This is a genomic window from Corynebacterium sp. NML140438, from assembly GCF_001875725.1.
Lineage (GTDB): Bacteria > Actinomycetota > Actinomycetes > Mycobacteriales > Mycobacteriaceae > Corynebacterium.
Genome location: NZ_MLCQ01000006.1, coordinates 1 through 41749 on the forward strand (window position 1 = coordinate 1; position 41749 = coordinate 41749).

Annotated in this window: 34 protein-coding genes, 2 tRNA genes and 3 pseudogenes; 24 read left to right on the forward strand and 15 right to left on the reverse strand. The window is 54.3% G+C overall.

Going from position 1 to position 41749, the window contains the following annotated elements; genetic code table 11:
• Nucleotides 1–251, forward strand: a 251-nt coding sequence (locus BJP08_RS01030; protein ID WP_143109966.1) for an IS3 family transposase, incomplete at its 5' end; no start/stop codon positions are given.
• Nucleotides 252–429: 178 nt separating this feature from the next.
• On the opposite strand, the gene BJP08_RS01035 is transcribed toward BJP08_RS01030, so the two are convergent.
• Nucleotides 430–858, reverse strand: a complete 429-nt coding sequence (locus BJP08_RS01035) for a hypothetical protein (protein ID WP_071567844.1) — start codon at nucleotides 856–858, stop codon at nucleotides 430–432.
• 120 nt (nucleotides 859–978) lie between these two features.
• Here BJP08_RS01035 and BJP08_RS01040 point away from each other — a divergent pair, with 120 nt between their 5' ends.
• The 7 genes from BJP08_RS01040 (at nucleotide 979) to BJP08_RS01070 (ending at nucleotide 8541) form a co-directional block, all read left to right on the forward strand.
• Nucleotides 979–1791: a lytic transglycosylase domain-containing protein gene (locus BJP08_RS01040; RefSeq protein WP_071567846.1), complete on the forward strand. Its 813-nt coding sequence runs from the start codon at nucleotides 979–981 to the stop codon at nucleotides 1789–1791.
• Nucleotides 1792–2028: 237 nt separating this feature from the next.
• The gene (eno, locus tag BJP08_RS01045; RefSeq protein ID WP_071567848.1) at nucleotides 2029–3303 is read left to right on the forward strand and encodes a phosphopyruvate hydratase; all 1275 of its coding nucleotides are present in this window, start codon (nucleotides 2029–2031) and stop codon (nucleotides 3301–3303) included.
• Nucleotides 3304–3393: 90 nt separating this feature from the next.
• Nucleotides 3394–4011, forward strand: coding sequence for a septum formation initiator family protein (locus BJP08_RS01050; protein ID WP_071567849.1), 618 nt, complete (start codon nucleotides 3394–3396; stop codon nucleotides 4009–4011).
• Between the two features lie 754 nt (nucleotides 4012–4765).
• Nucleotides 4766–5674: an ImmA/IrrE family metallo-endopeptidase gene (locus BJP08_RS11145; RefSeq protein WP_255364713.1), complete on the forward strand. Its 909-nt coding sequence runs from the start codon at nucleotides 4766–4768 to the stop codon at nucleotides 5672–5674.
• A 96-nt stretch (nucleotides 5675–5770) separates the two neighbouring features.
• On the forward strand, nucleotides 5771–6787 hold the full coding sequence (locus BJP08_RS01060; protein WP_070362111.1) for a DUF3644 domain-containing protein: 1017 nt from the start codon (nucleotides 5771–5773) through the stop codon (nucleotides 6785–6787).
• 252 nt (nucleotides 6788–7039) lie between these two features.
• Nucleotides 7040–7585 (forward strand): DUF501 domain-containing protein, encoded by a 546-nt coding sequence (locus tag BJP08_RS01065; protein WP_071567892.1) that lies wholly within the window; start codon nucleotides 7040–7042, stop codon nucleotides 7583–7585.
• Nucleotides 7582–8541, forward strand: a complete 960-nt coding sequence (locus tag BJP08_RS01070) for a Ppx/GppA phosphatase family protein (protein WP_071567852.1) — start codon at nucleotides 7582–7584, stop codon at nucleotides 8539–8541. The genes BJP08_RS01065 and BJP08_RS01070 overlap by 4 nt, the downstream gene beginning before the upstream one ends.
• Here the strand turns inward: BJP08_RS01070 and BJP08_RS01075 are convergent.
• Complete coding sequence (locus tag BJP08_RS01075; RefSeq protein WP_071567854.1) at nucleotides 8538–8786, reverse strand: hypothetical protein; 249 nt, start codon at nucleotides 8784–8786, stop codon at nucleotides 8538–8540. The genes BJP08_RS01070 and BJP08_RS01075 overlap by 4 nt on opposite strands.
• 145 nt (nucleotides 8787–8931) lie before the next feature.
• On the opposite strand from BJP08_RS01075, the gene wecB reads away from it, so the two are divergent.
• Nucleotides 8932–10065 (forward strand): non-hydrolyzing UDP-N-acetylglucosamine 2-epimerase, encoded by a 1134-nt coding sequence (gene wecB, locus BJP08_RS01080; RefSeq protein ID WP_071567856.1) that lies wholly within the window; start codon nucleotides 8932–8934, stop codon nucleotides 10063–10065.
• Between the two features lie 7 nt (nucleotides 10066–10072).
• Here wecB and BJP08_RS11290 read toward each other — a convergent pair whose 3' ends face one another.
• Nucleotides 10073–10831 (reverse strand): hypothetical protein, encoded by a 759-nt coding sequence (locus tag BJP08_RS11290; RefSeq protein WP_143109967.1) that lies wholly within the window; start codon nucleotides 10829–10831, stop codon nucleotides 10073–10075.
• A gap of 231 nt (nucleotides 10832–11062) precedes the next feature.
• Between BJP08_RS11290 and BJP08_RS01090 the strand changes: the two genes are divergently transcribed.
• From BJP08_RS01090 to BJP08_RS01135, 10 genes are all read left to right on the forward strand, one after another.
• Nucleotides 11063–12490, forward strand: a complete 1428-nt coding sequence (locus tag BJP08_RS01090; protein ID WP_083428329.1) for a glycosyltransferase — start codon at nucleotides 11063–11065, stop codon at nucleotides 12488–12490.
• A gap of 92 nt (nucleotides 12491–12582) precedes the next feature.
• Nucleotides 12583–13878 (forward strand): glycosyltransferase family 4 protein, encoded by a 1296-nt coding sequence (locus BJP08_RS01095; RefSeq protein ID WP_071567862.1) that lies wholly within the window; start codon nucleotides 12583–12585, stop codon nucleotides 13876–13878.
• 124 nt (nucleotides 13879–14002) lie between these two features.
• Complete coding sequence (locus BJP08_RS01100) at nucleotides 14003–14482, forward strand: hypothetical protein (RefSeq protein WP_143109968.1); 480 nt, start codon at nucleotides 14003–14005, stop codon at nucleotides 14480–14482.
• A complete protein-coding gene (locus tag BJP08_RS01105; RefSeq protein ID WP_071567866.1) occupies nucleotides 14479–15186 on the forward strand; it encodes a glycosyltransferase in 708 nt (235 codons plus the stop codon). The genes BJP08_RS01100 and BJP08_RS01105 overlap by 4 nt, the downstream gene beginning before the upstream one ends.
• A 41-nt stretch (nucleotides 15187–15227) precedes the next feature.
• The gene (locus BJP08_RS11295; protein ID WP_143109969.1) at nucleotides 15228–16568 is read left to right on the forward strand and encodes a glycosyltransferase family 4 protein; all 1341 of its coding nucleotides are present in this window, start codon (nucleotides 15228–15230) and stop codon (nucleotides 16566–16568) included.
• Nucleotides 16558–17445 carry an ABC transporter permease gene (locus BJP08_RS01115; protein WP_071567870.1) on the forward strand — a complete coding sequence of 296 codons (888 nt, stop codon included), beginning with the start codon at nucleotides 16558–16560 and terminating at the stop codon, nucleotides 17443–17445. Before BJP08_RS11295 ends, BJP08_RS01115 begins: the two co-directional genes overlap by 11 nt.
• Nucleotides 17429–18316: an ABC transporter ATP-binding protein gene (locus BJP08_RS01120; protein ID WP_083428330.1), complete on the forward strand. Its 888-nt coding sequence runs from the start codon at nucleotides 17429–17431 to the stop codon at nucleotides 18314–18316. The genes BJP08_RS01115 and BJP08_RS01120 overlap by 17 nt, the downstream gene beginning before the upstream one ends.
• Before the next feature lie 89 nt (nucleotides 18317–18405).
• Nucleotides 18406–20766: a glycosyltransferase gene (locus BJP08_RS01125; RefSeq protein WP_071567874.1), complete on the forward strand. Its 2361-nt coding sequence runs from the start codon at nucleotides 18406–18408 to the stop codon at nucleotides 20764–20766.
• Nucleotides 20767–20777: 11 nt separating this feature from the next.
• Complete coding sequence (locus BJP08_RS01130; RefSeq protein ID WP_071567875.1) at nucleotides 20778–22727, forward strand: glycosyltransferase; 1950 nt, start codon at nucleotides 20778–20780, stop codon at nucleotides 22725–22727.
• Between the two features lie 681 nt (nucleotides 22728–23408).
• Nucleotides 23409–24605 (forward strand): glycosyltransferase, encoded by a 1197-nt coding sequence (locus BJP08_RS01135; RefSeq protein WP_071567876.1) that lies wholly within the window; start codon nucleotides 23409–23411, stop codon nucleotides 24603–24605.
• Between the two features lie 230 nt (nucleotides 24606–24835).
• On the opposite strand, the pseudogene BJP08_RS11300 reads toward BJP08_RS01135, so the two are convergent.
• Nucleotides 24836–25394, reverse strand: a pseudogene (locus BJP08_RS11300) (IS3 family transposase); the annotation flags it as partial.
• A gap of 36 nt (nucleotides 25395–25430) precedes the next feature.
• Between BJP08_RS11300 and BJP08_RS11305 the strand changes: the two are divergent.
• Nucleotides 25431–25716: pseudogene (locus BJP08_RS11305) on the forward strand (transposase); the annotation flags it as partial.
• A gap of 300 nt (nucleotides 25717–26016) precedes the next feature.
• On the opposite strand, the gene wecC reads toward BJP08_RS11305, so the two are convergent.
• Entirely contained in the window at nucleotides 26017–27273 is a 1257-nt protein-coding gene (gene wecC / locus BJP08_RS01150) for a UDP-N-acetyl-D-mannosamine dehydrogenase (RefSeq protein WP_071567877.1), read from the reverse strand.
• 156 nt (nucleotides 27274–27429) lie between these two features.
• Between wecC and BJP08_RS01155 the strand changes: the two genes are divergently transcribed.
• Both BJP08_RS01155 and BJP08_RS01160 read left to right on the forward strand, forming a co-directional pair.
• A tRNA-Ile gene (locus tag BJP08_RS01155) sits at nucleotides 27430–27503 on the forward strand.
• 590 nt (nucleotides 27504–28093) lie between these two features.
• Complete coding sequence (locus tag BJP08_RS01160) at nucleotides 28094–28909, forward strand: TIGR02391 family protein (RefSeq protein ID WP_071567878.1); 816 nt, start codon at nucleotides 28094–28096, stop codon at nucleotides 28907–28909.
• Between the two features lie 164 nt (nucleotides 28910–29073).
• On the opposite strand, the gene BJP08_RS01165 is transcribed toward BJP08_RS01160, so the two are convergent.
• The 5 genes from BJP08_RS01165 to BJP08_RS01190 all read right to left on the reverse strand — a co-directional run bounded on the left by BJP08_RS01165 (nucleotide 29074) and on the right by BJP08_RS01190 (nucleotide 34609).
• On the reverse strand, nucleotides 29074–31356 hold the full coding sequence (locus BJP08_RS01165; RefSeq protein WP_071567879.1) for a DEAD/DEAH box helicase: 2283 nt from the start codon (nucleotides 31354–31356) through the stop codon (nucleotides 29074–29076).
• Between the two features lie 428 nt (nucleotides 31357–31784).
• Nucleotides 31785–32639, reverse strand: a complete 855-nt coding sequence (locus BJP08_RS01175) for a DUF3037 domain-containing protein (RefSeq protein WP_071567881.1) — start codon at nucleotides 32637–32639, stop codon at nucleotides 31785–31787.
• Between the two features lies 1 nt (nucleotide 32640).
• Nucleotides 32641–33447 carry a HipA family kinase gene (locus BJP08_RS01180; RefSeq protein WP_071567882.1) on the reverse strand — a complete coding sequence of 269 codons (807 nt, stop codon included), beginning with the start codon at nucleotides 33445–33447 and terminating at the stop codon, nucleotides 32641–32643.
• 220 nt (nucleotides 33448–33667) lie between these two features.
• The gene (locus tag BJP08_RS11810; protein WP_255364714.1) at nucleotides 33668–34390 is read right to left on the reverse strand and encodes an excalibur calcium-binding domain-containing protein; all 723 of its coding nucleotides are present in this window, start codon (nucleotides 34388–34390) and stop codon (nucleotides 33668–33670) included.
• Nucleotides 34391–34536: 146 nt separating this feature from the next.
• A tRNA-Asn gene (locus tag BJP08_RS01190) sits at nucleotides 34537–34609 on the reverse strand.
• 135 nt (nucleotides 34610–34744) lie between these two features.
• On the opposite strand from BJP08_RS01190, the gene BJP08_RS01195 reads away from it, so the two are divergent.
• A complete protein-coding gene (locus tag BJP08_RS01195) occupies nucleotides 34745–36118 on the forward strand; it encodes an NAD-dependent succinate-semialdehyde dehydrogenase (protein WP_071567883.1) in 1374 nt (457 codons plus the stop codon).
• Nucleotides 36119–36208: 90 nt separating this feature from the next.
• Here the strand turns inward: BJP08_RS01195 and BJP08_RS01200 are convergent, their stop codons facing one another.
• From BJP08_RS01200 to BJP08_RS01215, 4 genes are all read right to left on the reverse strand, one after another.
• The gene (locus tag BJP08_RS01200) at nucleotides 36209–37636 is read right to left on the reverse strand and encodes a glycoside hydrolase family 32 protein (protein WP_071567884.1); all 1428 of its coding nucleotides are present in this window, start codon (nucleotides 37634–37636) and stop codon (nucleotides 36209–36211) included.
• Between the two features lie 28 nt (nucleotides 37637–37664).
• Entirely contained in the window at nucleotides 37665–38933 is a 1269-nt protein-coding gene (locus tag BJP08_RS01205; protein WP_071567886.1) for an MFS transporter, read from the reverse strand.
• 179 nt (nucleotides 38934–39112) lie between these two features.
• Nucleotides 39113–40144, reverse strand: coding sequence for a LacI family DNA-binding transcriptional regulator (locus BJP08_RS01210; protein WP_071567889.1), 1032 nt, complete (start codon nucleotides 40142–40144; stop codon nucleotides 39113–39115).
• Between the two features lie 129 nt (nucleotides 40145–40273).
• The gene (locus tag BJP08_RS01215; RefSeq protein ID WP_071567890.1) at nucleotides 40274–40774 is read right to left on the reverse strand and encodes an excalibur calcium-binding domain-containing protein; all 501 of its coding nucleotides are present in this window, start codon (nucleotides 40772–40774) and stop codon (nucleotides 40274–40276) included.
• 268 nt (nucleotides 40775–41042) lie between these two features.
• On the opposite strand from BJP08_RS01215, the pseudogene BJP08_RS11815 reads away from it, so the two are divergent.
• Nucleotides 41043–41201: pseudogene (locus tag BJP08_RS11815) on the forward strand (IS256 family transposase); the annotation flags it as partial.
• 198 nt (nucleotides 41202–41399) lie between these two features.
• On the opposite strand, the gene BJP08_RS11750 reads toward BJP08_RS11815, so the two are convergent.
• On the reverse strand, nucleotides 41400–41749 hold a 350-nt coding region (locus BJP08_RS11750; protein WP_218160219.1), incomplete at its 5' end, for a hypothetical protein.

Here is a 41749-nt window from a genome sequence, read left to right on the forward strand (position 1 = left end):
TCGACAACAATGGTGGTATCCAATCAATGTCCAGGAGAGGTAATTGTTATGACAATGCCGTGATGGAAAACTTCTTTGGCCATTTGAAAGCCGAGATGTATCACGGCGAGAAGTTCGGGTCTGTCAAGGAATTTACCGCTGCGGTAGACGCGTACATCGACTGGTACAACGCGGAAAGACTCCAGCTGGGACTTGATGGTTGCACCCCGATGAAATACCGGGATAAGGCCTTTAAGGCGTTAGCCGGGTAGGATTACCCCTAGTCTAACTTTCGGGGGCAAGTTCATTCCCAACGCGGGGAACTATTTTAAACCACGACCCCGGCCACCAGCGGAAACACCGCCGACCCACCCCGGAATCGGCGGGAACCCCCAAATAGTTCCCCGAAGACCGCCGTTGCGATGCTGGCGCGAGCCGACGGCCTAAAAACTAGCGTGGCAGGAACTGTCCCAAGTTGAAGTTGGAGGACATCTGCTGCAGCTGTGGCGGAATGGAGACCTGGGAGCTGCCGAAGAGCTTGGACCAGTCCTGGACCGGATCCGGCTTCACGATGCCGCACTCCAGCGCGCGGTCCGCAACTGCCTGGACGGTGCTGCCGGACATGACGCGGAGGGCGATAGAGTCGCCGATCTTGCCGTTGAGGTTGTTGACCAGCTGCTGGCGGGTGGTGTCCTTGCCTGCGACACCGGTGCCGTTGAGGGTGACACGCAGGGTGCTGCAGTTCATGGTTTTGACATTGCCGTTGACCAGCTGCAGGAGCGAAGTCGCATCCTGTGCTTGTGCTGCTGGTGCGACAAGGCCTGCCAGGCCGGTCAGAGCTGCGATGCCTACGGTTGCGATGCGGGTGGAAAGATGCATGGGGTGCTCACTTTCAGGTTGTGAATAGTAATTGAGTATGGAACGGATTACACCATACCTGTTACTGGTGTGACGCAAGTGAAAATTGGGGATTACGGGGGTAGTGTAGGATCTTCTGCCATGACGTTTTCTGGCCGTCCCGGCAGGCGTGCGCGCGGGTGTGGGTGTGTGGCGCTGCTTGTCGTTGTCGGCGCGGTGGTGATGGTTGTCGCGTTGGTGGCCTTCCTGCTCAGCGTGCTCGGCGGCCCGGAGCAGTTCGCGCAGCGCGAACCAGTCCCGGAAGACGTACCCCCGGCGGCAGCCGCAGCCCCACCGGAAATTAATGTCCACGCGCCCGGCCGAACCGCCAACGAACTCCACGCCTGGGCTGCCCCCATCGCGGAGGAAATCGGGGTGGACCCGCAGGCGGTGCGCGCCTACGGTAACGCCGCGCTGATCGCGGCGGAGGCCTGGCCGGCCTGCAACCTGCAGTGGAACACGCTCGCCGGTATCGGGTGGGTGGAGACCCGGCACGGCACCTATACGGGCAAGAAGTTTGACGCCGGCCGCCTCGATGGGAGTGGGGTGGCGCAGCCGCCGATCGTCGGCCCGGCGCTCGACGGTACGGGCAACTTCGCGCTCATTACGGACACGGATGGTGGCACCCTCGACGGCGATACCGAGTTCGACCGCGCGGTGGGGCCGATGCAGTTCATTCCAGGTTCGTGGGCGATCTACGGCCGCGACGCGGACGGCGACGGGGTGGCAAACCCCCAGCAAATTGACGACGCCGCCCTGAGCGCAGCAAACCTCCTTTGTGCGAACGGGCGTGACTTGTCTACGGCGGAGGGGTGGTCGGACGCAGTACTGACGTATAACCGCTCGCGCGAGTACCTTCACAACGTCCGGGATGCCGCCGCGAACTACGCGCTCACCCAGCGCGCATCCCGGTAGTTCGACGCGCAACGCTGAAAAGCCACAAAAGTGGGCGAAACCGGGCATGGGTAAACAGTTTGACCAAGATCACATTTCGAATGGTGTGACCTTAAATGGCGTGGTTGTGGCCCTGTCGTTGCATGGAAACACAGGCAAAGCGCGAGTGTGATGAACACCAACAAGCATTTTTTGGCGCGATCTGGAACAATCGGTAACGGAAATTTGGTTTGGCCAATCTCAAGGAGATGAACTGTAGTGGCTGATATTATGCACGTCTTTGCTCGTGAAATTCTGGACTCTCGCGGTAACCCAACCGTTGAGGCTGAGGTTTTCCTCGACGATGGTGCACACGGTATCGCGGGTGTTCCTTCCGGTGCGTCCACTGGCGCACACGAGGCGCACGAGCTGCGTGACGGTGGCGATCGCTACGGCGGCAAGGGTGTCCAGAAGGCTGTCAAGAACGTCAACGAGGAAATCGCTGACGCACTGGCTGGTATCGAGGCTGACGATCAGCGTCTGCTCGACAAGGCAATGATTGAGCTCGACGGTACGGACAACAAGTCCCGCCTCGGCGCGAACGCAATCCTGGGCGTGTCCATTGCTGCTGCGAAGGCTGCTGCTGAGTCCGCTGGTCTGCCGCTGTACCGCTACATCGGTGGCCCGAACGCTCACATCCTGCCTGTTCCGATGATGAACATCGTCAACGGTGGCGAGCACGCTGACTCCGGCGTTGACGTCCAGGAGTTCATGATTGCTCCGCTGAGCGCTGAGTCCTTCGCTGAGGCTCTGCGCATGGGTGCTGAGGTCTACCACTCCCTGAAGTCCGTCATTAACGCAAAGGGCCTGTCCACCGGCCTTGGCGACGAGGGCGGCTTCGCTCCTTCCGTCGACTCCACCCGTGCAGCGCTCGACCTGATTGTCGAGGCAATCGAGAAGGCTGGCTTCAAGCCTGGCGAGGACGTTGCACTTGCTCTGGACGTTGCTTCCTCTGAGTTCTTCGAGGACGGCGTGTACAAGTTTGAGGGCGGCGAGCACACCGCTGAGGAGATGGCAAAGGTTTACGAGGAGCTCATCGCCGAGTACCCAATCGTCTCCATCGAGGACCCACTGCAGGAAGACGACTGGGAGGGCTACGCAAACCTGACCAAGACCATTGGTGACAAGGTCCAGATTGTTGGCGACGACTTCTTCGTCACCAACCCTGAGCGCCTCGCACGCGGCATCAAGGAGAACGCTGCGAACGCGCTGCTGGTGAAGGTCAACCAGATCGGTACCCTGACCGAGACCTTCGACGCTGTCGACATGGCTCACCGCGCTGGCTACCGCACCATGATGTCCCACCGCTCCGGCGAGACCGAGGACACCACCATTGCGGATCTTGCAGTGGCTCTGGGCTGCGGCCAGATCAAGACTGGTGCACCGGCTCGTTCCGAGCGCGTTGCGAAGTACAACCAGCTGCTGCGCATCGAGGAAGAGCTCGGCGACGCCGCTGTCTACGCTGGTCGTTCCGCATTCCCACGCTTCAAGTAATCGCTTGAATCGTACGCACCCCCTGCCAATCGCGCGCTCGCGCGTGGCAGGGGGTGTCGTGTTTTTCGCTGCTGTACACTAATGGGCACTATGAGCACCGGCACGCCCCAAGAGAAGCACCCAGCGAAGCGCCGCAGGAAGCGGTTGGCTCGCACCGTGCCCGTGGCGTCCCGCGAGCAGCGCAAGCAGCAGCTCGCCGAGCAGAAGGCAAACAGGGAGTCGCGCTTCGCTGCCCCCAACTTAGCGACGCTCGCCCTGCTCATCATCGTCCTCATCGCCGTACTCGTGGCAGTAGCAGCCCCACTCCGCAACTTCTACGAGGGTCGCAACGAGATCGCACGCGCCCAGGCACGCATCGAGTACTTGGAGCGCCGCCAGGCGGACCTCGAGCGCGAGATCGCGAAGTACGAGGACCCCGAGTACCTCAACGAGGTTGCCCGTCGGCGCCTCGGCGTGATGGAACCGGGCGAGTCTGCCTGGCGAGTAATCGACCCCCGCATGACCCACGGCACCACGATCACCTCCGACGATACCCCCGACGACCGCGGCTGGGCCGTGTTCCTCTGGGACTCGCTGCGCGAGGTCCCCGATGACGTGCCCGCCGAGGAGGCTCCGGAGGCCCCGGAGACCTCAGAAGCCCCCGCTCCCGCTCCCGCCGAGGCTCCCGAAGCCCCCGCGGCTCCTGCCGAAGCGCCCGCGGCACAGTAGTCCGAGCCTAGAAGGTAGCAACAGGATTACTGCAATCCACTTTTCCCCTTCGCCCTTTTCGGGGAATACTCCAATCCTTTTACTCCCATTTGGAAAACCAACAGGCGCCAGCTCCATGCCGGCCCTCGCGGCGCTCCCATCGACCGATTAATAGCGTGGGATTAAAGGAGTGGGATGCTGGTCGCCGAAAATCGCCAAGCCTTGCCTAAATAGCGCGACCTGCATCGAACGACATCTATCGCACGCTTTTAACGCTCGCACCGGATCAACTCCCACCTGAGAACACCCGCCCTAAGCAGCAGCCCATTGACCAGCAGTGGCTGGTTGATTACCTCACGCTCCCGAAGAAAAAGAAGCGTTCGAAGGTCACGGAGTTCTTTGGTTGGGTCTTTGGGTTTTAAGGTTTAACGACGCAACCCAAGGTATTCTCAAATCTGTTGCGCTGTTTGCATTACCAACGTTGAAAGGAGGGAAGCGATGGGGACTTTGCGTATTGATATTGAGCCGTCCGTATTGGACTGGGCACTGCGACGTACAGGACTCAGTGACGAAAAACTCCGTGCCACGTTTCCCAAGGTAAACGACTGGCGCGCAGGGGGAGGAGCGTCCGACGCTCAACCAAGCCAAGGAACTAGCGAAGAAAGCGCGAATCCCATTTGGGCGGCTCCTTCTACAAGCGCCTTCCGGAGAAGAGACCGATCTACCTGATTTCCGTACTGTCAAAAATGAGCGGCTCGACGGGTTGAGCCCGGATTTGCAGGAAGTTATTCGTGCTGCTGAGGGGCGTTTGGGGTGGTACACGGATTACGCGGAAGAAGTTGGAATTCCCGGTCCTGAAATCCTGCGTTCTGTCCAAGTTTCCACGAATCCCAGCTTGGCTGCTCATCAGGCTCGCATCGCACTGGGGCTTGACGAGACTTCTCCCATCGCTGGACCAGAAAGAGTTACGACACTAACGCACCATATGGAAGATACAGGGATTCTAGTATCCCGAAATTCCATTGTTGGAAACTCTACCCAACGTCATCTCCGCGTTGATGAGTTCCGTGGCTTCACCCTGATTGACGGGGACTACTGCCTGGTGTTTGTGAACACGCGTCATGCCAAAACTGCGCAGCTCTTTAGCCTCGCCCACGAGTTGGGACATGTCGCTTTGGGGATGGCAGGCATTTCTGACCACAGCGACCACCTGCAAGTCGAGCGCTGGTGCAACGAGTTTGCTGCAGCATTTCTCGTTCCAGAGGCAGCAGTGAAGGAACGGTTCAACAAGAAGCGTTCTTTGCTCGATAACGTCGATACTCTGGCAAGCGCATTTGGTATCAGCAGGGAAGCAGCACTCTTGCGTTTGAAAAGCATCTTCCGAATCGAGCAACAAGAGTTTGACGAAGTAATGCGGTTGGTCCGGGGTCAGAAGGAAAGGAGAGCCACACAGGAGGGCAGCGGTGGTTCTTCGTTCCATGTCCTCGTTCGGTCGAGGGTAGGCGAGCGGTTCTTTGAAGCGGTCACCTTTGCTGCAAAATCTGGACAAATACCTGAGCGGGATGCTGCACGGCTCCTTGGTGCTTCCTCGTACAAGTCATTTGAGAACCTGGTGAGGAAAAGCCATTGGGCTAGCAGGGAGGCAGAGTACTTAGGAAGCAAATTTCAGCTGATCGGGGATTAGGTTTTAGAAAGCGCAGGCAGGACAGGGTGCGCAGCGAAACCAAAGGGATCGATATTAGAACGTCTTTGCGCATCGATTCGAGTAAACTTTGGTGATATGTGTATCGATGAAGGAAACGAGCAGACAATTACCCGCTTGCTGGATAAGAGTGAGGAGGCGTTTGTTCTTGCTGTCGAACTGTACAATCGACCGAGCTTAAAATACGGTGCGGAAAGTTGTTCGATTTTGTTGTGCAATGCTTGGGAGCTGATGCTGAAAGCTCACATGATCAGAAAGTGGGGCATTGATTCAATTTACTTCAAAGATGATCCTAGTAGGACTCTTGCTCTTTCCGATTGTTTGAAGAGGGTTTTTACGAATGAGAAGGATCCTCTTCGGGTAAACATGAAGAATGTGATGGAGTTTCGTAATACGAACACGCACTTCATTACAGACGAGTACGACTTGTTTTATGGGCCCTTCTTGCAGTCGTGCGTGGAAAACTATGCGGACAAGCTTTGGGAATTGCATAACCGTTCGGTAAGCGAGCTCATCCCAGACAATCGGTTGGCCTTGGCAATGAGAAGAGGTGCAATCGTTCCTGACGTTATTCGGACAAAGTATGACGCTGCAGTTGCGCAGGAACTACTTGCCCGGCGGAAAGATGTTGCGGATGCTATCGGGGCTGAAGGAAATCAGAGGATCGCGGCGACTTACGAGACCTCGTTGAGGCTGGTTAAAAAGAAGAATGATGCAGATTTGAATGTTTACATTCAAAACGGATCGGAGCATGGCATCGCCATTGTCAAGGATGTGAAAGATGCCGTTAGCTTTTATCCTTATACTGCTGGTAACGCGACTAAAAAGATCGATTCTTTGTTAAAGAAAAGAGGCATTACTTTTTGCTTCAATGGTTCAGTGAAAGAGAAGTTTACTACGTATGCTTTCCAACTCTTTACCAAAGCGTACGAGATGAAAGGCGATGAGCGCTTCTCCTACGACCGTAAGACTGCGGGAGAGAAAACGAGCAATTGGATATATTCCGAGGCAGCAGTCGAATTTATCGCGCATCAAGTTGAAAAAGACCCTGGTCACTGTCTTGATCAGTTAAGAAGGAAAATTAATACAAAATAATTGAGCAGCAAATCGCCTTCGAAAAGTAAAACACCAACCCTTGGAGCAAAGGAATTCTCAGGTCGTTTGACCCTACTCCCATTCGGGAACCCAGCTGTATCCTTCTCGGGTTGGTGCTGTGATACACATTCTACGCAACCTTAGTCAGTTAGGCAATGCCCCCATGACTGATTGTGCAAGAAGCAGCTGAAGCCTCAACCCATCCCACCGCACCGTTCCACTCCGCTCGCCCCGTGTGGAACAATGTTGCTCATGCAACCGACTCAAGAGGATCTCAATATCATTCAGGAGCAGCTCGGCCGTGCGCCCCGCGGTGTGCTGGAAATTTCCTACCACACGCCCGACGGCCAGCCTGCGGTGGTCAAGACTGCACCCAAGCTTGACGACGGCACTCCGTTCCCCACGCTCTACTACCTGACGGACCGCCGCCTCACCGCAGAGGCTTCGCGTTTGGAGGGCGCTCAGGTGATGAAGTGGATGGAGGCCCGCCTGGCTGAGGACGAGGACCTGCAGAAGGATTACCGCCGCGCCCACGAGTACTTTTTAGCGAAGCGCAACGAGATTGAGGACCTGGGTACGGACTTCTCTGGCGGCGGCATGCCGGATCGGGTGAAGTGCTTGCACGTGCTGATTGCCTACGCGCTTGCGGAGGGCCCGGAGCACTTCCGTTTCGGTACCGAGGCTGTGGCGCTCGCTGCCGAGCACGGCAATCTGCGCGGCAGCGCAATCCCTGCCGACTGGCCGACGCTCGACGCCCTCGGCATAACGCTCGCTGAGGCGGGGGAGCACCTCGCATGAGCCAGCCACTAACGCTTGCCGCGGTTGACTGTGGCACGAACTCCATCCGCCTCCTAATCACCCGTTTCGACCCCGCAACGAACACGTTCGAGGAGGTCTGCCGCGAGAACATCATCGTGCGTTTGGGTCAGGGCGTGGACGAGACAGGCGCGTTGAACCCGGAGGCGATTGAACGTACCCGCAAGGCGCTCGCTACCTACACTGAGCGCATGCTTGCCGAGGGCGTCCAGCGCGTGCGCATGGTCGCCACCTCCGCGACCCGCGACGCCTCCAACCGCGATGTGTTCTTCGACATGACCCGCGAGCTACTCAGCCAGATCCAGCCCGGCGCACAGGCTGAGGTGATTACAGGGGATGAGGAAGCCCAGCTTTCTTTCATCGGCGCCACGATGGATCTTCCCGCCGACGACGGCCCCTTCTGCGTCATCGACTTAGGCGGTGGCTCGACCGAGTTCGTTGTGGGCAACGGCGACACTATCGAGGGCCGCCTCTCCACCCAGATGGGGTGCGTGCGCCTTACGGAGCGTTTCCTACGCTCGGATCCACCAGCGCCCGAGGAGCTGCGCGCAGCCCGTGACTACGCGCGCGAGCAAGTTCAGCACGCTGCAGCGGTAGTCAACATGGCGAAGGCCCGCACGGTGGTCGGCTGCGCCGGCACCTTTACGACGCTCTCCGCGCTCACCCAGCGTCTTCCCGAGTACGACCCAACCCGCATCCACCTCTCACGCCTCTCCTTCGAGGGCCTGCGGGCCACCATCGCGGAGATCCAGTCGCTGAGCGTGCAGGAGCGCAAAGACCACCCGGTGATCCACCCCGGGCGTGCCGACGTCATCCCCGCCGGCGCCGCCGTCGTCGAGGAAATATTAAAAGCCGCCGAGGACCTCACTGGTTGTGACTCGATTGTGATCAGTGAGAAAGACATCCTTGACGGCATCGTGGCCTCGTTGGCGAATTAGTTCTCGTCGGGCTCCAGGATCTGGTTTTGATCCCCCCGCTTACCGCGCAAGTCTTTGATTTCGCGCATGCGGGGTTCCGGATCGATCTTTTTCGCGATGGCCTTGCGGGTGGACGTGACCACTTGTTTGGCCACCGGCGAGTTCACTGCTTTCTGCGTGGCGTTGACAATCTGGTGATAGCGCTTGCGCCCGGCTTTCGTGCCGAACACGTACCCGGCGGCTGCTCCGACAACGAATTGAATCATGGGTGCCATAGTACATTTTTCAAAAGCCACAGTGGTGAGAGCCGGGGATTAATGGCCTGAGTCTGTAATCTGCACTAGATTTAAAGGCGTTCTTGTAACTGCGAACCACATTGAGGAAGCTGTGTCTGAAGCAAAGCCCAAAGTAATGACGATCTACGGGACTCGCCCTGAAGCGATCAAGGTAGCCCCGGTAGTCAAAGCGTTCGAAGCTGATGACCGCTTCCAATCTGTAGTGGTGTCTACTGGTCAGCATAAGGAAATGCTAGAACAGGTGAACAAGCGTTTTGGTATCGAGCCAGACCATGATTTGGGCCTTATGAAGCCAGGACAGTCGCTCAACGAACTTGTATCCCGCGCGATGCAGGGGCTCGACGCAGTCATCGAACAAGAGCAACCAGATGTCATCGTTTCTCAGGGCGATACATCTACTGCGATGACAGCCGCATTGGCTGGATTCCATCGTGGCGTAAAGATCGTGCACTTAGAAGCAGGCCTTCGAACCGGCAATATTTTCTCGCCATTCCCAGAGGAAGCGAACCGCAAGATTATTGGTCAAGTAGCGAGTTTGCACTTGGCGCCAACCGAGGAATCTCGTGAAAACCTGCGCCGGGAGAACTTCCGAACGAAGGACATTGTTGTTACAGGCAACACCGTCATCGATGCCTTGCTTGTTGCATCAAGCTGGGACGTAAGCTTTGACGACGCCCGCCTCCAGCAGCTCACCGATACTCATCAAAAAGTAGTCCTGGTGACTACCCACCGCCGTGAAAACCTGGAAGCAATGAAAGAAATCGGCGGCGCGGTGCGAGATCTGGCGTCTGAATACAAGGACCATGTCTTCACGCTGCCGTTGCACCTGAACCCGAAGGTTCGCAATGCCGTGCTGCCGCTTGTCGAAGATCTGCCAAATGTGATTATCACAGATCCACTCCCGTACGATCAGTTCACTGCGTTGCTGAACCGCGCCTACCTGGTGCTGACCGATTCCGGCGGAGTTCAAGAGGAAGCGCCTTCGCTGGGGAAGCCAGTCCTGGTCATGCGTGAGAATACGGAACGCCCCGAGGCAGTAGTTGCAGGTACCGTCAAGCTTGTGGGAACTGACCGCAAGCGGATTGTCGCAGAGGCAAAAAACTTGCTTGATCAGCCCGCTGCCTATGACGCGATGGCGAACGCCGTGAATCCGTACGGCGACGGACACGCTGCCAAACGCGCGGTAGCGGCGATTGCGGAGCTAGTTGGCGTTGGTGAACGAATCGCGGAGTTTACCGCCGGACACTGATCGATGCCTACAGTTCTGGCAATTGGTTGAATTCGGGGTCGCGCATAAGGGTTGGCCAGTCTTCCCGCAACGCTACTGCATATTTGAGGATCGCAGATTGAAAAAATGCAGGTGGCGCGGCGTGTCCCTTTCCCCAGTCACCAAAAAGAAAAGCCCAGTCGTGCCCAATGCCAGTTTCAAACTTTGAATACCATGGATCAAAGTGGTTGCTGCGGTGAAATTCGTCGTCAGTATTCTGGACGTAGAGAACATGATTCTCAAAGGGTGCATCGTAGAGTTGCACCATATTTGTGTGTGCGTCTTTAGGCGAAGGGAAACCACTTGGCCAACATTTTTCAGTGAAAGTCACAACTTTGTCAGCGTGATATTTTTGAATGTCAGTCTGAGGGTTTACTGCGATGGCCAGAGACCCTGGGTTTTGGTGTGAATAATATAACGAAGCAAACCCTCCTGCTGAGCAGCCATAGAAAATTAACGACGTTGCTCCGATGCTGGAGCGGATATGCTCAAAAATATCCTGGAAGTCACGTTGACGCGGTCCAGTTTTGCAGCCTGCATACCAACCAATTGGTGCCCCGAGATCGAGAACTGGTTCCGATACAAAAAGTACTGAAGAATCGAGGTCCTCGGCAAGGTGTTGGCCGACGAATAAGGGGAGTGTGACTTGAGCGGGATCTGCTGCCGCGTGGAAAATGACGGTCAGTGTTGGGGAGTCTCGATGAACCAGGAGTAAGTCGAGGGAGGTTTCTTGAAATTTAATCGTCATAATACCGGCTGATACAGGACTATCAAGAAACGAACCGAGACCGTCATGAGGCCACAATTTGCCATGTGAGAGGTTGGTGTATCTCTCCCAATCGCGCTCGGAAGTCCGATTAGTGGACAAATTTCCTCCTAAATTGATGCGGTATGGATGACACGACAATACCGTTACTGCGAGCTCAACGCGCAATGATGCTACTCAAATATATTGTGGGGAAGGGCTAAGATAGCCCACATGGGTCCTATCTTCATCGGCCATACGAGATATAGTCTCTTTGTTCCACGATCAGCAGCTTGGCGGGCAAGCGCTAACGAGAGCGTGTCTGGGGAGAGTAGGCCAGAGAGCTCAACGGAAAGATACAAAAAGTATCTTTATGAGGAAGAGCGTCTTGATTTTCGTGACTATGTATTTACTAATTTGACCGTGCCAGCCTTGGCTAGCGCTGCAGATGGATACAACGTAGTTCATTTTGTTACTTTCTCGGAGTCACTGCCCGAGAAATATAAGATGTCATTGCGTCGAACTGCGCAACGGTTTCCAGTTTTGAAGCTGCTTGAGCTTCCAGACGGGATAAGCGGAGGCGCACAAATAGATTCATATATCAGGAAGAATGTATCAGGGGTCTTCGGCAAATACCGCCTAGATGATGATGATGTGCTGGGGCAGAAATACTTCACTGCAATGGCGCGCTATGTGGATGAACGCTTTGTTGGCACAGCCGTTAGCCTTCCACTAGGTATTGAAGCTGTTTGGGATGGTAACGGATATTTTAATTTTCGTGAGGCTCATGTGCCGATGAACTCAATGGGACTCCTTTATGTTTGTGAGCATAAGGGAGACGGGACGATCATCACACCGAGGACTGGTGCACATGATAAATCGGACCGTTACGCCCCCGTAATACTGGACGCCCGTCAAATTGGGTACCTGCGTACAAATCATTCAGGACAAGATAACCTTCTACGTCACAAGGGGGCGTCTGTCCTCCCGGTATTGCTGCATAACATGGACAAGTTTCCAGCTCTTGCGACTCCGGATGTAATCGAGGAGAGCTTTCCAGCAGTCAGTAGCATAATTCTTGGCAAGGACTCTACTGTTAAACGATCGATTGATGGGGAACTAAAGAACGGGATACAAATCCAGCTTGAAAATGGGTCGGCAGGAATAACAGTATTGATGGAAGGAACTGCTCCCGAAAAGCTGGAGCAGAACTCAGTGATTTTGGCGATGGATATTCTGGCCAACAACGGTAGACGAGTGAGTAAATTGGTGTCCGTAATTGGTGTCGGCACGTCGCCTAACCGCGCAATTGGACACTTTCGCTATATTGACATTGCACCAGGTAGTTTTCGAGCGATGGTTAGCGTGTACTTGCCTGATGGCATGATGGTGTCAAAAGCAAGGATTCTCCCCTTGACCGATATTGCGAAAGGGGTTGTGGTTACGTCTGTTTCGTGTACACATAATGCGGAGAGCGTCTCAGTAACTGAAATCGATTCAGTTGGCTCCTTGGAAGAGAACCGATTTTCGAACACGATTCAGCGTTGGGGGCTTAGCATTGGTCGGCGTGTGTTGCCTGGAATAAAGATGGTCATGTGGCGCATTCTTGGGCAAGAACGCACTGATTCCATCATCAGAAGTGTTGTTGCTAGAATCTGTTGAGATGTCTTCGCCGCGAATGGATCTTGCAATTAATGGATTGCCGTTAGTGGTACCTGGCGCCAGCAATGTGTTGTAGGGAGGTAACGTAAAGATTGAAAGTTCTTGTGCTCTCTCAATACTGGCACCCGGAGAATGGCGTACCGCAACGTCGATGGGAATGGCTTACTAAGATTCTCATTGAAGCGGGGCATGAGGTGGTCGTCGTTGCTCCGCCACCACACTACAAGCGTAAGGTGTCCATACGTCACTGGTTTGAAGAGCGGGGATATAGAACATCATTTCGCCACTCTATCGGCCCCAATGGCGAGACGGTCCTTCGGAGCGGTTTTTTCCCCTCTGGACGTTCGATGACCCGTAAGATTTTTAATCAAGCTTGGACAGCGCTAACGATGACTGGAGGGATCATTCGAAAGCAGGGCATGCTTCGCTCGTACCAGCCAGACTTGGTGATTGGTACGGTGCCGGCACTGCCCACCGCAGCTGTAACTTATTTGGCGGCATCGCGTTTTAACGTGCCGTATGTGATCGATTTGCGGGACGCATGGCCTTCTCTTTTTCGTGAAAGTGCTGAATGGAATACTGGTACTGGAAAACCATCATTAAGAGAACGGGTTTTTTCGAGAGGTCCATTTCAACTATTAGTTTTTATTACAGAACGTACTCTTGAATTTGTGCTCCGGCGAGGCTCGGGGATTATTACCACTTCGGAGCGTTTGACTCAAACACTAATGAAGGAACTCTCCTCACCGATTACGACCGTTCGCAATGTTTTCCCGCCAGCGATGAAAACAGCAAACCTGAATCAATCTTCAGCAGGTGCCCCTGGTCGACACTTGAATGTGCTTTATGCTGGCACCTTGGGGCGAGCTCAAAAGCTCGAGAACGCACTCCGTGCAGCGGCCATCGCGGAGAAGGAAGACGTGCACATTGAACTAAAGTTCATCGGGGAGGGAGCTACCTGGGATAACCTGCGGGACGTGGCTCAGACCCTTGGAGTTCATCTTGAGCTAGAGCACCAGAAGTCACTTGAAGAGCTAGATTACTACTATCAATGGGCCGATACGGCGCTGGTCCATCTGACTGACTGGGAATCTCTCCGTTCAGCCATTCCCTCTAAAACGTATGAGTTAATGGAGAATAAGATACATATCAGTGGCGTTGTTCAAGGGGAGCCTGCGACGCTGATACAAGAATTTGAGGCAGGCGACGTAATTCCGCCGAATGACCCCGAAGCTCTTGCTCGCTTGTGGGTAAAACTAGCCCAAGACCGGTCATTACTAGATATCGGTGATAGAGCTCAACTGTGGGTACGTGATCAACGAGAAGGAGTTGCCCCTCGCTGCTTTTTAACACTCTTGGAGCAGATTGCCGGATCCAATGAAGATTAGATCTTTAGATTTTTGTAACAGCATCGAAGCGGACAATTGTGGGCAAACGCTAGTGATAGTCGAGTCCTTAGAAGATGCACTCGACCTGTCTATGTTGGGTCACGGGACTACTATCACAGAATCCTTGGAGGATGATAACTTTGCAGGTTTTGCTAGTTTCGCTCGGATTGTTGTCATCAATCAAAACTCCGCATATATGAAAAGCCTCGCGGATCAACTTGTTGCACTGTCAATTGAGTGCTTCGAGGTCTGGACGGAAAAGAAACGTTTCTACTTGCTTTCTGATGTCTTCGAGGTATCCGATGAATGGGCAGTAACCGGAATGCACAAGGATGAGCAATATCTACAACTAATCCTATCGCGAAGTAAAGAGGGGGACCGGGGAAGTGGAGACATAAGAGCTTTGCTTGCCCAGATCAACGAAGACACCGAAATCGAAAACAGGCCTGTGCACCGAACAATTCCCGAAAACACTTTGGGCGACGGATGGGCTCTTCGCGAATTGATACTGACCAATATGATTAAACGTGCGAAGCCACTAAAACGAGTCCTTCCCGCATGGACAGTTCGATTGGCATATAAAGCACTTCGAAGGATCCGATGAGTACGTTGCGCACTGGGGTGAGCGTGATCATCCCAACACACAGCGGTGTCGAAAGACTTCCGAGCTTAATAGAAAGTTTACAGTCACAGACACTCGATACCTCATTGTGGGAGGTTATCTTCGTACACAATGGTGAGGATGACGGCTCTTTGCAGCTGCTACATGAATGGCAGCGGACAACTGAAATAAGCTCAAGAGTATTTCATGTTCCGAATGCTGGAGCAAGTATTGCACGAAACGTTGGACTTGCCACAGCGCGTCATTCTTACATCACATTTGTAGACGATGATGACGATCTGCAGGTTGAGTTTCTTCAAGCTGGTTTGGATGTTGCGGATGCTACAACGATCGGGCTTTTGCCGATCCGCGATCAAAGTCAATCTGTCGGGGCGGATCTGGGTGAGTCGATCCCGGGATCGTTGTACCTACGTATCGCTGCGTTGAGGGGCAAAAAGGTCCCTCTATCAACCGTTCCCTGGGCTTTGGGTTTTAATGCTTGTAAGTTTGTTCCCGCGAAGTACTTACAGGACTATCGTTATGATCAGTCATTGCAGTCGGGTGAGGACGTTGCATTCTTTGCACAATTGATCCAACACCCAGAGCTCCATATTGCTGTTCCCCAACTGCTAGATGACACCGCATATATACGACGTCTGAGATCAGGATCCGTCTCGCGGAAGCGCAAAGTTTTGACTTCTCGGTAGCACAACGGCTCGACGTTATAGCGTCCTTGCGGAGCTTGAAAGTGACCGGTTTGCAGAAGGATGCAGTCGAATCCCTCGTTAAGGCACAGTTCGGTTTTACTGTAAGCCATCTGAAGAACTATCCGAATGATTACGAGCTAGCTGCTGGGGCCGCTTTAGGAAGAGGGTTGTGTGAACTTCCTTGGGCAGAAGTTAACAAACATCAATCCAGAAGCCTGGTTTTCTCCTTTTGTTTCCCTCCATACGCAGATCCTGCAGCTAACGTCGTGGCTAAACGGATTGCAGAAAGAAAAGACTTTGTCGATGTAATTAGCGCGGATATGACTCCTGTCAGAGAACTGGATCCAACAAGTTCGGCCCTCGTGGAACCGTGGGTTGTGAGACATGTTGAGGTTGATGAATACCCGTCCTTTGCATCCTGGGACCATATAGCTAAGTTTGCGTTGAAAGCCGTCCGCAGTGCCAAGGGTTCTTACAAATCCTTGTATTCACGTGCGTTATGGAGTGGATCTCATGTTGCTGGTTGCTTGTACAAGCTAAAACATCCGCATGTCTACTGGGAAGCAGAATTTTCTGATCCGTTGTGTTTTGACTCATCTGGCAACCGTCGCGTAGGTGAGATAACGAGGGATGGGGTAACTGCTAAGCTCCGCCGAGCGATTAAGAAAGCGAGATGGGAAGAAGTCCGTCTGGATTCGCATTTTGCCTTTACCGAGCTCGCGACATTTTTATTGGCTGATAAGTTAAGCTTTAGTAACGAGAACCAGCTCAACGAGGTACTAAAGACTTACCCTGAGGCATTGCAACAATTAGTTCGTGATAAGTCAATTATTGCCCCTCAACCTGTGCCACCGCCAGCTGCATACGATGCGATGCCGGTTGCGATGCAGATACGCAAAGACACACTTAACATTGGATATTTCGGCAGCTTTTATGCAAATCGAGGCCTGGATGATTTAATTACGGTCGCCAGTTCTGAGCGGGTTCGTACTCAGGATGTAACCCTTCACTTGTTTACGAAAAACGCTGAAGAGGTGCGCAATAACTTAGCAACAACTGGCGTCGGGATATACGTACAAGTGTACGAAGCGTTGCCTTATCTAGAATTCCTGAACGCCGCAAGGCAATGTGACGTTTTACTTGTCGCGGATGCTGATACGAAGAACTCTGAGTTTTCGCAGAACCCCTATTTACCTTCAAAACTTTCCGATTACAGTGGTGCCGGGGTGCCTGTTTGGGCAATTGTGGAGCCGGGATCACCGCTCGATCGAGCCGATACTCAGTACAAATCCATCTTGGGTGACCAAGTTGGAGCTGAGCGCGAGCTCTTGCGTATGATGAGTTCGATTCCAGAGGAGAAGACTCAAGATCATGGAAGATGAACAAGTGCAAATGGCGAACAATGAGCCCCCAGTCATAAAGATCTCAGCGGAGGGGTTGCACCCTCTACAGGCGAGGCCTTCCTTTTTTCAATACTGCCGAGAGATATGGGACCGGCGGCACTTCATTGTTACTGACGCTCGATTCAAGGCACTGCGAACTACGAAAGACTATCGCCTCTGGAGACTGTGGTTGATACTTCAACCAATAATGGATGTTGCTTTTTATGGTCTTCTGTTTGGTTTTATCCTTAAGACTTCGCGCGGGATAGATAACTTTGTGGGATTCCTGATTATGGGAGTCATCTTCATGAAGATTCCGGTTGCAATGATGACGCAGGGAACTCTGCTCATCCGAACTTCCCGGGGAATGATACAAACTTTCCAGTTCCCGCGAGCGACACTGGTGTTCTCGAACAGTGTGAGACATCTTATCGATAACGCTCTGCCCGCTATCATAGCGATTGTGGTTTCGTTGTTGTTTCAGCTTAACGAGCCGTTACACCCTCAGATTTTGTTAGTTTTTCCCCTTTACTTAATGATTCACATTTTTGGCTGCGGGGTAATGCTTTTCACGGCGAGACTTACCGCTGAGATTCCAGATACACGTGTCCTATTTAACTTTGTTGGGCAGGCGTGGTTCTTTCTTTCGGGCGTAATGTTTTCAATTGATCGGTTTGTGGACCACCAGTTACTACATCGTGTCATGAGCATTAATCCGGGCTACCAATTCTTGGAGGCTATTCGCGGAAGCGTACTCTACGGCGTCAGCCCTTCTGGAAGCGATTGGCTGACGCTGCTTGGATGGACCTTTGGCGCTTTTATTGTTGGGCTAGTATATTTTTGGCAGGCGGAGGAAAAATATGTCCGACTCACATAAAGAAGCCAATAGACCAATAGTACAAAACGGACAGACGGAACAACAGATGGATGTTGCGTCGCCTACAGTTGTTGTTGATAACGTTTTCAAGAGCTACCTTATCGGCCGGGGGCAATCTGAAGATTTTCGCAGGGGCCTTAATTGGGGTGCGAGAACTCGCGTAGATGCTCTTCAAGGAGTTTCTTTGGTGGCGAGATCCGGTGAGTCAATTGGAGTCATCGGATTAAACGGTTCTGGTAAGTCTACTCTTTTGCGTCTCATATCCGGTGGAGAAGCACCTACCTCAGGTTTGATTCGAGTGAGTTCAAAACCAACACTGCTGGGTGTGTCTCCTGCGCTACAGGGAGACTTAACAGGTGAACAAAACATTCGCCTCGGATGTCTTGCACTCGGTATGCAACCAGAGCAAGCACGAGACCAGGTAGAAAAAATAGCTAATTGGACCGAGCTCGGTAGTGCCATAAGTCGGCCAATGATGACTTATTCTTCTGGAATGAGTGCGAGACTGAGTTTCGCGATATCAACAGCCATCAAGCCGGAAATTTTATTAATCGATGAAGCATTGTCCACAGGTGATGCAGCCTTTGCTGCTAAGGCTCAGGAACGAATTGAAGGAGTCATCTCTAATGCAGGCAATTTGTTTCTAGTATCACACGCGATTTCAACTGTTGAACAGCTTTGTCAGCGGTGTGTGTGGATTCATCAAGGAAAAGTAGTCGCAGACGGACCTACAGATTTGGTGGCACCTCAATACCATGAGTGGGCCCGCAGGATGGGGAAGGACGACAAGGGCCCAGCCATGGAGTATCTCCGGGAATTGACTGCCAGCTATCATAAACCCACTATTATTATTGAAGGCGCTGGTGGCTAGTGCACAGAAAATCTTAGTAAACAAAGCATTTTGAAGCTGTACACCGACCTTTGAAAATTAAAAAATTAGTTAACCTGAATAGGGGAGTCATGCGTAAGCCGAAATTGTTTGTAGCCACGGGCGTATTGGTGGTCATCACCGCGGTGCTAATTTCGATAGCGCTACTTGGATTCTTAGTTACAGGTCAGGCCTGGTTGTTGTATGGGCTTGTAGTAGTAGCGTGTGCAGTCCTCTGCGCTTTCGTTTTGATCACAATGATTCGTTGGGAACGTCAAAACCAGCGAGTTAACAGGGCAATTAGTGACCTCAGGCGTAAGCAGGTGAACGGTGAAGAGATCGTGGGGGCTTTGGCTCAGCATTCGGATCAGTTAGTTGCTCGGATCGAACGCGTTCATGAAACGAAAAACAACATTCCGCAAGTGCTAGAGGTGTCCGAAAAACAAGCTGAGAAGGGTGCCCCACGAGTAGGTAACACTTTTGAAATTTTACGGCAAACGCCTTCACGGTCGGTTAGGGAATCGAAGGTAGACCTCGACATCGCCATCGACTCGTATTTTGCGCCATTTGAGACAGTTAAGCTCAGTAAATCTCCATTAACCATCGATGTACCGTTGGAATATAAAGATACAGTTGAATGCTTTGTCACCCTGTATTCCCGCGACTTCGAATCCAGTCCAAAGGCGGCAATTATAACGGCAACCGTTTTCAACGATAAGGGGCAGAAGCTAGATTATAGCTGCCTTCCGAGTCATTCTGATGCCTACGGTTGCTTCCAATACCTCAAGGTCGATGGTCTGACAACGGTCAACACGGTTACCGTTTCTGTCCCAAGGCAGGCTAGGAAGCTAAGGCTATCTCTATATAGTTGGTCCATTGCCCCAGAGCTGCAAAATGGCCTCAAAGTCATTACTCGTGGGGTGAATCGTGAAAGCCTAAGCGGGCGCAAGCCCCGCGAAATCAAAGTTGCGGCGATTTTGGATGAGTTTTCATACAACTCTTTCAAGTTTGAGTGTGACATGATCGCCCTGTCATACAAAGAGTGGAAAAAGGAGCTGGAGCGCTTCCAGCCGGACTTGTTCCTATGTGAATCTGCCTGGAGTGGCGCAGATTCCAAAACACGTCCCTGGAAAGGCCGCGTTTACAGCTCAGAAAACTTTAGTTCAGAAAACCGTGGCGAGCTTCTAAAAATACTTGATTATTGTAAAGAGCAGGGTATTCCTACAGTATTTTGGAATAAGGAGGACCCGTCTCACTACGACGACAAAAAGCACAACTTTGTCGATACTGCACTCAAGTTTGATCATATTTTCACTACAGATGAGAATTGTGTGGCTCGCTACAAATCTGAGTATGGCCATCCAAGCGTGAATGCTTTGCCGTTTGCGGTTCAACCCAGGCTCTTTAATCCCATAGTAGAGTCCCGCAGGACTAATGCGGCTATTTTTGCTGGTGGATGGTATTCCAATCATGAAAAACGAAGCCAGCAAATGGAAGAAATTTTTGATTCTATTGAAGCTTCTGGTATCGATCTCAAGATTTACGACCGCTTTTATGGATCCGATGACGAGAGTCACCGTTACCCTAAGCGATTTGTGCCATTACTCAACCCATCGGTCCCGGGGGAAGATATGGGCAACGTGTATAAAGAATCTACCTTGGGGGTGACGATCAACACCGTCACTGAAAGCCCAACCATGTTTGCTCGTCGGATCTTCGAATTAATGGCCTGCAATACGTTTGTTCTTTCAAATTATTCTGAAGGCGTGCATTCTTTCTTTGGTGACAACGTTCTTTATCTGGACAAAGAGCCCGATGGACTTTTGCGATTGACCGATGAAAAACGGGATAAAGCGCGTGCAAAGAATCTGCATCTAGTCCTGGCAGAGCACACATACAGAAAACGATTTAAGAGAATTCTTGAAGTCAGCGGAATTGCGCATGCTGATTTCGACGAAGACTATCCGCTAGTTGTCCGAGTATCTTCTTTCAAATCAGCGGAAAGCGCTTTTAAGCGTCTCCGAAATATGGGGGAGTGGTCTGGCGTAAAGGTGATTCTTCTAGATTCGGCCGTTTCAGATCTCGAGTATGCGACTGCATTAACCGACTTTAACCGAGACGGCGTACGCCTTGTATACTCGCCACTTATACTCGACGGGAGCACGGAGCTCAGTGAGATCTTCTGTGGCAATGAGATTGCTCTATTAACGCAATGGGAAGCGCTGGAGAATAAAGAGCTCAAATATGAGATGTTCGCTGACCAGCGTTTGCATGCTCAATACGTCGACGTGCCAATTGTCATCAGTGAAGACAGTGAAAAATTTAGCCAAGCTGAAAAATATACGTTTAGTAAACGAAGCTCGTTTGCGACGGGCTTTGTTAAACCTAATAATCTGAAAGACCTGCTGCGGCATCTTTCTACCAGCACCCCAGCCACTGTGTACAACGTTTAGAGGAGTTAATCTTGCCACTGCTTTCGGTTATCATCCCAAGTTTTAACGTCTCAGGGAAGATCGCGCGCTGCTTCACATCACTTGATCGTTTGTATCAGCGAATTCCGCAGATCGAAGTTATCTTCGTCGATGATTGCTCGACAGATGACACGTTCGGGAAAGTAAAGGAGTTCGCGAGTGGTCGTGAGTGGGTTAAAGTAGCTCGTTTAGAGAGTAATACTGGTACCCCGTCGGTGCCTCGTAACGTTGGCCTAGAAATGGCTACAGGAAAGTATATTTTTCACCTGGATCCCGACGATGAGATTCTTCCCGAGGGGATCGCTGCTGAGATTGAACTTGCAGAGTCGACCGGGGCTGATTTTGTTCGCGCACCATTAATCCGAGACAACGGGCGTGAAACCGTTGTGATGAATCGCATCACTGGTTGGGATGCGATCGACGACCCGCATGAGAGAATTGCGAAGATCGTCCGTGAGCACAGTACGACAGTCTGTTCACTCTATCGGCGTGATTTTCTTCTCGAGCATGAGTTTCAGTGGCCCGAGGACTTGCGCTTAGCGGAAGATGCAATTTATCTTTATCGAGCACTGAGTCTTGGTCATGTCGAGTATTCTGATGTACCTGACTTTGTGTATCACGTGTCGTTGAAGTCCGGGAATGCTTCGAGCACGCAACAGTATCAAGACCGAGAGTTGTCTAACCACTTGCGCGCCTGGAGAAGGTCTAACGAAATTTTAAAGAAACTGGGCATCGACTACTTCGCTCTCAGAGGACAGGTCGCGGTGTCCGCAGCTATCCAGAACATGATTCGGTTTAATAAGGGCGGATTCTCTCGTTCCGGTTTTAATGAACTGCGAAGGTTTTTCCTGAGTAATAAAAAGACCGTGGAATCATTTACTTACGGTCCTCGATTTACTGAGGTCTGTAAATTCATCCTCGAAGGCGACTACGACAAGTTCCTTGAGAGTATCAAGATTCGATTGTTAATCGCGGGTCCAGACCTCCGGTTTATCCTGCCATCCGTGCCTGTTCTGTCACAGTATTACCAAGTGCGTGTCGATGAATGGGCGGGGCATGAGGCCCATGATGAATCTCAGAGTAAGAGGTTGCTTGATTGGGCCGACGCGATTCACTGTGAGTGGCTACTGGGCAACGCCGTGTGGTACTCGCAGAATAAGCGTCCAAGGCAGTCGCTAACGATTCGTCTCCATCGATTTGAAACTTCGAAAAACTACGGAAACCTTCTTAACAGGGAGAATGTTGACAGAATCATAACAATAGCCCCTGCTATGTTTGAGGAGACTCAGAGAGTATTCGGGTTCGAGCGTGAGAAAGTGGCCTATGTTCCAAACTATATCGAATCCGAAAAATACAAAAGGGTAGAAGAGCCAGAGAAGGTTTTCAACCTAGTAATGGTCGGCAGTATCCCGATCCGAAAAGGCTACCGGCGTGCGCTCGAACTATTGAATTCGCTTCACAGCATTGATAGCCGATACAACCTCACGGTATACGGCAAACGTCCTGACGAGCTTGGTTGGGTATATAATAACCCGACTGAGCGGGAATACTTTGCCGAGTGCGAACGCTTTATTCGCATGAATGGTCTAAGCTCTGCTGTTCGCTTTCGGGGTTGGGTCGATACCAAAACCGAGCTGGCAGACAAGGGGTTTGTGCTCTCGATGAGCGATGCAGAGGGATCGCATGTAGCTGCGGCAGAAGGTTTTGCGGCGGGAAACATAACTCTGCTGCGTCCTTGGTCCGGAGCGGAATTCATGTACCCAAAGAAGTATATCTTCGAGGACATACTGGAAATGCGTGACTTTGTGCTGGACTGTAGGGACTTTGAGTACTTTGAGGAACAGGCGCTTGAGGGGCGCAAGTTTGTAGAGGAGCTATACGCGATGGAACGATTTCTTCGGCTATATGGCGAAACTGTTCCTGTGCCTTACAGTGTACCGTAGGCTACCGGTTAGCTTTACGGATTGTGCAGTTCGCAAGCGCTGTTGCGATGACCTATGGGAGAAGAGTCTGAAACCGCGTATTATCTCACCCAGCCCTTGAATGCAGGGTAGTAAAAGAAGCGGAACTAAACCCAGGACGCTTCATTTCTACGTTTATGCAATGGAATAGTCATCCGGTTATTCCACCGCCGTGGACGTCCAAAGGGCCACTAAACATCGTGTCCAAAAACATCCTGGACTCCGTGTCCAAAAAGTCCCTAGACATCACAGGAAGGATCCAACTTGTGGCTAACTTCGAACAGGTCATCGCGATGTGCCTTGATTGATGGCGTTGAACAGACAATGCGATTTGGCGTATGCTGGATGCGTTAAGTTGTGCAGCATTCACGTTGTGACTACTTGGCGTTTCACCTTCATTCTGTCAGCCAGCAGCTAGTGGTATCGGTGCTGGGATATAGAATGTTTAGCGGGGATGGTCTTTCACTGGTGAATTTTCGCCAGTTTAACGGAGTGTAATGCCAGAACGCTTTTGACTATCCTAGTTTGTAAGGTGGGTGAGCGTTAGCTCTGTTAACCACCCTTGGTATGTAGGTTGGCTGTAAAATCTGTTATGTACTCGAAGTTCTTGGTTTCTTGGTTCGGAGTCCAAAGATTTCGGTTGGCATCTGTTAAAGGTTAAGTATGTATTTTCTAGGAGTAACACGTTTTAGCTTATTTTCCCCGGATTCCGATGCGTGGAAATCATCCCGCGTTTCTGACTCGGAGAGTCGGGCATACCTCAACTACTTATACGCGCCGGAACGGATGGAGCCCCGGTTAAAGATTTTTGGGAAACTCAGCCTTCCCATCCTCGAGAAAGCCGCCGACAAGTACGAGCTCCGACATATCGTGCGCTATTCCGAAGAGATGCCCGATGAGTATAAGGACGTACTCAAGTCATTAGCTGATAAGTATGGCTTTATAATCCTGGAGCCACATGTCAATGGCAAGAGTAGCATGAATCCTTACGAGATCGGTTTTAGTTTGAATTCAGAGTGCTTCGGCTTATATAGGCTAGATGATGATGATTTACTCTCATCCGATTTTTTCGACCAGGTAGCCCGGTTTGTACAGCCTGATTTTGCCGGAATGCGCGTTTCTCTTGCCAGGGGTGTCACTGCGCTTTACGAGGATGGAGAGTTTAGCCTTTTTCGGGAGTGCTACAAACCGCAAATCGCGATTGGGCTGATGTCGGTTTACGGGAAGGATCCAAATGGCAGAATGATCGCGCCTCCCGATGTGGCACATAACCTGTCTGATCGCTATGGTTCGGTCGTCTTAAACGCCGAAAAGGTGTCTTGGCTTTGGACGCGGCACGTTGGTCAGGACACCGTCTATGGTGGCGACTCACCGTACGAAACGGTGAAGAAGGAACTCCTACGGTATCCCGCTGTTCCTAGTTATACACAGGTGGACTCTATTTTTCCCACTCTTGAGGGGCGATTGCGATCCCGGAAGAATAGAGAATTAGCTGCCAACGTTCGCATTGATTGCGATGGTGCGTGGTTTGAGACAGGTATCGGTCTTACTAACTTTTCTGTAGTGATTGAAGCGGAATTTGAAGATGAGTTGCATCCGACGTCAGCACTGTTGAAGTTCCAAATTGCCGACGCAAACGGGAATATTGTGCCTGCGCAATTTCCAATCGAAGGTTTGTCAATTTCGCCTTATGAGCATATCGGTTACTATCGTTACCTTTCGACGAAGGCAGGTAGGAATGTGCAAGAAATCGAAGTATCTGTGCCTGATGGGTACAAAGTAGTATCCATTGGTATCCAGCCATTCGGGGTGACTTCGCGTGCATTTTCTTTGCTATCACTAGCTGTGTGCGAATACTAGTGGTGATGTGGCAATGTCAACTTGATCGAAATCATTCCTCAGCTGCGGTGGGGGAGCTGTTGCTTCCAACTAGCTAACTTCAGTGACATAGATCCCACGGGCTTGAGCAAGCCGATGGGTTGCAGCACGCTGCCCGGCATCAAAGACAGCCAGCTCATTGCCAGTGATACTTACATCGACAGTCCGCCCGATAAGATTGAAGCGTCCTGGGTTTAGTTCCGCTTCTTTTACTATCCTGTACTGACGGGCTGAGTGAGATAATACTCGGTTTCTACTTCCTGCGGGGTGGCGTAGTCCAATGCTTCATGAAGGCGCTTGGTGTTCCACCAATGCACCCACCACAAGGTAGCTAACTCAACTTCTCCCACCGACGTCCACGGACCTTGAGCATGAATGAGCTCAGCTTTGTAGAGTCCATTGACCGTCTCCGCCAATGCGTTGTCATAGGAGTCACCGACTGTTCCCACTCGAGCGAACTCCAGATTCAGCTAAAGCCGTAGCATACTTCAACGACATGTGCTGACTGTCCCGATCACTATGGTGAATCAACTGGTTGCCACGGATTCTTCCAACAGTGGTTAACGCGTACTCTAACGCCTCCATCGGCAACGCATCAGTACGCATCGTCGAGCGCGTGGCAACACCAACAATTTTCCGGCTGAAGACATCCACCACAAACGCGGTGTAGGCGAATCCCGACAGCGTGCGGACATAGGTAATATCGGCAACCCAAAGCCTGCCCGGTGCATGCGCACGGAAGTTTCGCCGCACCAGGTCCGGGCAACAATCCTGCGTCTCGAGTGCAGCGTTGTGACCGGGTGAGCGAATATCTATTTAGAAACGGTGATCGACTGTTACTCCAGACGACTTGTAGGCTTCGCGATTGCCGATCACACACATGCGCACTGATCTGGTAGAAGAAGCACTTGAGCATGGCTGTCGTAGCCGTGGGAGTCTTGCTGGGGTGATTTTTCACTCAGATTACGGCAGCGTATATACCTCGTCGCAGTTTTTCAGGCTAGGTGCCGGCGCCTGCAGGTCACTCAGTCGATGTGCGCGGTTAGCACGGAGTGTCGGTAATTCATTGGCGGAGTCGTGTAACGCGACGTTGGGCCCAACCCCAGAAAAGTAGACACCATGGGGTGGTCAAATAATGGGTCTAAGCGTAGCGTATCGCTGTATCGCTACTCGCAACGAGATTCGTACCCGCAAGGAGTTAAATACCTGCACCAAGAATTGCTCCGACTGGTCGACAACGCCTATCTGTATTGGTTCTGTGCTTAGACGTGTCTGTTTCAAGTCAGTATGTTCAGGTTAGGGCAGAAACACCCGCACGTTGGGTGTTTCTGCTAGGGGCTCATCACGTGGTAAAAGATGAGCTTTCAGTAGAGCGAGGTACGGTTGGAGGAATTTAAGGCCAAAGCCCTTTCGTGTCAATTACTGTTTTACCGTCTAGATTGATAGTCGACACAGTCTTGAACTCATCGTGATCGACTAGGAGGACTACGATGTTTGCCATTCGTAGTGCGTTGTCTAGTTCGCTATATGTAGCATTTGAGCTCGAAGCTAGGGAACCAGGCAGTTCCTTCACGTTAGGTTCGACAACGAGGAACTTGTTGTCAGGGAACTTCGATACTGTTTTCTCCACGATGGCGAGTGCAGGGGACTCGCGCAGATCGTCGATATTCGGTTTGAACGAAAGCCCCAGAAGAGCAACAGTCGCGGTTGGGTTCGCATTGATTGCGGAATTGATCTTGTCCAGCACCCATTCCGGCTTAGAATCGTTCACCTCGCGTGCAGTTCGGATCAGGTTGGACAGGTTTGGTGAGGCTGCGACGATAAACCAGGGGTCAACCGCAATACAGTGTCCGCCTACGCCTGGGCCTGGCTGCAATATGTTCACGCGTGGATGATGGTTCGCCAGTTCGATGAGCTCCCACACGTCGATGCCGAAATCGTCGCAGATCATCGAGAGTTCGTTTGCGAATGCAATGTTGACGTCGCGGAAGGAGTTCTCTGTCAGCTTTGCAAGTTCTGCTGTGCGGTCGTTGGTCTTGAGCAGTTCTCCCTTGCAGAAGCTTGCATATACTGCCTCGGCGCGTTCCGCTGCTGCAGGAGACATACCACCAATAATTCGGTCGTTCGTGCGTAGCTCTTCCATGGCTTTGCCGGGCAAGATGCGCTCTGGGCAGTGGGCGAAGAAGACAACGGGCTTGGAGGAGTCCGAGTCATCGCCATCTGCGCGAAGGTCAGAGCGGAGTTCTAGAATCCGAGCGGCCATCTTCTCGGTTGTGGTTGGTGGGGAAGTGGACTCGAGGATAACCAGCTCGTCACCCTCGAGCTTTGGTGCGATAGCTTCAGCGGCTGAATAGATGAAGCGCATGTCAACGCTGTGGTCGTCGTTAAAAGGGGTTGGAACCGCAATGACGTAGTTCTTCGCGTGAGGCATTTGAGTGGTCGCCTTGAAGTTGCCGGACTCAAGGGCGTTCTTCAGCTCTTCCTCCAGTCCCGGCTCGACGATAGTGACATGGCCTGCGTTGACTGCGTCTACCTTTTCCTGTACCACATCAACGCCCAGTACCTTCAAACCGGATTCCGCCATCACCACGGCGGTTGGTAGTCCAATGTATCCAAGGCCGACAAATGCGACATCTGCGTCCATTTTCATTGCCACTTTCTGATAGGTAGTAGTTTAGGTGCAGCCGAGACTTTGAGTCCTGCGGCATATTGTCTGAATTGTACTAAAGCAGTCCAAATCAGCGTGATTGGGTCCCCGTAGTTTGGTCGGTTATACTGCACCGAGTTCCAAGTGGTTGGAGCAACTGGGGCTATAGCTCAGTCGGTTAGAGCCGCGGACTCATAATCCGCTGGTCGCGGGTTCGAGCCCCGCTGGCCCCACAAAGTATTTAGCGTTAGGCTACCTTTCGTCCTCTTTTGGCAAGGATGCCGCACTTTCGTGTTGTCTCTGTTGGCCTCGATTAACGAATGTATTTGCGAGTGGAGTGAGGGTTGCTATTCCAAGAAATATTGACCCGGCAATGGACTCAGGAGGGTCTAGGAAGAGCAGACTCAAGAATGTGCCGACAATGCCGAGTACAGTAATGATTGTGGCGACGATAAAGCCTGCTTTTGCCTCCCAGATTCTGTAGTCGAAGGCTTTCTGTGTATTCTGCCGGTCAGCGATAGTGTCTTGGTGGGCGTCGTCAAGAATTCGTTTACCGAGCCCACGTTCGATCTTCTCATAGCTGTCTATTATGTCCGGTGGAGGTATCGAGCTGGCCAGGAATGGCCGATAATAGCCCCGTGTCTGGTTAGTCCTGTGCCATCTCCCGGAATTGTCGGTTGATTTGAGTACGGATATTGTTCCCAATCTTGTTGAACGCTCGAGCTTGACGGGGTGGACCTGCCCCAGTAAAAGACGTACTTCAACGGGTTGGCAGGGAAATTGTCATCGGGCATAATAGAAAGAAACAGCTCAAAGGATTGTGATGAATTCAAGCTCTGATCTCGATTTTTTGCTCCCGGAACTCCGCTCTCACGTGGCACAGTATTTTGAACGGAATGATTATTACCAGGCCGTAACTGAAGCGTTCAAATTGGTTCGCCTCAGACTTGAAGAATTAACAGGTAATGAGAGTGCTAGCCGAGTTTTCGGAGAAAATACGCTTAACGAACAGTATTGGGGAAAAATTTATGGCTGTAGCCCGAACAACCAGCGTGAGATAGACTACCGCAGGGCTGTTGGGTACCTCCACCTCGCGATCCAATATTTCAGGAATGAGTTGGTCCACCAGGTTGCGGATGAGCGTTTCGACCGGAATCTCGCGCTCTCTTATGTCGCAACGGCTAACCTCGCTCTACACTGCATTGGCCCTGGGCTTCCAGAAGAATGGTTTGACCTATTTAATACGGAGCTTAAAGCTGTTCATGGAGCCTACCGGGCCCGACGTTGGTTCTACTCCGATTTAGCCAGTGGTGGGTGGATGTCCAAGCTAAGTGAAGGCTTTCAGGCTGATGCCCTGGTGCCATCGCAATTGCAAAGGTTGAAAGAGGCCGTACTCGCCGACCTAGAACTGCAGCACTCATATGATAGAAGCAACATCGAGTTCATGAAGTTGGAGTTTGTAGCCGGACAGCTGAGCGATGAGGACATAGACGTCATCATCACTGCGGCAGAATCAAATCCGAATAACGATCAGTCTGTGGGGTTCGAGGAATTCCTCCGGTACTGTAAACAAAAATATCCGACACTAGCCAGCGACCAGGTGGAGAACGCGCTCTCCCGGCGAGCGGTGGCTGAGTGATTAGTTAAAGCACTGATTCAGCAAGTGAAGTAATCTCCAATAGACTCAACCGCCGTGTTAGCTGCGGAAGGTTTGGTTGGCTATGCGGTGGTAGTCGGACCACATAGGGGTATGGGCGAAGAATTCTGTAACTTGAGAAGGTACTGAGTAGCCGGACCGCCGGATTACACAAACCCGTGTTTGCGAATGACCGCGCTACGTTTGCGGAACGCAGCGGTGAGCGCAGGGACTTGGTGGTCATGGAAGTCGAAAACCGTGGCGGCGCTTTCTGTACCGCGAGTGATGCGGCCGATCTGCTGGATGACGTTGCCTTTGAACGCGGCGGGAGCTGCGAGGACGAGGGCGTCGAGAGCTGGCAGGTCCACGCCCTCGCCTGCGATCTGTGACATGGCGATGAGGATGAACTGGGGCGTGCTGTCGAGGGCCTTTCGGGTGGCTTTGCGGTCCTTGGACGACTGTGCGCCGTGGAGCGTAAAGATTGGCACGCGGAGGTCGTGGTGATCGCGCGTGAGTAGCGTTTTGAGGGCGATGATGTGCTCGCGACGCTTGACCAGCACAAGGACACTGCTTCCGTCGGAGGTGGCGCGGGCGATGGTCTCGGCGATAAGTGTGTTGCGGGCGCTATCGGCGGCGAGGGCATTGTCGAGGTCTGGCCAGTAGAGGTGGGGCTCGTCGCAGGTGAACTCCGTGGTCTCCACAACGTAATGCTTGGGACCCGCATGCTCGAGTTCCATCGTGTGCCGGATAGGCCCACAGATCAGAGGTAGGAGGGCATCGAGGCCGTCGGATCGGTACGGAGTGGCGGTAAGGCCGTTGAAGAAGCGGACGTTGAGGTCTGCGAGGACGCGGGTGAGGCCAGCGGCGCCGACGCGGTGGCATTCGTCGATGATGATGTAGCCGTAGTCATTAAGGAAGTCGGTGCGTGAGTCGGCTCGGCTGATGGACTGGGCGGTGACAATGTCGATGTCTCCGCTGAGTTTCTTGGAGTTGCCGCCGTATTGGCCGATGGTGGGGCCGTCGAGAAACTTGGTGAGCGCTTCGCGCCACTGCGTGGCGAGCTCCACATTGGGGACGATGATGACGGTCGGCACTTGGCGGTGCGCGATCAGCGCGCAGGCCATCACGGTCTTGCCAGCGCCAGGAGGGGCAACGAGTACACCCGTGGGGTGTTTACGCATGGCTGCGACGGCTTTGCGCTGCTTGGGGCGCAGTTCGCCGGTGAACTCGGCTTGCAAGGTGCGAGGTTTGGGCGTTTTGCCGCGCCGGGTCACGGTGTAACCGGCGGTTTTGAGGATGGTGATGGCGTCGTCGAGTGTGCCGCGATCCAGGGTGAGAGTGTTGTCATGCTCGTCGAAACGGATAATGAGGCGGGGCGTTTGGAAGGTTGAAAGGCGTTGGGCCTGGCGGATGTAGAACTGTGGGTTGGGGATAGCGCCGAGGTGGCGAAGTGCGGTGGCTGTGGTGCCGTCGACGCCTTTGAGCGAGATGTGTACTCGGGAATCGTGCGTGATGAGTACCTTGCCGCTTTGTTTGAGCGCTTTGAGTTCGGCCTTGGTCGGCGGTTGGGGAAGTTGGGTCTCTGGGTCTGGTTGCAGGCGAGCCGCGATTTTCTTGAGCTGGGACTTAGACACTTTGGCAATCGAGGCGAGGGTGGCGAATTGATCGTCGGTGGGCTCGAAGGAGGCGTCGACAAAGATGGTGCGCTGCTGGGCGCGATGTTGGCCCGCGAGTGGGAGCGCAATGAGGTTGCCGAAGCCGTGGCGATTGCCGGGCAGCGTGTCCTGGGAAGGGAAGAAGCGATCGAAGCTGGTGAAGAACTGTTTCGGGCTGGCCTTAGCGAGCAAGCCAGTACCTACGGCGCGTGCGAGAGCAGCCGGGACGGGCTCGTCGAAGAAGAGCCACACGTGAGCACCGGTGCCGGAACGGGAGATTTCGATGAGGGGGTCGAGGCCGTACTTGCGACAGGTGCCGGCATACAGGCGGGCGGCGGTGCGGAAGTCGGCGTCATCGAAATCACAGGCGAGGAGGAAGCAGGTGTCGCCCTTGCATAGTGGGTAGAGACCGACGTGGAGGGTGTTGTCTCGACGGAGGTGCTGCTCGAGGACCTGCGGAGTGAGTGGCTTCAGGTTTGGATTGTTGCGGTCGTAACGGCCGTAAGATGCTGGTGACCAGCCTTTCTTCTCGCCGTTATGCCATGCGACGGCGTACACGTCCTCGCGGCCACGGAAGTAGTCGGCGAACAGGCGCAGCTTTGCGTCGGGGGAGGAGGCGTTGGTGACTGTGGTGAGGTCTTCGGGTGCTGGTGTTTGTGATGCTTGGGCTGGCGTAGTGGGCGGTGTCTTTTGGGGCTCGGTGAGGAATGGCTCGAAATCATCGGTGCCAAGGAACTTCGCGAGCGCGCGCTCCAGCAGTTGCACGCGGGCCTCGAGGTCGTCTGCGTTTGGCATGGTTGGCTCCGGTTATTCGGGGGGATCGATGGAGACAGTGTAACTGGGCCGGAGCGAGCTGGGCGACGGTATGCTGATTTGCAGCGTGGAGAGAGAATAAAACGATGCAGCTGGAGCTACATCGCACGAATGATGCTGAGCTTCTGGAACGGAAACGCGACCTCGTGGCTCGGCTCGAGGAGCAGTTGGGAGATCATCAGCTCACCCCGGATTGGCTACGATTTCTTGCAGACTCGGGATCGCTTACGCTGCAAGAACGCGCTATTTACGATGAGTTGTGCCGCGTTTTAACACTTTTGCAGGAGGGGTAAGGTACGCCGGGGAGAAGCGGCCTTCGCTTATATATTTGGAAATGGAAGCCAACCCCATGAACGAATTGGTAACCAGGTTTCGCAATTGAAGTTCCCTACATCCCGCAAAGTCCCCAGTTAGGCACTGAGTCGACGGTTAAGGCTCTCGGCATGCTCTCGTATGTGGTTGCTTGCGATGAGCGTCACGTTGAGGTCATGGCAAAAGGCTTTGAACCGTTCGTAATTCTCTTGCTGGGCAGACGTGGTCGGGTCTAGGGCAACCGCAGTGATCGAGAGGTGGTCTTTACTGATCTCGATTGGGGAGTCGTTGTACTTGAGCATGCCGCCTTCTTGCCACAGCTTGTCGATCTTCAACGTCCACGCATCGATGCGGGACCGTGTTGTAGCAGAACTGTTTACTTGGAAATTAAAAGCTTGATTCAGTTCCAATACGGTGTCTTCTCGCACTACGGCGAGGTTGAGATCGAGCTCGCGCCTGGCAACGGAGACATCGGCATCCGGAACTGTGGCTTTTCCGAGTTCCGGGAACGAGCGGTACACAGTGCGGATTTCCCTCTTCAACTGGCGGACTCCCGGTTTGACATCGCTTTGCGCTTGGCCGCCAATCAAAGTGTCAAAAAGCAACTGGGTTGCCTCGGAAATGTTTGCTGCATCCATGCTTTTGACTTGGTCGACTCGGATTATGTTCATCCAATGGCTACTGACAAAAGTTAAGTAGCCACGAAGTGAATAGCGATCCCCAAGGTAGAGAGGTTCTGTAGGAGCAGAAAGCTGCTCTAGTTCGTTCTTAAAATTTTGTAGCGCATGTTTGATCGCGTCTCGATTATCAGAATCAGTGAGCGCTCGGTGGGCATCCTTGAACCGGAACTGCGATTGTCCCGTGTGTGGATCGAGCACGATTACACCCACGCCGATGGTGGTGATCCCCATCGGCTGGGGGACTGCCCGAACGGTCCAGTAGTCGAATCGCATGTCAGATTCCTTGCTTGTCTCGGTAGCGCTTTAATATATCGCGGGTAGTGTCTTTTCGCGACAAGGCATAATTTATGAGCGCGTTCGCTTCGCTTTCGGAGATACCCCACTCGGGTGGTAGAGCATCCCACAACACATCACACAGTGATTTATCGAGCCTATCAAGAGCGTCTATCGCTTTATCCCAAGACCGTGTCGGAATTTTCTCCCGCAGCATTGGAATACGAGGTACTCCGGTTGGTGAATCAATAGGGGAGAACCCCCAGGGATACGGCGCCGAGTCGAACCAGAGCCCATGGTCTATTGACCACAATGCGTAGTCATCAGCACTGTCAACGAGTATTTGTAGATCTTCTTGTGCGTTACAGAGTACCCACATGGCAATCAGCTTTGGAATCTGGTTCGGATTGGAGTCATCTGTAACGTGAGGAATTACTTCGAAATCCTGCTGCAGGGTCCCGCTATGTAATGTCTCCGAGCCGAACAATGGGGTTCCGGAGAGCCGATATCGCTGCAGCCCAGCCCCAACCATACTGTTGCGCAGCCCCTCGGGAACGTAGATAATGTTCCATGGGCGAACTCGCGCACCGAGTCTATCTCCGATGATGCTTGCCGCTACTTCATTGACTACGGCTTCTCTACCGTGATCGCTTTCGAGTCGTTTACACCAATACATCTTGCCGTCACTGGCACGGCCAAGGAACGGTTTTGTTCCTGTTCCCCAAGCGACCTCCCCGATAATCGCGAGTTCGATTCGCTCACGCTGTCGTCGATGGGCTTCAAGAGAAACTATGTTTTCGGCCGACATAAGTCACTCCGCTCACTGCAAATTGGTCTTAATCGAATTGTCGTCTTATTGGGCTCCATCCTAATGGTTCAGAATGCTTGGGCGGAGCGGTTGCGTTCGTCAATTCCAAAGGGAAATCGCCGATAGTAATAGCAAGCCAGACGTATCGAGGTCCTGCTGCTGACTAGCTGGAAAACGCTGTGGAACCTAATGATTCCTGGGGTTGGGATCTTCTGGCGCACTATTCGCAAGCGATTCCGTCGCCGTCCCGGTCGAGCTTCCTGCTGTAGCCGGGTTGCCCCTCGTAGATCGGCGCGGCCCCGGCAGCGCGTGCCTCGGAGCAGTTGGCGTAGTAAACACGGGCTGGTGCTGGGGCAGGCGCAGCTGGCATTGGTTGCTCGATTACAGGCTCGGGTACGGGAGCCTGTGCAGGTTCTTCGGCTGGGATGTCGGCGAATTTGGCGATGCCTGCCGTGGTCTCTTCGGATGTGAAACTGGTTGTGGAGGAGCTGCTGTGAGTGGAGCTGGTTGTCGACGTGCGTGTTGTAGTGGTTGCTGCTGAGGTGGATTCACTCACGGTAGAAGTAGTTGTCGGCGCAGCGCTGGTCGGAGTGGGCTCCGTATCAGGGGTGTCCTCGAGTTCGGGGGAGAGGCTGCTACCAGCGATAAGCAACACGAGCGTTGTCAACCAGACAAGAGGCCACCTGCGGTTTACTGGGGTGAACTGAGGGGCATCGCCCATGCTGTTGAGAACCAACGAGTCGCGCTGGCGATCGAGTAGCTTGCGCAGCTGCTCGTGGTTCGCCACAGCTTCTTGTGTCTCCTCGTAGTGCTTCTTATCTTGGGTCTCGCACCACAACCACCAGGCGCCCGGCACAATGAAGGCTGCGGCAAGCAGGATGCCACCAATTCCGCCGGAAAACACGCGGATGACGCCGAGCGCTATCGCGATCCAAGCGAGCACTGTTTTGGTTTTAGAAGAAGACCGTTGTGTTTGTGGCTGGGTGGCGTAACTCATGGTTGACCTTTCGGTTCAAGGCGCGGGGGGGGGGGTACCATCAGGGTAAGCGAAAGGCCCGAGGATGCGGAAACCTCGGGCCTTTCGCTTTGCTCCTCCAACTGGGCTCGAACCAGTGACCCTTCGATTAACAGTCGAATGCTCTGCCAACTGAGCTATGGAGGAATACGCACTAGGTGCGAAAGACACTCTAGCGCATGACATGGAACAAGGGAAATCTGCGGTCCGCATAGACTGGGAACTGGCGTAAAGGTGGGGGAATGGGCGTCGAAAAGTGGGAAGAAGCTGTAGCGTGGGGCCATGGCTACGACATATCGAGTACAAAATCCGGCGACGAATGAGATCGTCGCAACGTTTGAGCAGACCACCGACCAGGAGCTGCAGGACACCCTCCAGCGCGCCGACGCTGCGTACAAGACATGGAGTGCCCTCAACTACGAGGAACGTGCCGCGTACCTGCGCAAAGTTGCCCAGCTTTTCGACGAGCGCCGCGACACCCTCGTGAACATCATCGCCGAGGAGATGGGCAAGGCCATCGACCAAGGCGACGGGGAAGTCAGCGAATGCGTGGAAATCTGCAACTACTACGCAGACCACGGTGCCGAGTTCGGCGCGGACGAGCCGCTGCCGCACGACGGCGGGGAGGTTGTGATCCGGAAGGTACCGCTCGGCGTGATCGTCGGCGTGATGCCGTGGAACTTCCCGTACTACCAAGTCGCGCGCTTCGCGGCGCCGACGCTGATGGCGGGTAACACCATCATCCTGAAGCACGCGTCCATCTGCCCGCGCTCCGCGGAAGCAATCCAGCAGATCTTCGACGACGCCGGCGTGCCCGAAGGCGTGTTCAACTACCGCCGCATTAGCCACAACCAGATCGAAGACCTGCTCGCAGACTCACGAGTGCAAGGCGTATCGCTCACCGGTTCCGAGGGGGCAGGCAAGGCCGTAGCGAAGGCGGCAGGCGCCAACCTGAAGAAGGCCCTGCTGGAGCTCGGCGGTACCGACGCCTACATCATCTTGGATACTGACGACATTGATCGCGAAGTGCGCACCGCCTTGGCAAAGCGCATGAGCAACGTCGGCCAGGCGTGCACCTCCAACAAACGCATCATCGTCATGGACGACATCTACGACGAGTTCGTTTCCAAGATGGTCGACGCCGTGTCAGCCCTTCGCCAGGGCGACCCGTTCTCGCCGGAAGACGGTCACTACTACCCGCTATCCTCCCGCGAAGCCGCCGAAACGTTGCGTGACCAAGTCGCCGCAGCCGTCGACGCCGGCGCCACCCTGCACTGTGGCGGCGAACTGACTGGGGAAGGCGCCTACTTCACCCCGGCCGTCATCACCGACATCCCGGTCGGCTCCGACTCCTACTACGAGGAGTTCTTCGGGCCCGTCGTGGAAATCTACAAGGTGTCCTCCGATGAGGAAGCCGTGGAGCTGGCCAACAACTCCCGCTACGGTCTCGGCGGCGCCGTGTTCTCCACCGATGAGGAGCGCGCGAAGAAGGTTGCCAACCAGGTCGTCACCGGCATGATCCACGTCAACATCCCGCAGGCCCGCGGTGCAGGCCTGCCGTTCGGCGGCGTGAAGAACTCCGGCTTCGGCCGTGAAATGGGTCCGCTCGGGATGGACGAGTTTGTGAACAAGCAGCGCTACTTCGTGGCGAAGTAGCGCTGTGGTTCGGGGGCTTTCGGGGTCGGAGTAGTCACCGAAAGCTGGCTCGGAATTTTGTGAACAGAATTGCGTCTGCTGCCGGCGGGGCTAATCCCGCTTCAGCGGGCGCACCTCTACGTTGACACCGACAGGGCCCGCCACGGACTCGATCTCCACGGTGCGCGGTCCCTCACCTGCGAAGTCGAGGGAAGAGAGCGTCTCCGTGGCTTCCGCGGTGAACAGCTCAATGGAGCCGCGGTCGAGGTAGATGTCCAGGGCGTCGCCCGGGGTCCAAGGCATGGAGCGGTAGCCGCTGCCGGCGCCGTTACCCCGCGCGAGCACCAGGTGGATGCGCTCGGCGAGGGTGTCGAACACGATGTGGGCGGAGGGGGCGTCGTCACGAATGAGGTGGAGGACCACTTGCTCGCAGGTGTTTGTCTGCAGCGGGACGGGCTGCTCCAGGTCGGGGGTGACGCGCAGCCATGCCTCCTCAAACGGGGGAAGGGTTGTTGTTTCGCCTGCTTGGAGGGTGGCGTCGTGCGTTTCGGCGGGGCCGAAGAGCCCGGCGATTTCGGGGGCGGGCGCGCAGTGGAGCGTGAGGGCGTCGCTAAGAGAGAGCTCCCGGGGGAGGCTGAGTTGACCGGACCAACCGTCCTCGCGCGAGGCGAGTGGGTGAGCGAACTCGCCCATCCAGCCGAACGCCAGGCGGCGGTTGTTGGGGGCGGCGAAGGACTGGGTGGCGTAGAAGTGGTGGCCCCAGTCGAGAAGCCGGAAGTCGGTTTCGGGCACGAACTGCGCGCCGGGTTCCCACGAGCCCACGACGTAGCCGACGTTGTGGCCGTTGCGCAGGCTGTACCCGGAGCGGATCGGCGTGCGCACCATCGGGCCGTAGACGAGCGCCCACTTGCCGTCGAGGAAGAAGAAATCAGGGCATTCGACCATGAAGACGTTCGGGTCTGGGTCGACAAAGAGGGAGCCGGCCTCGAACCAGTTGTAGAGATCCTCGGAAGTATAGAGCAGCACGTGACCGCGCCCGTCCACCTCTGCGCCGATGGTCATGTACCAGCGGCCGTCGTGGGAGAACACCTTCGGATCGCGCGCATCCGCCTTGACGGGTGGGACCACGGCGCCGTGCTTTTCAAAGTGGATGCCGTCGGTAGAGGTGGCCAACATCTGGGTCTGGAACTTACCGTCCTTATCATCGACGCCGTTGACCCAGCGGTTACCCGTATAGAACGCAAAGAGAGTGCCATCGTGGACGACGGCGGAACCGGACCAGATGCCGTCGGCATCGTCGGAACCAGGCTCACCTGGCGCTAGCGCGATAGGCTCCTCGCGCCACTCGAGCAGGTCCGCGGAGGAGGCGTGGCCCCAGTGCATCGGGCCCCACGCCGGGCTATACGGGTGATGCTGGAAGAAAGCGTGAAACCGGCCGTCGAAAACACAGAGACCATTCGGGTCGTTGATCCAGCCGCCAGGGGCTGCGACGTGGAAGGAGGGGTACCAGCGGTCGTTGGTGTGGCGGAGGGGTTGCATGATGAAACCTTTCTAGAAACGTTGCGGGCTAGTGAGTTGGGATTTCTTCGGGGTTGACCACGGCTTCATCGTCGCGTTTCAGCGCGAAGACCGCGATCACACCTGCTACGAAGACCACGCCTGAGATGACGAAGAACGTTGGCTGGTAACCAATCTGGTCGCGGAGCGAGCCCAGCGGGGTGGACAGGATCACGTTGCCGAGCTGCGAAGACAGCTGGAAGGCCACCAAGTACAGGGTTGCGGAGAGCGCCTTGTTGAAGTGGATCGCAAAGTACTTGAAGATAGCCAGGATGCACAGCGGAACCTCAAACGCGTGCAGCATCTTCGCGATACTGATCAACACCGGGCCGGTAAACGCTGCGCAGAGGAAAATACGGACGAACATGACGCCGATGCCCAACAGCAGCGTATTGCGGGCGCCCACCTTGCGCATCAACAGTGGGATGAGGCCCATCATGATCGCCTCGAGGAAGACCTGTACCGAGTTCAACGTGCCGTACGCGCGCTGGCCGATCTCCGGCGAGCTAAACAGGGACGTGTAGAAGTCCGGGAACATCTGCTGGTCAAACACGGAGTAGAACGTCCAGGACAGCAACACAATCACGATGACCTTCCATACGTGGCTGTCCTTGAGCAGGCCGACCATCTCAGAAACAGGCGGAGTCTTCGCTGCGACCTCCTCAATCGAGGCCTCCTGGGCAGTGCCCTTCGGGTGCCAGAACAACTGCGTGCACAGCAGCAGCGCGCCGAGCGCGGAACCGATCCAGAAGTTCAGCATCGGGTTGATCGTAAAGAAGATACCTGCGAGCAGTGCGACGATCGCGTAGGCAAACGAACCCCACATGCGGGCCTGGCCGTACTCGAAGCCGGTGCGGTTTGCCATCCTCTCCACGAACGCCTCCAGCAGCCCAGCGCCAGCCACAAACCCGGCCGAGAGCACCACGCCACCCAGGATTGCGCCGACGACGAAGTGGTCGCGCAGCAACGGGTGGTAAATGAACTGCGTGAACGGCCCAATGAGTGTTGCACTCGCACCAATGAAGATGGTCAGCGGGCGTTTCAGGTCCAGCTTGTCTTGGAGCACGCCGTACACCAGCATCAACGCCATCGTGATAGCGCCCTGGATGGCGTACACGGTACCTACCTGCGCGCCGTTGAGCTGCAGGCCACCGGCCTCAGACGTGAGCCAGATTTGATAGAAGGACCACCAGATTCCCCACGCTGCGAAGAACAAGAAAATCGTGGCGGAACCGAAGCGGTACGCGGGGTTTGAAAACTGCGATCGAAGCATCTCCATCGCCGAATGTCCTTTCGTGTGAGGCCCGGGGGTAGCCGGGCACGACAATGGCTTCGCAGGGATATGTGCAGGTGCGCGTGCTGCGCTTCTCGTTTTGGTCCTTGCAGCGACCCTGCTTAAACCTTTAAGCGCATAGTATGTCGGGGGTATGCGAAAGGTGGGGAAGTTGCTAAAACGATTTAGCGAGCTTGGGAAACGCTCCCACGCTCAACCACTTTCAGGGGGAGCAATGTGGGATTCTCGGCTTCGGGCTGGTCGCCGGACAAAAGCTCAACCAACATGTGCGCCGCTCGCGCACCCATCTCCTGATACGGTAGCCGGAACGTCGTCAACCCCGGCCGCACCAACGCCGCCAAATCCTCATCATCAAACGACAACACCGAAATTGACGACGCCACCCCGAGACCCGCGTCCTGCATCGCCTGATACACACCCAGCGCCAAACGATCGTTCGCAGCAAGGACCGCGGTGGGGTAGGTTGCTGGATCGCCGTCAAGAATTTCCGACATCCGCGCATAGCCCACGGCCGGCTCCCACACCGACGCGTGCCCCTCCGCATGGAGCCGGATTCCGTGATGCGCCAGGGCCTCGTCGATACCGCGCATACGCTCGCAGATACTGAACGAAGGCGTCTCGGATTGTGGGAACCGGCCAATCAACGCAATCGAGCGGTGCCCCCGCGCCACCAAATACTCAATCGCATCCCTGCCAGCGGCAAAGTCATCCGGCAAAATCGCAGGAAGATCGCCAGACTGGCCGTTACAAATCACAAGCGGCAAATTCGTTTTCGGCAGATCAAGCTCGCGCGACGCCATCAACCCGACCACAACACCATCCACGTTCCGAGACTCCAACGCACGCAACGCCGGAGCAAACCGATCCGAACGGTGGCCAGTCTCCGCCATCATGACCGCGTGGCCAAGCCGCTCGGCCTCGTCCACGATCCCCGTAATCATCGGGGAGGCGAAACGCGTAGTGGTGACCTCGTCGGAAAGGAAACCAATCGTGTGCGTGCGTCCAGTCTTGAGCGCCCGCGCCAAGGTGTTTGGGCGGTAGCCCAGCTCGCGGGCCGCTTCCCGGACCTTCCGCACTGTCTCTTCCGGAATGCGCGAACCAGGTTTGCCGTTCAGTGCGAGGCTCACAGTGGCCGTTGAGACGCCGAGATGCGTCGCGATATCCGCGAGCGTGACACGATGCGAACTTCTGGACATTTGAGGAAGTATAGCGTGGATGGTCTGGTCTTGGTTGGGATGGGCGTGGTGGGATGCGGTGGGGTGGAAGGTGTCGTCGGAAGCTGACTCGGGATTTTGTGAACAGAATTGCGTCTGCTGCGGGTCGGACTACTCGCAGGCGACGCCATCACCATCGCGGTCGAGCTTCGAACGGTACCCGGGTTCATGGCTGTAGATCGGGGTGACACCCGCGCGGCGAGCTTCTGCGCACGACTTGTAGTGGCCATTGGCAGGCAGCTTGCCGCTGCGCGAAGGTGCGGACGCCTGCTTTGGAGCTGGGGCCGGGGCTGGTTTTGGAGCAGGGGCTGGTTTTGGAGCAGGGGCAGGCTTCTTCGCTGGAGGTCCAGGGATAATGCCTGGCAGTGGATTCGGGATGATGCGCTGCTGGACCGCCCAGAACGTAGCACCAGCGCCGATGCCCAGAATCGCGAGGATGCTTGTGACTGCGATGGCTGCGATGGCGCCGTCGGAAAGCCCCTCAGAAGGGGTCTCCGGCTTGGAGGCCGTGGTGGTTGCCGGGGCGGGGCTTTCGGGAGCGGCGTGCGCTGGTGCTGCGACACCGAGCGTGAGCGAGCAGGCGAGGGCTGCTGCAATAGTTGTTTTTCTCATATGTAAAACATGTCATAAACATTGGAAAATCCTGAATTGTTGCGCTGCGATGGCGTGCTCGGTACGCCTTGCGCTGCTGACGAGCGCCAAGGGCGAAGCGGATCCGCTGGTATTCGAGATTCTTGGTCCGGCGGAAAGCGAGGGCGCATAACTTGTGGGCGCATGCCTCGGTTGTTCCGGTCGACCGGAGCGGGGCGCGCGTCGGTTTAGGCTTAAGCCGACTCAACGGAAAATATATGTGTATAAAACTATCCGGTTTTCCGTGATGATGTTCTCCGGGGAACCCGCAGCCTACCGCGCCACACGACACGAGGTGACTAGACGCAGCTTGACCAGGTGGTTTCAACTGTTGCGGTTTATCGTGGTGTCCAGCGTGACAGACCCGTATCGCGTATACGATCAGGTCTTAATCTACGGCACCTACTTCGGACCCAGCAGTTACATTACGGGTCCACGATTTGTGGGCAACCCCACTGGCTTTTGTAAAAATTCTTTACATGTCATTTCGCTAATTCGCAGTCCTGCAAGACTTCTCCTGGGCTAGTCAAAGGAGGCTTCACCTCGTTTTAGTCGTTCTTCGTTTTCACCAAGCTCTGGTCCACCGCACGAGGTCGAGCTATCCCTGTCAGCGATGGGGTGTGCGAACAGCCTGGAGCTCGGGGAGTGATTTCAGGCAGATGGAAAAGGCGAAGCGGTTTGTGATGAAACATCTCATAAAACTCTTGAATCGGTGGACATTATTGGTTATGATCAGGGCAACGCTGGCGATAAGTCCTCCAGGGGAGGACTTCTTACCCCGATAGGTGAGATAGCCAGCTTCTTTATGTTCTATGGTCGCCCCCATGGAAGGGTTAAGGGTCAAAATGTGTGTCTGGCTCGGCGTGTCGCGGGGGTTAGATTTGGCCTTTTTGAATGCCGATTGAGTGGGTGTAGTCGGTGTCGATAGCGTTGTCGTAGAGGGCTGGGCGTCCTGTT

Excerpts from the sequence above, each read along its gene's own strand:
- BJP08_RS01035 (WP_071567844.1), bottom strand. The coding sequence starts at position 858 with ATGCATCTTTCCACCCGCATCGCAACCGTAGGCATCGCAGCTCTGACC.
- BJP08_RS01040 (WP_071567846.1), top strand. The coding sequence starts at position 979 with ATGACGTTTTCTGGCCGTCCCGGCAGGCGTGCGCGCGGGTGTGGGTGT.
- BJP08_RS01050 (WP_071567849.1), top strand. The coding sequence starts at position 3,394 with ATGAGCACCGGCACGCCCCAAGAGAAGCACCCAGCGAAGCGCCGCAGG.
- BJP08_RS01060 (WP_070362111.1), top strand. The coding sequence starts at position 5,771 with ATGTGTATCGATGAAGGAAACGAGCAGACAATTACCCGCTTGCTGGAT.
- BJP08_RS01065 (WP_071567892.1), top strand. The coding sequence starts at position 7,040 with ATGCAACCGACTCAAGAGGATCTCAATATCATTCAGGAGCAGCTCGGC.
- BJP08_RS01070 (WP_071567852.1), top strand. The coding sequence starts at position 7,582 with ATGAGCCAGCCACTAACGCTTGCCGCGGTTGACTGTGGCACGAACTCC.
- BJP08_RS01075 (WP_071567854.1), bottom strand. The coding sequence starts at position 8,786 with ATGATTCAATTCGTTGTCGGAGCAGCCGCCGGGTACGTGTTCGGCACG.
- wecB (WP_071567856.1), top strand. The coding sequence starts at position 8,932 with ATGACGATCTACGGGACTCGCCCTGAAGCGATCAAGGTAGCCCCGGTA.
- BJP08_RS11290 (WP_143109967.1), bottom strand. The coding sequence starts at position 10,831 with ATGACGATTAAATTTCAAGAAACCTCCCTCGACTTACTCCTGGTTCAT.
- BJP08_RS01090 (WP_083428329.1), top strand. The coding sequence starts at position 11,063 with ATGGGTCCTATCTTCATCGGCCATACGAGATATAGTCTCTTTGTTCCA.
- BJP08_RS01105 (WP_071567866.1), top strand. The coding sequence starts at position 14,479 with ATGAGTACGTTGCGCACTGGGGTGAGCGTGATCATCCCAACACACAGC.
- BJP08_RS01115 (WP_071567870.1), top strand. The coding sequence starts at position 16,558 with ATGGAAGATGAACAAGTGCAAATGGCGAACAATGAGCCCCCAGTCATA.
- BJP08_RS01120 (WP_083428330.1), top strand. The coding sequence starts at position 17,429 with ATGTCCGACTCACATAAAGAAGCCAATAGACCAATAGTACAAAACGGA.
- BJP08_RS01125 (WP_071567874.1), top strand. The coding sequence starts at position 18,406 with ATGCGTAAGCCGAAATTGTTTGTAGCCACGGGCGTATTGGTGGTCATC.
- BJP08_RS01135 (WP_071567876.1), top strand. The coding sequence starts at position 23,409 with ATGTATTTTCTAGGAGTAACACGTTTTAGCTTATTTTCCCCGGATTCC.
- wecC (WP_071567877.1), bottom strand. The coding sequence starts at position 27,273 with ATGAAAATGGACGCAGATGTCGCATTTGTCGGCCTTGGATACATTGGA.
- BJP08_RS01160 (WP_071567878.1), top strand. The coding sequence starts at position 28,094 with ATGAATTCAAGCTCTGATCTCGATTTTTTGCTCCCGGAACTCCGCTCT.
- BJP08_RS01165 (WP_071567879.1), bottom strand. The coding sequence starts at position 31,356 with ATGCCAAACGCAGACGACCTCGAGGCCCGCGTGCAACTGCTGGAGCGC.
- BJP08_RS01175 (WP_071567881.1), bottom strand. The coding sequence starts at position 32,639 with ATGCGATTCGACTACTGGACCGTTCGGGCAGTCCCCCAGCCGATGGGG.
- BJP08_RS01180 (WP_071567882.1), bottom strand. The coding sequence starts at position 33,447 with ATGTCGGCCGAAAACATAGTTTCTCTTGAAGCCCATCGACGACAGCGT.
- BJP08_RS01195 (WP_071567883.1), top strand. The coding sequence starts at position 34,745 with ATGGCTACGACATATCGAGTACAAAATCCGGCGACGAATGAGATCGTC.
- BJP08_RS01200 (WP_071567884.1), bottom strand. The coding sequence starts at position 37,636 with ATGCAACCCCTCCGCCACACCAACGACCGCTGGTACCCCTCCTTCCAC.
- BJP08_RS01205 (WP_071567886.1), bottom strand. The coding sequence starts at position 38,933 with ATGGAGATGCTTCGATCGCAGTTTTCAAACCCCGCGTACCGCTTCGGT.
- BJP08_RS01210 (WP_071567889.1), bottom strand. The coding sequence starts at position 40,144 with ATGTCCAGAAGTTCGCATCGTGTCACGCTCGCGGATATCGCGACGCAT.
- BJP08_RS01215 (WP_071567890.1), bottom strand. The coding sequence starts at position 40,774 with ATGAGAAAAACAACTATTGCAGCAGCCCTCGCCTGCTCGCTCACGCTC.